47 protein-coding genes (2 of these 47 only partly in view) are annotated in these 57,523 nt (G+C 73.4%); 16 read left to right on the forward strand and 31 right to left on the reverse strand.

Translation table 11 applies throughout. The features are described from left to right. From ABT238_RS04705 to ABT238_RS04735, 7 genes are all read left to right on the forward strand, one after another. On the forward strand, positions 1-454 hold the 3' portion of the coding sequence (locus ABT238_RS04705) for a copper chaperone PCu(A)C (RefSeq protein ID WP_350560388.1). The gene continues 53 nt to the left of window position 1, outside the view; the window shows 454 of its 507 coding nt (coding positions 54-507); the start codon falls outside the window, past its left edge; it ends in the stop codon at positions 452-454. Between the two features lie 14 nt (positions 455-468). Then, positions 469-2,568 (forward strand): copper resistance CopC/CopD family protein, encoded by a 2,100-nt coding sequence (locus ABT238_RS04710; RefSeq protein WP_350755544.1) that lies wholly within the window; start codon positions 469-471, stop codon positions 2,566-2,568. A 14-nt stretch (positions 2,569-2,582) separates the two neighbouring features. Then, positions 2,583-3,899 carry an iron uptake transporter deferrochelatase/peroxidase subunit gene (efeB, locus tag ABT238_RS04715; protein ID WP_350755545.1) on the forward strand — a complete coding sequence of 439 codons (1,317 nt, stop codon included), beginning with the start codon at positions 2,583-2,585 and terminating at the stop codon, positions 3,897-3,899. A gap of 148 nt (positions 3,900-4,047) precedes the next feature. Beyond that, positions 4,048-4,983, forward strand: coding sequence for a prephenate dehydratase (gene pheA, locus ABT238_RS04720; protein WP_350560394.1), 936 nt, complete (start codon positions 4,048-4,050; stop codon positions 4,981-4,983). A 586-nt stretch (positions 4,984-5,569) separates the two neighbouring features. Then, positions 5,570-6,844 (forward strand): serine--tRNA ligase, encoded by a 1,275-nt coding sequence (gene serS / locus ABT238_RS04725; RefSeq protein WP_350560396.1) that lies wholly within the window; start codon positions 5,570-5,572, stop codon positions 6,842-6,844. Between the two features lie 69 nt (positions 6,845-6,913). Next, complete coding sequence (locus tag ABT238_RS04730) at positions 6,914-7,768, forward strand: HAD family hydrolase (protein WP_350560398.1); 855 nt, start codon at positions 6,914-6,916, stop codon at positions 7,766-7,768. Between the two features lie 203 nt (positions 7,769-7,971). Next, a complete protein-coding gene (locus ABT238_RS04735; protein WP_350560400.1) occupies positions 7,972-9,810 on the forward strand; it encodes an LCP family protein in 1,839 nt (612 codons plus the stop codon). A 79-nt stretch (positions 9,811-9,889) separates the two neighbouring features. On the opposite strand, the gene ABT238_RS04740 is transcribed toward ABT238_RS04735, so the two are convergent. Further along, the gene (locus ABT238_RS04740) at positions 9,890-10,654 is read right to left on the reverse strand and encodes a sporulation protein (protein WP_350560402.1); all 765 of its coding nucleotides are present in this window, start codon (positions 10,652-10,654) and stop codon (positions 9,890-9,892) included. A 254-nt stretch (positions 10,655-10,908) separates the two neighbouring features. Here ABT238_RS04740 and ABT238_RS04745 point away from each other — a divergent pair, with 254 nt between their 5' ends. Together ABT238_RS04745 and ABT238_RS04750 are read left to right on the forward strand one after the other, a co-directional pair. Then, positions 10,909-11,649 (forward strand): FadR/GntR family transcriptional regulator, encoded by a 741-nt coding sequence (locus tag ABT238_RS04745; RefSeq protein WP_350560404.1) that lies wholly within the window; start codon positions 10,909-10,911, stop codon positions 11,647-11,649. 73 nt (positions 11,650-11,722) lie between these two features. Beyond that, a complete protein-coding gene (locus tag ABT238_RS04750) occupies positions 11,723-12,976 on the forward strand; it encodes a CynX/NimT family MFS transporter (protein WP_350560406.1) in 1,254 nt (417 codons plus the stop codon). A 78-nt stretch (positions 12,977-13,054) separates the two neighbouring features. On the opposite strand, the gene ABT238_RS04755 is transcribed toward ABT238_RS04750, so the two are convergent. The 6 genes from ABT238_RS04755 to ABT238_RS04780 form a co-directional block, all read right to left on the reverse strand. Continuing rightward, the gene (locus ABT238_RS04755; RefSeq protein WP_350560408.1) at positions 13,055-13,771 is read right to left on the reverse strand and encodes an ABC transporter permease; all 717 of its coding nucleotides are present in this window, start codon (positions 13,769-13,771) and stop codon (positions 13,055-13,057) included. Positions 13,772-13,835: 64 nt separating this feature from the next. After that, positions 13,836-14,753: an ABC transporter ATP-binding protein gene (locus ABT238_RS04760; protein WP_350560410.1), complete on the reverse strand. Its 918-nt coding sequence runs from the start codon at positions 14,751-14,753 to the stop codon at positions 13,836-13,838. 9 nt (positions 14,754-14,762) lie between these two features. Beyond that, positions 14,763-15,671, reverse strand: coding sequence for an ABC transporter permease (locus ABT238_RS04765; protein ID WP_350560412.1), 909 nt, complete (start codon positions 15,669-15,671; stop codon positions 14,763-14,765). Beyond that, a complete protein-coding gene (locus ABT238_RS04770; RefSeq protein ID WP_350560414.1) occupies positions 15,655-16,647 on the reverse strand; it encodes an ABC transporter ATP-binding protein in 993 nt (330 codons plus the stop codon). The genes ABT238_RS04765 and ABT238_RS04770 overlap by 17 nt, the downstream gene beginning before the upstream one ends. Positions 16,648-16,802: 155 nt before the next feature. Further along, complete coding sequence (locus ABT238_RS04775; protein ID WP_350755546.1) at positions 16,803-17,690, reverse strand: LLM class flavin-dependent oxidoreductase; 888 nt, start codon at positions 17,688-17,690, stop codon at positions 16,803-16,805. Positions 17,691-17,749: 59 nt separating this feature from the next. Next, a complete protein-coding gene (locus tag ABT238_RS04780) occupies positions 17,750-17,944 on the reverse strand; it encodes a hypothetical protein (RefSeq protein ID WP_350560418.1) in 195 nt (64 codons plus the stop codon). A 179-nt stretch (positions 17,945-18,123) separates the two neighbouring features. Here ABT238_RS04780 and ABT238_RS04785 point away from each other — a divergent pair, with 179 nt between their 5' ends. Further along, positions 18,124-18,963: an HAD family hydrolase gene (locus ABT238_RS04785; RefSeq protein WP_350560420.1), complete on the forward strand. Its 840-nt coding sequence runs from the start codon at positions 18,124-18,126 to the stop codon at positions 18,961-18,963. 18 nt (positions 18,964-18,981) lie between these two features. On the opposite strand, the gene ABT238_RS04790 is transcribed toward ABT238_RS04785, so the two are convergent. From ABT238_RS04790 to ABT238_RS04865, 16 genes are all read right to left on the reverse strand, one after another. Further along, positions 18,982-19,941 carry a phosphate ABC transporter ATP-binding protein gene (locus ABT238_RS04790; RefSeq protein WP_350560422.1) on the reverse strand — a complete coding sequence of 320 codons (960 nt, stop codon included), beginning with the start codon at positions 19,939-19,941 and terminating at the stop codon, positions 18,982-18,984. 23 nt (positions 19,942-19,964) lie between these two features. Further along, complete coding sequence (locus ABT238_RS04795; protein WP_350560427.1) at positions 19,965-20,900, reverse strand: sortase; 936 nt, start codon at positions 20,898-20,900, stop codon at positions 19,965-19,967. Next, positions 20,897-22,849: a phosphate ABC transporter substrate-binding protein PstS gene (locus ABT238_RS04800; RefSeq protein WP_350755547.1), complete on the reverse strand. Its 1,953-nt coding sequence runs from the start codon at positions 22,847-22,849 to the stop codon at positions 20,897-20,899. Before ABT238_RS04800 ends, ABT238_RS04795 begins: the two co-directional genes overlap by 4 nt. A 38-nt stretch (positions 22,850-22,887) precedes the next feature. Beyond that, positions 22,888-24,144 carry a phosphate ABC transporter permease PstA gene (gene pstA / locus ABT238_RS04805; protein WP_350560431.1) on the reverse strand — a complete coding sequence of 419 codons (1,257 nt, stop codon included), beginning with the start codon at positions 24,142-24,144 and terminating at the stop codon, positions 22,888-22,890. Between the two features lie 95 nt (positions 24,145-24,239). Beyond that, complete coding sequence (gene pstC / locus ABT238_RS04810) at positions 24,240-25,259, reverse strand: phosphate ABC transporter permease subunit PstC (protein ID WP_350560433.1); 1,020 nt, start codon at positions 25,257-25,259, stop codon at positions 24,240-24,242. 165 nt (positions 25,260-25,424) lie between these two features. Beyond that, on the reverse strand, positions 25,425-28,181 hold the full coding sequence (locus tag ABT238_RS04815; protein WP_350755548.1) for a hypothetical protein: 2,757 nt from the start codon (positions 28,179-28,181) through the stop codon (positions 25,425-25,427). Between the two features lie 236 nt (positions 28,182-28,417). Continuing rightward, positions 28,418-29,017, reverse strand: a complete 600-nt coding sequence (locus tag ABT238_RS04820; RefSeq protein ID WP_350560437.1) for a hypothetical protein — start codon at positions 29,015-29,017, stop codon at positions 28,418-28,420. Positions 29,018-29,139: 122 nt separating this feature from the next. Further along, complete coding sequence (locus ABT238_RS04825) at positions 29,140-29,340, reverse strand: hypothetical protein (protein WP_350560439.1); 201 nt, start codon at positions 29,338-29,340, stop codon at positions 29,140-29,142. Positions 29,341-29,383: 43 nt separating this feature from the next. Further along, positions 29,384-30,424: a PstS family phosphate ABC transporter substrate-binding protein gene (locus tag ABT238_RS04830; protein ID WP_350560441.1), complete on the reverse strand. Its 1,041-nt coding sequence runs from the start codon at positions 30,422-30,424 to the stop codon at positions 29,384-29,386. Between the two features lie 133 nt (positions 30,425-30,557). Continuing rightward, complete coding sequence (locus ABT238_RS04835; RefSeq protein WP_350560443.1) at positions 30,558-31,625, reverse strand: PstS family phosphate ABC transporter substrate-binding protein; 1,068 nt, start codon at positions 31,623-31,625, stop codon at positions 30,558-30,560. Positions 31,626-32,005: 380 nt separating this feature from the next. Continuing rightward, positions 32,006-32,413, reverse strand: coding sequence for a hypothetical protein (locus ABT238_RS04840; RefSeq protein WP_350755549.1), 408 nt, complete (start codon positions 32,411-32,413; stop codon positions 32,006-32,008). Further along, positions 32,403-32,732 carry a hypothetical protein gene (locus tag ABT238_RS04845; RefSeq protein ID WP_502884123.1) on the reverse strand — a complete coding sequence of 110 codons (330 nt, stop codon included), beginning with the start codon at positions 32,730-32,732 and terminating at the stop codon, positions 32,403-32,405. Before ABT238_RS04845 ends, ABT238_RS04840 begins: the two co-directional genes overlap by 11 nt. Positions 32,733-33,057: 325 nt before the next feature. Then, positions 33,058-34,884 (reverse strand): sensor histidine kinase, encoded by a 1,827-nt coding sequence (locus tag ABT238_RS04850; protein ID WP_350560449.1) that lies wholly within the window; start codon positions 34,882-34,884, stop codon positions 33,058-33,060. Between the two features lie 75 nt (positions 34,885-34,959). Continuing rightward, positions 34,960-38,454, reverse strand: coding sequence for a thiol reductant ABC exporter subunit CydD (gene cydD / locus ABT238_RS04855; protein ID WP_350755550.1), 3,495 nt, complete (start codon positions 38,452-38,454; stop codon positions 34,960-34,962). 4 nt (positions 38,455-38,458) lie between these two features. Next, complete coding sequence (gene cydB, locus ABT238_RS04860; RefSeq protein ID WP_350755551.1) at positions 38,459-39,484, reverse strand: cytochrome d ubiquinol oxidase subunit II; 1,026 nt, start codon at positions 39,482-39,484, stop codon at positions 38,459-38,461. 31 nt (positions 39,485-39,515) lie between these two features. Next, a complete protein-coding gene (locus ABT238_RS04865) occupies positions 39,516-41,060 on the reverse strand; it encodes a cytochrome ubiquinol oxidase subunit I (RefSeq protein ID WP_350755552.1) in 1,545 nt (514 codons plus the stop codon). A gap of 381 nt (positions 41,061-41,441) precedes the next feature. Here ABT238_RS04865 and ABT238_RS04870 point away from each other — a divergent pair, with 381 nt between their 5' ends. After that, positions 41,442-42,230, forward strand: coding sequence for a DUF4037 domain-containing protein (locus ABT238_RS04870; RefSeq protein ID WP_350560618.1), 789 nt, complete (start codon positions 41,442-41,444; stop codon positions 42,228-42,230). Between the two features lie 73 nt (positions 42,231-42,303). On the opposite strand, the gene ABT238_RS04875 is transcribed toward ABT238_RS04870, so the two are convergent. The 6 genes from ABT238_RS04875 to hisC form a co-directional block, all read right to left on the reverse strand. Beyond that, a complete protein-coding gene (locus ABT238_RS04875; RefSeq protein ID WP_350560457.1) occupies positions 42,304-43,653 on the reverse strand; it encodes an oxygenase MpaB family protein in 1,350 nt (449 codons plus the stop codon). Between the two features lie 124 nt (positions 43,654-43,777). Beyond that, positions 43,778-44,680, reverse strand: coding sequence for an oxidoreductase (locus ABT238_RS04880; protein WP_350755553.1), 903 nt, complete (start codon positions 44,678-44,680; stop codon positions 43,778-43,780). 38 nt (positions 44,681-44,718) lie between these two features. Continuing rightward, positions 44,719-45,330 (reverse strand): Uma2 family endonuclease, encoded by a 612-nt coding sequence (locus ABT238_RS04885; protein WP_350755554.1) that lies wholly within the window; start codon positions 45,328-45,330, stop codon positions 44,719-44,721. 127 nt (positions 45,331-45,457) lie between these two features. Next, complete coding sequence (locus ABT238_RS04890) at positions 45,458-47,038, reverse strand: sensor histidine kinase (protein ID WP_350755555.1); 1,581 nt, start codon at positions 47,036-47,038, stop codon at positions 45,458-45,460. 11 nt (positions 47,039-47,049) lie between these two features. Then, positions 47,050-47,805: a response regulator transcription factor gene (locus ABT238_RS04895; RefSeq protein ID WP_350560465.1), complete on the reverse strand. Its 756-nt coding sequence runs from the start codon at positions 47,803-47,805 to the stop codon at positions 47,050-47,052. A 294-nt stretch (positions 47,806-48,099) separates the two neighbouring features. After that, positions 48,100-49,170, reverse strand: a complete 1,071-nt coding sequence (hisC, locus tag ABT238_RS04900; protein WP_350755556.1) for a histidinol-phosphate transaminase — start codon at positions 49,168-49,170, stop codon at positions 48,100-48,102. Between the two features lie 331 nt (positions 49,171-49,501). Between hisC and ABT238_RS04905 the strand changes: the two genes are divergently transcribed. Together ABT238_RS04905 and ABT238_RS04910 are read left to right on the forward strand one after the other, a co-directional pair. Then, positions 49,502-50,659, forward strand: coding sequence for a LacI family DNA-binding transcriptional regulator (locus ABT238_RS04905; protein WP_350560469.1), 1,158 nt, complete (start codon positions 49,502-49,504; stop codon positions 50,657-50,659). 146 nt (positions 50,660-50,805) lie between these two features. Next, positions 50,806-52,017: a metallophosphoesterase gene (locus ABT238_RS04910; protein ID WP_350560471.1), complete on the forward strand. Its 1,212-nt coding sequence runs from the start codon at positions 50,806-50,808 to the stop codon at positions 52,015-52,017. 72 nt (positions 52,018-52,089) lie between these two features. On the opposite strand, the gene ABT238_RS04915 is transcribed toward ABT238_RS04910, so the two are convergent. Further along, positions 52,090-53,388 carry a hypothetical protein gene (locus ABT238_RS04915; protein ID WP_350755557.1) on the reverse strand — a complete coding sequence of 433 codons (1,299 nt, stop codon included), beginning with the start codon at positions 53,386-53,388 and terminating at the stop codon, positions 52,090-52,092. 223 nt (positions 53,389-53,611) lie between these two features. Between ABT238_RS04915 and ABT238_RS04920 the strand changes: the two genes are divergently transcribed. Continuing rightward, positions 53,612-54,004, forward strand: coding sequence for a VOC family protein (locus ABT238_RS04920; protein ID WP_350560475.1), 393 nt, complete (start codon positions 53,612-53,614; stop codon positions 54,002-54,004). A 68-nt stretch (positions 54,005-54,072) separates the two neighbouring features. On the opposite strand, the gene thiC is transcribed toward ABT238_RS04920, so the two are convergent. Beyond that, positions 54,073-55,920 (reverse strand): phosphomethylpyrimidine synthase ThiC, encoded by a 1,848-nt coding sequence (gene thiC, locus ABT238_RS04925; protein ID WP_350755558.1) that lies wholly within the window; start codon positions 55,918-55,920, stop codon positions 54,073-54,075. Between the two features lie 292 nt (positions 55,921-56,212). Here thiC and ABT238_RS04930 point away from each other — a divergent pair, with 292 nt between their 5' ends. Then, positions 56,213-56,419 (forward strand): NfeD C-terminal domain-containing protein, encoded by a 207-nt coding sequence (locus tag ABT238_RS04930; protein WP_350755559.1) that lies wholly within the window; start codon positions 56,213-56,215, stop codon positions 56,417-56,419. A 125-nt stretch (positions 56,420-56,544) separates the two neighbouring features. Then, positions 56,545-57,523, forward strand: partial view of an SPFH domain-containing protein gene (locus tag ABT238_RS04935; RefSeq protein ID WP_350755560.1) — the 5' portion only. The gene runs 536 nt beyond the window's last position; the window shows 979 of its 1,515 coding nt (coding positions 1-979); it begins with the start codon at positions 56,545-56,547; its stop codon lies beyond the right edge, outside the window.

Below are 57,523 nucleotides of genomic sequence, written 5' to 3' on the forward strand. Positions count from 1 at the left end.
GACGGCACTGGGCGCCGGCGCGTTCCTGGTCGCCTGCGGGGCAGGCGGCCAGGACGGCGCCGGCGGCCCCTCCGGCGGCGCCGCGGCGAAGCTGAGCATCGCCGACTCCTACATCCCGATGCCGCCGGCCGGCGGGATGGCGGCCGGTTACCTGACGGTGCGCAACGACGGCGGCCAGGGCGACGAGCTGCTCAAGGTCTCCAGCCCCGGCGCCTCCTCGGTGACCATGCACCGCTCCACCGCCGGCTCCATGGAGCAGGTCGAGAAGCTGGACGTCCCCGCGAACGGCACGCTGCAGCTCGCCCGCGGCGGCACCCATCTGATGATCATGGGATGGCAGAAGGCCCCCGCCCTCGGCGACGAGCTCGAACTCGATCTGACCTTCGCGCGGACCGGCACCGTCTCGGTCAAGGTACCGGTCAAGGAGCTCACCTACCGCCCCGGCCAGAGTTGAGGGACCCTCGCACCATGCTGATCGCACCGGGACTCATGGGACGGCGGATCGCCGGGCTGCTCGGCGTGCTCGGCGCCGTCCTCGCGCTGCTGCTCGCCGGCGCCGGGCCGGCCGCCGCGCACGCCGCCCTGCAGTCCACCGACCCCGCGCAGAACGCCGTCCTGCCCACCGCGCCGCCGTCCGTCACGCTGACCTTCAGCGAGGCCGTCTCGCTCTCCGCGGACTCGGTGCGGGTGCTCGACCCGGCCGGAAAGGCGGTGGACGCGGGCAGCCCCGCGCACGCCGACGGCAAGGACAACACCGCCCGCGTCGGGCTCGGCAGCGGGCTCGCCGACGGCACCTACACCGTCGCCTGGCGGGCCGTGTCGGACGACTCGCACCCGATCGGCGGGGCGTTCACCTTCTCCATCGGCGCCCCCTCGGCGACCACCGTCTCCACCACCGAGCTCCAGAGCGCCGAGGCGGACGGCCTGGTCGCCGCGCTCTACGGCACCGGCCGGGCCGTCGCCTACGGGGCCTTCGCGCTGCTCGCCGGCGCGGCCGCCTTCGTGCTGCTCTGCTGGCCGGCCGGGGCGGCCCGGCGCCCGGTGCAGCGGCTGCTGATGAGCGGCTGGGTGGCGCTGCTGGTGTCCACCGTCGCGGTGCTGATGCTGCGCGGCCCGTACGAGCGGGGCTCGGGGATCGGCAAGGCGTTCGACCTGTCGCTGGTCCGCGCCACGCTGGACGAGCGGATCGGCACCGCGCTGGCCGCCAGGCTGCTGCTGCTCGCGGCGAGCGGGGTGTTCCTGTCGCTGCTGGTCGGCCAGCTCGGACAGCAGCCGGCCGCCCGTGCCGCCGGGACCGGTACGGCCGGTACGCCCGGTGCGGCCGGGCCGGCGGAGGGCGACGCCGAGGAGGCCGAGCTGCGGGAGCTGGAGCGGCGCGCCGCCGAACGCCCGCAGCGCGATGCCCGGCTGGGCCTCGGGGTGGCCGGGCTGGTGCTGGCCGTCGCCCTCTCGGCGACCTGGGCCGGCGCCGACCACGCCTCGGTGGGCATCCAGGTCTGGCTCGCGCTGCCGCTCGGCATGCTCCACCTGGTCGCGATGGCCCTGTGGCTGGGCGGCCTGGCCGCCATGCTGGTCGGGCTGCGCGAGGGGATCGGCGCGGACGTCGCCGACCGCTTCTCGAAGATCGCCTTCGGCGCCGTCGTGGTGCTGGCCGGCACCGGCCTCTACCAGTCCTGGCGCGGCCTCGGCACCTGGGGCGCGCTGACCGGCACCGACTACGGCCGGATGCTGCTGGTGAAGACCGGCTGCGTGATCGCCATGCTCGCCGCCGCCTGGATGTCCCGCGGCCGACTGGCCCGGCTGCGGGCCACCCCGGAGGAGGCGGCCGAGGTCGTCCCGGCGGCGGTCGCCGTCGCGGCCGGTACCGGTCCGGACCGCGGAACCGTCACCGACGGGGACGCCACGGGCGGGGACGTCACCGACGGGGACGTCACGGGCACGGACTCCGACGACCCGGTCCGGCGGGCCCAGCTGGCCCGGCAGCGGGCCGCCCGGGAGAACGCCGACCGGGACCGCGGGCTCACCCCGGCCCGCGCCGCGCTGCGCCGTTCGGTGCTGATCGAGGCGGCCGTGGCGGTGGCCGTCCTGGTCGCCACCACCCTGCTCACCAACTCCCCGCCCGGGCGGGTGGCGGGCGAGGTCGGGGCCGCGGCGGCGAACGGCACCGCCCCGGCGGCGGCCGGCGGCACCGGCGGCGCGCCCGCGCCGCAGACGGTGCCGGGCCGGACCGTGGAGCTCACGCTCCCGTACGACACCAAGGGCCGCACCCCGAACGCCAAGGGCACCGCGACGGTCACCCTCAACCCGGCGGGCACCGGGTCGAATGAGGTGCACCTGAAGCTGGACGGCACGGACGGACAGCCGGTCGAGGTGCCGGAGGTGGAGCTCGCCTTCACCCTGCCGGACCGCGACCTCGGCCCGCTCACCGTCCCGCTCACCGCCGAGGGCACCGGGCGCTGGGCCGGGACGGCGCAGCTGCCGCTCACCGGGAACTGGGTGGTGTCGGTGGTCATCAGATCCTCCGACATCGACCAGACCACGGAGATCAAGCAGCTGAAGATCGGATAGGGCGGACCACCCCCATGGAGACCAGCACCGACAGCACCGGCGCCACCGACGCCACCGCCGCGCCCGGGGGCACCACCGGGGGCACCGCCCCCGCCTTCACCCGGCGGGCCCTGCTGGGCACCGCCGGGGCCGGCCTGGTGGTCGGCGCGGGCGCCGGCGCCGCCGCCGCCCTGACCGCGGAGCGGCGCGACCCGCCGGCCCCGGCCGGCGGCGCCGCGCCCGGCCCGGCCCTCGGGCTCGCCCGGGTGGACTTCCACGGCGAGCGCCAGGGCGGGATCCTCGAACCCCAGCAGGCGCGGGTCCAGCTGGCCGCCTTCGACCTGGCCGGCGGGGCCGGCCGGGACGGCCTGCGCACCCTGCTCCGGCGCTGGTCGCGCACGGCCGCCCGGATGGCCGCGGGCGAGCCGGCCGACGAGTTCGACGACCAGGTCGCCCTGGACGCCGGCCCCTGCTCGCTCACCGTCACCTTCGGCTTCGGCGCGGGCCTGTTCGACAAGACCGGCCTGGCCGACCGCCGGCCGGCCGGACTCGAACCGCTGCCCGCCTTCCCGGCCGACGCGCTGGACCCGGCGCGCGGGGACGGCGACCTGTTCGTGCAGATCGGCGCGGACGACGCGCTGGTGGCGGTGCACGCCCTGCGGGTGCTGCAGCGCCAGGCGGCCGGCACGGCGGCGCTGCGCTGGCAGATGTCCGGCTTCGCCCGGACGCCCGGCGCCACCGCCACCCCGATGACCGGGCGCAACCTGATGGGCCAGATCGACGGCACCAACAACCCGCGGCCCGGCGAGGACGGCTTCGCGGCCAAGGTGTTCGTCGCCGCCGGGGGAGAGCAGCCGGCCTGGCTGGCGGGCGGCTCGTTCCTGGTGTTCCGGCGGATCCGGATGCTGCTGGACAACTGGGAGGCGCTGCCGGTGGAGCGCCAGGAGCGGGTGATCGGACGGCGCAAGGCGGACGGCGCCCCGCTCGGCGCCCCCGCCGGCGCGGGCGAGCGGGCACCGGTGGACCTCGCGGCCCAGGGGCCGGACGGCTCGCTGGCCATCCCGGCGGACGCGCACGTCCGGGTCGCCGCACCGGCCGCCAACGGCGGGGCGGCCATGCTGCGGCGCGGGTTCTCGTACCACGACGGGCTGCTGGCCGACGGCTCGCCGGACGCCGGGCTGCTCTTCCTCGCCTTCCAGGCCGACCCGCGCACCGGGTTCACCCCCGTGCAGCGCAAGCTGGCCCGGGGCGACGGGCTCTCCCGCTTCCTGCGGCACGAGGCGAGCGGCGTGTACGCCGTCCCGCCGGGCGCGCCGCAGGGCGGGTACGTCGGGCAGACCCTGCTCGACTGACCCGCCCGGCCCGTCCGGTTGTCCACCGGTCGTCCGTCCTCCTCCCACGGATCGGAACGCGGTCACGGGAGGGGGACGAAGTGGCTAAGGTGACTTCTTTCGGCGATCCGCCGTTGTTCCCACCGGTCCCGTTCCCCTTGGAGGCGTCATGTCGGCCACCCGCTACACGTACCTCGGGCCGGCGGGCACCTTTACCGAGGCGGCCCTGCGCACCCTGCCGGAGGCGGCGACCCGGGAGCTGGTGCCGATGTCCTCGGTGCAGCTGGTGCTGGACGCGGTGCGCGCCGGCGAGGCGTCCGGCGCGTTCGTGCCGATCGAGAACTCGGTCGAGGGCGCCGTCACGGCGACCAACGACGAGCTGGCCTCCGGCGCGCCGCTGATGATCTACCGCGAGGTGCTGCTGCCGATCACCTTCGCGCTGCTGGTGCGGCCGGGCACCGCGCTGGCCGACGTGAAGACCGTCACCAGCCACCCGGTGGCCCAGGCGCAGGTCCGCCGCTGGCTGGCCGCCAACCTGCCGGACGCGCACTGGGAGTCCGCCGCCTCCAACGCGGACGGCGCCCGGCTGGTCGCCGAGGGCCGCTACGACGGGGCGTTCGCGGGCGAGTTCGCGGCGCCGATCTACGGCCTGGACCCGCTGGTCAAGGACATCGTGGACGCGCAGAGCGCGACCACCCGGTTCGTGCTGACCGGCCGGCCCGGGCGGGTCTCCTCGCCGACCGGGACGGACAAGACCTCGATGGTGGTCTGGCTGCCGGACGACCACCCGGGCGCGCTGCTGGAGCTGCTCCAGGAGTTCGCGGTGCGCGGGGTCAACCTGATGCGGATCGAGTCCCGGCCGACCGGGGAGGGGCTGGGCAACTACTGCTTCCTCATCGACTGCGAGGGGCACCTCAGCGACCGCCGGGTCGGTGAGGCCGTGATGGGGCTGAAGCGGATCTGCCCGCAGGTGCGATTCCTCGGTTCCTATCCGCGCGCCGACCGGCGGGCCTCGGAGCACCAGCGGCCCGGCACCTCGGACGCCGATTTCGGCGCGGCCGCGGACTGGCTCTCCCGCTGCCTCGACGGGCGCGGGGACATCTGAGTCCACCCGGGCAGCCGGAGGCCCGGACAGCCGGGCGCCCGGCCGGACATCCGGACTCCGGGCACCCGGGCACCCGGGCACCCGGGCACCCGGACATCCGGGCGTCATTCGGAAGTCGGCTGTCCTTTTCGAACCGTTTTCCACCCCGCCGGGCGGCCGTCCACAGGGCGGCCGACCCGGTGCGGGGCTTGTCCACAGGGGTGGGCACTGTCCACAGGCCCGAGTTATCCACAGGTCTGGGGATGAGTCGACAAACCGCTATAGCCACTGCGCGTTTCGGTCGGATCATCGGTTTGCGTCGCAGAGATGACCAATCGGACCAGAGTCACCCGGGTGCCAGCAAATCACCCGTCCGAGTGCTTCAATTCCCTCACCCGGGAAGGTCAAATCAGGTTTGAAACCTGAATTCCATGGTTCTTCTCCTCGCCCACCGGCGCGGCCCCACGATCCACAGCCCGGGCGGAGCGCCTGTGGATAACCGGCCTCCGGACGGTTTCCCACCTGGGTTATCCACAGGCTGGGGCGAGTTATCCCCAGGCGAAAACCGGTACCGGTGGACAGGCCCCCGCCCGGTAGGCTTGGGCCCGTGATTGACCTTCGCCTGCTCCGTGAGGACCCTGACCGAGTGCGCGCCTCGCAGCGCGTCCGTGGCGAGGACGTCGACCTGGTCGACGCCCTCCTCTCCGCCGACGAACGCCGCCGGTCCTCGGGCACGCGCTTCGACGAACTGCGCAACGAGCAGAAGTCGCTCGGCAAGCTCGTCGCCAAGGCCCAGGGCGAGGAGAAGGCCGCCCTGCTCCAGCGCACCAAGGAGCTGGCCGCCGAGGTCAAGGCCGCCGACGCCGAGCAGACCGGGGCCAAGGAGGAGGCCGAGCGCCTGCTGCGCTCGCTGGCGAACCTCATCGACCCGGCCGCCCCGGTCGGCGGCGAGGAGGACTTCGTCACCCTGGAGGAGATCGGCACCCCGCGCGACTTCGCCGCCGAGGGCTTCGAGCCCCGCGACCACGTCGAGCTGGGCCAGCTGCTGGGCGCGATCGACACCGAGCGCGGTGCCAAGGTCGCCGGTGCCCGGTCGTACTACCTGACCGGTGTCGGCGCGCTGCTGGAGCTCGCCCTGGTCAACATGGCGATCGCCCAGGCCACCGCCGCCGGCTTCATCCCGATGATCACCCCGGCCCTGGTCCGCCCGGCCGCCATGGACGGCACCGGCTTCCTCGGCCAGGCCGCCGAGAACGTGTACTTCCTGGAGGGCGACGACCGCTACCTCGTCGGCACCAGCGAGGTCCCGCTCGCGGCGTACCACATGGACGAGATCCTCGACGCCGAGAAGCTGCCGCTGCGCTACGCCGGCTACTCGTCCTGCTTCCGCCGCGAGGCCGGCACCTACGGCAAGGACACCCGCGGCATCATCCGCGTCCACCAGTTCGAGAAGGTGGAGATGTTCGTCTTCACCACGCCCGAGGACGCCGAGAACGAGCACCGCCGCCTGCTCCAGTGGGAGAAGGACTTCCTCAACGCGCTCGAACTGCCCTACCGGGTGATCGACGTCGCGTCCGGCGACCTCGGCGCCTCGGCCGCGCGCAAGTTCGACATCGAGGCCTGGGTCCCCACCCAGGGCAAGTACCGCGAGGTCACCTCGACCTCGAACACCACCGAGTACCAGTCCCGCCGCCTCGCCATCCGGATGCGCGAGGAGGGCAAGGTCCGCCCGCTGGCCACGCTGAACGGCACCCTGGTCGCGATCCCGCGCACCATCGTGGCGCTCCTGGAGAACCACCAGCAGGCCGACGGCTCGGTCGTCGTCCCGGAGGCCCTGCGCCCCTACCTCGGCGGACGCACCGTCCTGGACCCGGTCAAGTAGCACCGGCACCGGCCACCACCGCGGCGACGCGGCCGCAGCAACGAAGCAACTCCCGGGAGACCACGGCCCATGAGCACCACCAGCCCCAGCCCCGTCTCCCCCGCGGACGGTGGCGGCCTGCCCTTCAGGCTGGTCGCCACCGACCTCGACGGCACTCTGCTGAACACCGCGGAGAACGTTTCCTCGCGCACCCGCGCCGCGCTGGCCGACGCCACCGCGGCCGGGGCGCTGCACATCATCGTCACCGGCCGCTCGGCCGCCTGGGCCCGCCCGGTCTTCGACGAGATCGGCTACCGGGGCATAGCCGTCTGCGGCCAGGGCGCCCAGGTCTACGACGCGGGCGCGCACAAGCTGCTCACCTCGCTCACCCTGGACCGCCGGCTGGCCGCGCTCGCGATCGAGAAGATCGAGGCCGAGACCGGCCCGCTGGCCGTCGCCGCCAACCAGGACGGCCTGGAGGGCCAGGTGCTGGCCGGCCCCGGCTACGAGCTGCTGATCGGCTCCGACCTGCCGGTCGTGCGCACCGCCAAGGACGAACTGCTCACCGCCCCGATCAGCAAGCTGTACATCCAGCACCGCGGCCTGACCGACGACGCGCTCGCCGAGGCCGCCCGCCGCGCGGCCGGCGACCTGGTCGGCGTGGTGATGGCCGGCGCCGGCATCGTCGAGCTGCTGCCGCTCGGCCTCTCCAAGGCCACCGGGCTGGCCGTCGCCGCCCGCCGGCTCGGGGTGAAGGCCGCCGACACCATCGCCTTCGGCGACATGCCCAACGACGTGCCGATGTTCGGCTGGGCACGGCACGGCGTCGCGATGGCCAACGCGCACCAGGAGCTGCTCGCGGTCGCCGACGAGGTCACCCTGAGCAACGACGAGGACGGCGTGGCGGCCGTGCTGGAGCGGCTGTTCCCCGCCGGGCTGGTCTGACGGCGCCCCGATCCGCCTGCGCCGCGGCCGGGTGAACCGGCTTTCCGGTTCACCCGGTTCAGCCGTTGGAGTGACAGTGCGCCGAGCCCCGGCGGCGAAGCCGCGGGTCGGCGGGGGTGCGGCCGTCTTCGGCGGCCGGGCGGCCCCGGAGGAGTTTGTATGCTCCCAGGGTTGCCCGCTTCCGCCGCTGAGAGGTGCGCGCCATGTCAGTCCAGTGGGGCGAGAGCCCGCCGGATCCGGCCGGATGGCGGCATGCCGAGGGCGGCGTGCGGACCGGACCGCCCGAGGACGCCCCCGGCCGGTTCCCGGTGCCGCGCACCGGCGGCCGGGCCGAGGCCCGGCACGCCGCGCAGGGCCGGGCCGGACAGAGCCGCGGCGCACAGAACCGGACGGCGCAGGGCCGCACACCCCAGAACCGCACCGTGCAGGGCTGGCTCGTGCAGGACCGCCCCGCCCCGCCCCGGCCGGGCCGCGGCCGGGCCGACGGCCGGCGCCGACCGCGCGCGGGCCTGCGCGGCGCCCGGCGGCTGCTCGCCTGGTCGGTGGCCGGGGTGCTGGTGATGCTGGCCGGCGCCGGGGGCGCGGTGTACTACCGGCTGAACGGCAACCTCCGGTCCTTCGACGGCGATGCCATCGCCCCCGACCGCCCGCCCGAACCGACCGCCGACGCGCACGGCCACCGCCCCGTCAACGTGCTGCTGATCGGCTCCGACTCCCGCTCCGGGCACAACAGCGACCTCGGCGGCGGCGACGAGGGCGGTGCCCGCTCCGACACCACGATCCTGCTGCACGTCTACGCCGACCACCGGCACGCGGTCGGCGTCTCGATCCCGCGCGACGCCCTGGTGACCGTCCCCCGGTGCAAGCTCCCGAACGGCACCTGGACCCGGGAGCAGCCCGGACAGATGTTCAACTCCGCCTTCTCGGTGGGCAATTCCGAGTCCGGTAACCCGGCCTGCACGCAGAACACGGTGGAGCGGCTCACCGGCATCCGGATCGACCACACCATCGAGGTCAACTTCGCCGGCTTCGCCGCGATGACCGGCGCCGTCGGCGGCGTCGACGTCTGCCTGCCGAACGCCGTCCACGAGGGGAACATCAACCCCAACCTGGGCCGGAAGGGCAAGGTGGTGCTGCCCAAGGGCCGCCAGCGGGTCTCCGGCCAGCAGGCGCTGGACTACGTCCGGCTGCGGCACGGCATCGGCGACGACTCGGACGTCGGGCGGATGAAGCGTCAGCAGGCCTTCCTGGCCTCGCTGCTGTCCCGGATCAAGAGCAAGGGGCTGAACCCCGGCACGCTGCTGCCGCTGGCCGACGCCGCCACCCGGTCGATGACCGTCGACCCGGGCCTCGACTCGGCCGCCAAGCTGATGGACTTCGCGCTGACGCTCAAGGAGATCGACCTGCACGAGGTCAAGTTCCTGACCACGCCCTGGCGTTACAACGGCGCGCGGATCGACCTGGTGCACCCCGCGGTCGACACCCTGTGGCGGACCCTGCAGGCCGACCGGACCATCGACGGCCAGGACGCCACCGGCCACCAGCCGGACGCGGCCGCCGCGCCGTCCCCGCCGCCGGCCTCCCCGCCGGCACCGCCGTCCCCGCCGGTCTCCCCGCCGGCCACGCTCGGCGCCGACGGCGCGCCGATCCGGGTCACCGTCCAGAACGGCACCGGCACCCCCGGTCTGGCCGCCCGGGCCGCCGAGACGCTCCGGGCGGCCCGGGTCACCGTCGCCGGGACGGCCACCGCGCGCGGCGGCGCCCGGGCCGCGACCACCGTCGAGTACGGGGCCGGACGGCGGACCGACGCGCAGAAGGTCGCCGCCCTGTTCCCCGGCGCCTCGGTGGCCCCGGGGCGGGGGGCCGGGATCAGCGTGCGGCTCGGCCTGGACTACGCCGCGGGGGCCGCCGGGGCCGCCCGCGGCGCCGCCGCACCGGCCGCCGCGGTGCCGTCCGGCGCCCCGGCCCCGCTGCCCGCCGAGGTGGTCAACGAGGCCCGGTCCGCCGACGACGACATCTGCAGCAACGTCTCCTACGGCTGAACGGCGACGGCCGACCGGCGGAGGCCGAACGACGACGGCCGACGAACCGGCGGCGGACGGCGGGCGGACGCCCGTCGGCTCAGAGCGCGGCGCGGATCCAGCCGTCGACGAGCTCCGTGAGGTCCTCGCCGGCCTGGCCGTGGTCGACCACATGGGTGCGGATGACGTCCCCGCCGCCGCCGAACAGGCCGCCGCGCCGGTCCGCCTCCAGCACCACCTCGACCTTGCCCGGGGTGGTCACGAAGCTGACCTCCAGCGAGTTGCAGGCGTGCGCGTACTGCGGCGCCGAGGAGAACTCGATCTCCTGGTAGAACGGCAGCGTCTGCCCGGTGCCGCGGATGTGCCCGGCCTCCAGGTCCGCCGAGCGGAACCGGAAGCCCAGCTGGAGCAGGGTCTCCAGGATCCGGTGCTGCACCGGCAGCGGCTCGACCCCCAGCGGGTCCGAGTCGCCCTTGTCCAGCGCGCCCGCGATGTCGACCTCGGTGCGCACGCCGAGCTGCATGCCGTGCAGGTGCTGCCCGGCGATGGAGGTGACCGGCGCCTCCCAGGGCACCTGGACGGCGAACGGGATCGAGCGGTTCTCGCCCGGGGCCAGCTTCAGCGGCGCGGTCACCGAGAAGCGCGCGAACGGGTAGAGGCCGGTGCTCTCGCCGTCCTCGTGCTCGATCTCGACCCGGGCGACCAGGGTCAGCGTGATCCCCCGGATGTCCGCCTCGACCGTCCCGCCGGTCAGCTCGACCGTGCCGGCCATCGTCCCGCCGGGCTGCACGACGGGCGTGCTCAGGACGGTGTCGACAGCGGGACCGCCGACGCCCAGGGCACCGAGCAGCTTCTTGAACACCATGCGGACGCTCTCCTCGCATCAGGGGGTGTGGACCGGGGCCCCGTCCTTTGGGGACGACCGGTCGACCGGAGGAACGCCAGGCCGCCCCGGACGGTTCCCGGGCTGTTCACCGCCAGTTGTAGGATGACCGGACAAGCAGTTGTAGGATGACCGACGACCGAGGCCGCAGAGCGGCCGCAAGAGGCCGCAGAGCGCCCGAACAGGGCCCGGCCGGGGCCCGCGCACGGCTGCGGCACCCGGGGGAGGAGACCGCCATGAGCAGCGCGCACAGCGGCCAGGACACGCTGCAGACCGCCGGGCGGCGCTCCCTCGTCGACACCGCGATCGAGCAGCTGCGCGAGCAGCTGAGCGCCGGCGTCTGGCCGGTCGGCTCGCGCATCCCGACCGAGCACGAACTCGCCGAGCGCCTCGGCATCGGACGCAACACCGTCCGCGAGGCGATCCGGGTGCTGGCGCACGCGGGCATGCTGGTCTCCCGGCAGGGCGAGGGCACCTTCGTGCGCTCCACCAGCGACCCGGCCGCCGTCCTGCGCGGCGTGCAGCGCTCCGGGGTGCGGGACGTCCTGGAGGTCCGGGCCGCGCTGGAGACCGAGGCCGCCCGGCTGGCGGCGCTGCGGCACACCCCCGAGGACATCGAGCGGATGCGGGCCGCGCTGGCCCGCGAGGCCGAGGTGATCGCGGCGCACCCCGAGCGGGCCGGCCGCGAGGCGACCGTCGAGCACGACCTGGAGTTCCACACCGCGGTCGTCGAGGCCGCGCACAACCCGGCGCTGACCGAGGTGTACCGCTACTTCGGCGCCTCGGTCCGCGAGTCGATGCGCACGGCGTTCGGCGACCACGACATGCCCGAGGTGGTCGTGGCGACCCACGAGGCCCTCGTCGACGCGATCGAGAGCGGCGACCCCGAGCGGGCCGAGCGGGCGTGTCGCGCGCTGCTCGCCGAGCCGACCGCCGCCGTCGAGCAGCTCCTCGCCGCCATCGCCGCCCGGAAGTGAGCGGGCCCCAGGCCCCCTTCCGTCGTCCGTGCGCCCGAACCCGCACCTGAACTCCACGAAAGCAGCACCACCCATGGCCGTCACCCGTGCCCAGCAGCCGGTTGTCACCACCTCCTCCGCCCCGCTGCCCGTCCGCGGCCGGCTGGCCCACCCCGCACTGCTGCTGACCGGCATCGTGCTGGTCGCCCTGAACATGCGCGCCTGCCTGGCGGCGGTGTCGCCGATGGTCGGCGAGATCCAGCACACCTTCGGGCTCTCCGCCACCGCGAGCGGCCTGATCACCACCGTGCCGGTGCTCTTCCAGGGCGTCGGCGCCCCGCTCACCCCGCGGCTGACCCGGCGGTTCGGCACCGAGCGGGTGGTGCTGGGCGCGGTGCTGGTGCTCGGCGCGGGCGTGCTGCTGCGGGTGCTGCCCTCGGTGGCGGCGCTGTACGCCGGGTGCGTGGTGATCGGCGTCGCGATCGCGGTGCTGAACGTCTCGATGCCGGGCCTGGTCAAGCGCGAGTTCCCGGGCCGGGCGGCGGCGATGACCGGCGTCTACTCGACCACCATGCTGGTCGGCGCGACGATGGCGGCCGGTCTCTCGGTGCCGCTGGAGCACGCGCTCGGCGGCGGCTGGCAGGCCTCGCTCGGCTCCTGGTCGGTGCTGGCGCTGGTCGCGACGGTGGCCTGGCTGCCCCAGGTGCTGCGGACCCGGGCCGGTCTCGGCGGCGCGGGCGCCCCGGCCGCCGCCCCGGCGGCCTCCACCCGGCCGATCGAGGGCCTCTGGCGCTCGCCGCTGGCCTGGCAGATCAGCCTGTTCATGGGCATCTCGTCGCTGCTGGTCTACACCCTGGTCGCCTGGATGCCGACCATCCTGGCCGACCACGGCATGGACCGCGGCGAGGCCGGCCTGGTCTTCGCCTTCTCCAACCTGGTGCAGGTGGCCGGCGCCTTCCTGGTGCCGCTGTTCGCCGGCCGGATGACCCGGCAGCGGGCGCTCGCCGTCTCGATGGCCGTGCTCAACGGTCTCGGCATCGCCGTCCTGCTGATCGCCCCGGTGCCCGGTGCCTGGGTCTCGGCGACCATCCTCGGCGTCGCCCAGGGCGGTTCGCTCGGCCTCGGCCTCGCCTTCATCGTGCTGCGCACCGACAGCGCCGCCGGCGCCGCCCAGCTGGGCGGCATGTCGCAGGCGATCGGCTATCTGGTCGCGGCGGCCGGCCCGGTCGGCGCCGGCGCCCTGCACCAGCTGACCGGCGACTGGACCACGCCGCTGGCGCTGATGCTGGCGCTGGCCGCCGTGGTCGCCGTCGCGGGCTGGGGCGCCGGGCGCGACCGGACGCTCTGACCCCCCGCCGACGCACGCCGGGCGCGCCCCCGACCCGCGGGGCGCGCCCGGCTCGTCCGCGACGCCGGCGGCCGACCCCTACTCGTCCGAGGCCAGGGTGAGCCCGCCCAGCCGCACCGAGGCCAGCGCGGTCGCCGCCACGGCGACCACCAGCAGCAGCGGCACCGCCACGCCGAGCGAGACCGCCGAGGTGATCGAGCCCTCGGCCGCGACCGTCTCGGCCACCGCGAGCCCCCACTGCTGGACGCTGAGCGTCTTGGCGCCCGAGGCGAAGTTGCCGATCAGCGACTCCCACACCAGCGCGTACGCCAGCCCGGCCACCACCGCGTGCCGGGTCACCACGCCGAGCAGCAGGAACAGCGCGCTGTACGCCGCCCCGGAGACCAGCGCGGCCACCGTGTAGGCGAGCGCCAGGCCCTCCTTCGTCCCGTACAGCAGCAGCCCGGAGAGCAGCACCGGGAGCGCCGAGAACGCCCAGGTGATGCCGATCGCGACGGTGAGCTTGGTGGTGATGATCTTCCAGCGCGGCAGCGGCTTGGCGAGCAGGTAGACGATCGAGCCGTCGTCGATCTCGGTGGCGATCGCGCCGGTGCCGACGACCAGGCCGAAGATCGGCAGCAGGGTGCCCAGCGCGAGCTTGCCGAGGATGTTCACGACGAGGTCGTGCTTGTCGCCGCTGGACCCGGCGGCGATCGCCGAGACGACCAGCAGCAGGGCGGGGACCACCAGCAGCAGCAAGCCGCGGCGGCGGCCGAGCAGGCCGCGCAGCGTCAGCCTGGCGACGGTCGGGTTCATGGTGGGTCGGCCTTCCTGAGGTCCTGGTGGTGGGTGCCGGTGGGCGGGCGGGGCGGTGCCGTCGCTAGGCGGAGACGAGGTAGGAGAACACGCTCTCCAGCGACTCGTCCGCCGGGGCCACGGTGTACAGCCGGATGCCGGCCCGCTGGGCGACCTTCGGCAGCAGGGTGGTGAACCCCTGGAAGTTCACCGCCTGGACGCGCAGCGCCTGCTCCTGCCGGTCCAGCTCGATGCCGGACGTCGACCCGTCGGCGATCAGCGCCGCCGCGAGCCGCCGGTCGTCGCTGGAGCGGACCAGGTAGCGGTGCGGGCGGTCGGTCATCAGCCGGCGGATCTTCCGGAAGTCGCCGGAGGCGGCGTGCCGGCCGGCCACCACGACCTCGATGTGCCGGGCCAGCTGCTCGACCTCCTCCAGGATGTGCGAGGAGAACAGCACCGTCCGGCCGTCCGAGCCGAAGCGCCGCAGCAGGTCCATCAGCTGGATCCGCTGGCGCGGGTCCATGCCGTTGAACGGCTCGTCGAGCAGCAGCACGGCCGGGTCGTGGACCAGCGCCGAGGCCATCTTGACGCGCTGCTTCATGCCCTTGGAGTAGGTGCCGGTCCGCCGCTCCTGGGCGTACTCCATCTCCACCAGGGCGAGCGCCTTGCGGGCGGCGGCGCCCGGGTGCGGCAGGCCGTGCAGCTCGGCGTTGGCCAGGACGAACTCCCAGCCGGTCAGGTAGTCGTACATCGACTCCCGCTCGGGGACCAGGCCGATCTGCCGGTACACCTCCTGGTTGCGCCAGATCGGCGCGCCGTCCAGGGTCACCGTCCCGGTGGACGGCGCCAGGAAGCCGCTCATCATGTGGATCAGGGTCGACTTGCCGGCCCCGTTCGGCCCCAGCAGGCCGGTGATGCCGGGGCCGATCGCCATGCTGACGTCGTTGACGGCGACCACGTTCCCGAACCAGCGGGAGACCTTGTCGATGGTGATGGTGGCCATGACGCCCTCTCAAACGTTGCGGTAGCGGCGCAGCAGCAGCCGGTACGAGCCGGCCACCATCGCGACGGCGACGGCGGTGAACACCAGCAGGCCGAGCCCGCCGGGCGGGTGCAGGCTCCCGGCGTCGCCGAGGTCGAACAGCCCGTTGCTCAGGCTCTCCACCATCCCCACGGGCGACAGCAGCGCCGTCCACTGCGTGGCGTCCGGGAGCTCCTCGCCGGGGCCCATGCCGTCCAGGCTCGTCCCGACGATGCCCCCGAGCAGCGCGGTGGTGACCGCGAGGTAGCCCATGATCGCGGCCACCCCGAAGCCGCGCCGCGGCGTGGCGGCGGCGATCAGCACCGCGACCGAGGTCGGCACCAGCGCGTACATCACCGCGGCCACCAGGCCGTAGAAGAAGTGCTCGGTCTGGTCGCCGAAGTCCAGCTTGATGAGCAGCGAGCCGACGTAGAGCACCACCAGCGGCGCGACCATCAGCAGCAGTTGGGCGCAGGCCATCGCCCCGAACTTGGCCCGCACGTAGTCGGCGCGGGTGATCGGGCGGGAGAAGTACAGCGGCACGGTGTGGTGGCGCAGGTCCCGGGAGAGCAGCACCGGTGCCTGCGAGGCGAGGAAGATCGAGACGACCAGCCCGATCGAGCTCAGGTACTGCGCGTAGTCGACCGGCAGGTCGTCGGACGCGGACATCACCGCGATGGCCACGATGATCACGGCCGGCACGACGGCCGCGCCCAGCACGATCATCGGCAGCACCTTGGACTTGCCGGACCGCCCGAGGCCGTACGCGGCGCGCAGGCTCTGGGTGAACAGCGAACGCGCGGCGTACGCCCGGCCGAGCCGGGGGCCGCTGTAGCCGCGGTAGCCGATGTCGTGGATGACGCCGGTGTCGGCCGGGCGGAACTCAGGAGGCAGCGACATCTGCGGTACTCCCCTCGTTCTCCGTGTTCTGCGACCGCTGCGACTGCTCCGTGCCCTGTGTGAACAGCTCCGCGACCCGGTGCCGCCGCTGCTCCAGCCGGACCAGCCCGAGCCCGAGGTCGGCGACCGCGTCCCGGATGGCGTCGTACGTGCCGTCGCCCGCCAGCTCCACCAGCAGGATCCGCGCGCCCTCGGTCTCCACCGAGACCCCCGCCGCCGCCAGCCGCTCGCGCACCGCGGCGCTCGCGTCCAGCGCGTGGTCCTGCGGATGGTCCGTCACCTCGACCGCCAGGGTGGCCGTCGTGCCGGTGAAGGAGGCGGTGGAGGAGGAGCGCAGCAGCTTGCCGCCGTCGATGACCACCAGGTGGTCGCAGGTGCGCTCCAGCTCGCCCAGCAGGTGGGTGGTGACCAGTACCGAGATGCCGAAGTCGGTGTACACCCGGCGGATCAGCGCCAGCATGTCGTCCCGGCCCACCGGGTCCAGCCCGTTGGTGGGCTCGTCCAGCAGCACCAGCTTGGGGTCGTGCACCAGTGCCTGGGCCAGCTTCACCCGCTGCTTCATGCCGGTCGAGTAGCCGCCCATCGGGCGGTAGCGCTCCTCGTACAGCCCGACGTGCCGCAGCGTGTCCGCCGTCCGTTCACGCGCCGCGGCGGCCGGCAGCCCGGCCATCCGCGCCATGTGCACCACGAACTCGGTGGCCGAGACGTCCGGTGGCAGGCAGTCGTGCTCCGGCATGTAGCCGACCTGCTCGCGGATCTCCGACCCCTGGGTGGCGATGTCCAGCCCGAGCACCCGCCCGGTTCCGGAGGTCGCCGGGGCCAGCCCGAGCAGGATCTTGATGAGTGTGGACTTGCCCGCTCCGTTGGCCCCCACCAGACCGACCACCCCGGGCTCGACCTCAACGGTCAGCTGATCGAGGGCGGTCACCCGGGGGAACCTCTTGGTGAGGCCGTCCGTCTTGATGACAGTGGACACGAACCACAACGTAGCGTCCGTGCCCGCAAACGGCCATGGGCTGCGATGAGGACCCCGCCTGCTGCTCCGGTATGACTCCGTCCCTCCCGTCCCCTAGGGGATCACCGCGCCCCGCCCGGGGACGGCGGCCGTGCCGCGCCGCCCCCGGCCCGGTCTCAACCCAGCTGGGAGAGACCGTCGGTGACGATGCGTTCGAAAACGGCGAGGTCACCGGCGAAGACCGAGTCCGGGACCGGCCAGTGGATCACCAGCTCGGTGATGCCCAGCTCCCGGTACGTCCCGGCCCAGTCCACGAAGGCGTCCACCGACTCCAGCGGACGCTCCGCCGTCGAGCCCTGGAGCAGCACCTTCTCCAGCTCGCCGGCGTCCCGGCCGCGCTCCTCGCAGGCCGCCGTCAGCTTCGCGATCTGCCGGGCGATCACCGCGGGCGCCTGCTCGGCCGGCACGTCCGCCGGGCCCTTCGGGTCGCCGTAGGTCACCCAGCCCTGCCCGTACTCGGCGGCCAGCCGCAGCCCGCGCGGACCGGTGGCGGCGACGTAGAACGGCACCCTCGGGGTCTGCACGCAGCCGGGGATGTTCCGGGCCTCGACCGCCGAGTAGTGGGCGCCCTCGCGGGTGGTGGCGTCCTGGCGCAGCAGTTCGTCCAGCAGCGGCACGAACTCCGCGAACCGGTCCGCCCGTTCCTTCGGCGACCAGGCCTCCTGCCCCAGCGCGGTGGCGTCGTAGCCGGTGCCGCCGGCGCCGACGCCGAGCGTCAGCCGCCCGCCGGACACGTCGTCCAGCGTGATCAGCTCCTTCGCCAGCGTCACCGGGTGCCGGAAGTTCGGCGAGGACACCAGGGTGCCGAGCCGCAGCCGCTCGGTGGCGGTGGCGGCCGCCGTCAGGGTCGGGACGGCGCCGAACCACGGCTCGTCGCGGAAGGACCGCCACGAGAGGTGGTCGTACGTGTAGGCGGCGTGGAAGCCGAGGTCCTCGGCCCGCCGCCAGATCTTCTGTCCCTCGCCCCACCGGTGGATGGGGAGGATCACCGTGCTCAGTCGCATGGCCCGACCCTACGCGCGCAGGTGCCGCCCGGCCTTCCGCGGCCGGCCGGCGGGGGAGGTCAGGGGTGGGGGCGCTGGGCGGGGAGGCGCGGGAGGTGGGCGGGGGCGCCGCGGCGGGCGAGGTCGGCGAGGGTGTCGAAGAGGATGTCGCCGAGCAGGACGGGTTCGCGGGACGGCGGTGGGGCGTCCTCGGGGAGGGAGGCGTCCTCCGGGATGGTCGCGGGGCTCTCGTCTCGGACCTGGCGAGTTCGCATGGCTCTTCCTGCCGACGGGGTGGCCGAAGGAGTCCTGCCCGGTCAGGGGCGCGGGACACCCCGCAGGCGGGCGGATCGGCCGGAACTGGCGCCGCGGGGGCCGAAACGCGCCGCAGTGATCGCCACGGCCGGGGACCCGCGCCGCTGACCTCCGGACCGGGGTGGGCGAAGATGGAGCGGTGACCATACCGCGCCCCGCCTCCCCGACCCGGCTGATCGCCACCGACCTGGACGGCACGCTGCTCTGCGCCGGCGGCACCGTCAGCGAGCGCACCGCCGCCGCCCTGGCCGCCGCCGAGGCCGCCGGGATCCAGGTGGTGTTCGTGACCGGCCGGCCGCCGCGCTGGATGCAGCAGGTGAGCGCGCACATCGGCGGCCACGGGGTGGCGATCTGCTCCAACGGCGGCGCCGTGGTGGACGTGCGGCGCGGCGCGCTGCTGGAGTCCTTCCCGCTGGCGGCCGAGGACGCGCTCGCGGTGGTGGAGCGGCTGCGGGCCAAGCTCCCGGGCACCGCGTTCGCCTTCGAGTACCCGGCCGGTTTCGCCCGCGAGCCCGGCTACGAGGTGCGGATGTGGGGGCAGGACGAGAACCACCCGGTCGGCCCGGCCGAGGAGCTGCTCGGCCCGGGCGGCCCGGTGCGCGGGCTGTTCAAGCTGCTCGCCAAGCACCCGGACCTGGACCCGGACAAGCTGCTCACCGAGGCCCGGGAGGCCGCCGGGGAGCTGGCCGAGATCACCCGCTCGGCGCCGATACCGCTGCTGGAGATCAGTGCGCCCGGCGTCACCAAGGCCAGCACGCTGGCCCGCTGGTGCGCCGGGCGCGGGATCGACCGGAGCGAGGTGGTGGCCTTCGGCGACATGCCGAACGACCTGGAGATGCTGGCCTGGGCCGGCACCGCCTACGCCGTCGCGAACGCCCATCCGCAGGTGCTGGCGGCGGTGGCGCTGCACACGGTGAGCAACGAGCAGGACGGCGTCGCCGCGGTGCTGGAGGAGATCCTCCGGCACCGCGGCGAGTGAGGGGCCCGTGCGGGCCGGTCAGCCGAAGCGGCCGTTGACGTAGTCGGAGGTCCGCTGGTCGCGCGGGTCGTGGAACACCTGCTCGGTCGGCCCGGCCTCGACGATCCGGCCGGGGGTGTCGTGGGTGGCCAGGAAGAACGCGCAGGTCTGCGAGACGCGCTGGGCCTGCTGCATGTTGTGGGTCACGATCACGATGGTGAGCCGGCCGCGCAGCTCGGCGATGGTCTCCTCGACCCGGCGGGTCGAGGTCGGGTCGAGCGCCGAGCAGGGCTCGTCCATCAGCAGGATGTCCGGCGAGACGGCCAGCGAGCGCGCGATGCACAGCCGCTGCTGCTGGCCGCCGGAGAGCGAGCCGCCGGGGGCGTCGAGGCGGCTGGCCACCTCGTCCCAGAGGCCGGCCTGGCGCAGGCTGGTCTCCACCAGGTGCTCGCGCTCGTCCCTGGCGACCTTGATGCCGGCGAGCTTGAGCCCGCTGGAGACGTTGTCCTTGATGGACATCGCCGGGAAGGGGTTCGGCCGCTGGAACACCATGCCGATCCGGCGGCGCACCTCGGCGGGGCGCCGGCCGGGCCGGTAGACGTCGTCGCCCTCCAGCAGCACCTCGCCGGAGAGCGCGGCGCCGCGGACCATCTCGTGCATCCGGTTGAGGATCCGCAGGTAGGTGGACTTGCCGCAGCCGGACGGGCCGATCAGGGCGGTCACCTCGCCGGCGGGCATGGCGAGCGAGACCCGCTCCAGCACCTTGCGGGAGCCGAACCAGGCGGAGACGTCCCGGGTCTCCAGTCCGGCCAGGACGGGCTCCTGGTCGTCACCCTCGTAGTGCGCGTCCTGCGGGTACAGCAGGTGCCGCCCGTCGGGTTCGGCGTAGCCGTCGTGGACGGGGTGGCCGGCCCGGTCGACGGCGGGCAGCGTCATGGTGGTCTCGTCGGCCCCCGGGGCCTGGTCGGGCGGCAGGTCGGTCATCGGTGCATCCGTCATCGGTACGGTCCTCCGGGCGCGCTTCAGTAGAGGTTGGGCAGCAGGGCGGCGGCGTTCTCGTAGACCGCCCAGAGCAGCGCGCCGATCACCGGCGCGAGGCTGAGGTAGGCGGCCGAGCGGTGCCAGTACCGGGCCAGCACGACGGCGGCGACCACCGCGCCGAGCAGGCCCAGCGCCCACATCTGCAGCGTGGCCAGCGCGCCCTTGTCGGCGGCCAGCGCCTTGTCGTACGGCACGGTGGCGGGGCGCCCGCCGGGGTTCACCACCGGGTCGCCGTCCAGACGGGCGCCGATCAGCACCGTCGAGCTCGCGATCCAGTTGGAGTCGCTGGTCACCAGCACCAGCCGGTTGCGCACCGGGTCCACGATCGGGTGGTCCTCGTCGCCGTACACGTTGACGGTGTAGGTGAACTTGCCCTGCCCGGTGGTGGCCTCGATCTTGTCGCCCACCCGCAGCTTGGTCAGCTCGGCGAACGGCGCCCCGAAGGTCGCCCCGCGGCCGAACAGCACCGCCACCCCGGTCTGGCCTGGCAGCGCGGTGTCCCGGCGGTGGCCGGGTCCGCGCATGAGGTCCCGGCCGGTGGTGCCCTCCACCACGACCGCCTGGTGCAGCCCGATCGCCGGGATGTCCAGCAGCGCGACGGGCGCGCCGTCCGCCGCCTTTCCGGTCGGCGCGGTCGCCTTGCCGAGCTGGTCCCGGAAGGACTTGTAGGCGGTGGACTGGAAGTGCTTCTGCTGCACGTGCGAGAGGGTGAACAGGTAGCCGACGAAGCCCGTGGTGAGCGCCGCCAGCAGGCTCACCGCCCAGGCCGCCTGCAGGAAGCGGACCCGCTTGGCCGTCCGGCCGGTGCCGCCGGCGCCCGGCCCGGCCGGAGCGGACTCCGGCGCGGGCGCGGGGGCCGCCGGGGCCGGCGCGGGCCGCGCCGTCCCGACCGGCTTCTCCAGGGCGGGGGCCGTCATGACCGGCCACCCGTCTGCGAGCGGCGGCGCAGCAGACGGCGGCCGAGCAGCGGCGGGACGATGACGACGGCGAGCAGTTCGAGCGCGGTGAGGGTGGTCAGGGTCCAGTCCTCGGGCCGGCCGCCGACGTTGACCACGTCGGCGGCGACCTCGGTGGTGCCGCCGGAGCCGCGGCCCCGGGCGACCACCTGGCCGGTCTGCGGGTCGACGACCTCCTCGGCCGTGCCGTCCGTGCCCGTGCCGTCGCCGGCGGGCGCGTTCGGGTCGGCGACGGGCGCGTTCGGGTCGCCCGCCGCGGCACCGCCGGTGCCGGCCGTGCCGCCCGTTCCACCCGTGCCGGTGCCGCCGGTACCGCCGCCGGAGGCCGCGCCACCGGTGCCGCCCGTGCCGCCGGCACCCGGCGTCTGGCTGTTCTTGCCGCTACCGGTCTTGGCACCGGTGCCGCCCGAGCCGGAGGCCGCGCCTGCGGTGCCGCTCGCGCCGCCGCCGGAGGCCGCGCCGCCGGTGCCGCCGGTGTTGCCGCCGCCGGAGGCCGCGCCGCCGGCGCCGCCCGTGCCGCCCGTGCCGCCGGTGCTGCCGGCGCTCACCGGCTTGCCGTTCCCGTCGAGCTTGCAGTCCAGTGGCTGGCCCTTGGCGTCGCAGGGGCTGGGCTGCGGGGCGTTCTTGAGGAGGGTCAGCTCACCGGCCGAGTTGAAGGTCGGGTTGCCGCAGTTGGAGAGGGTGTTGGGGTCGACCGGGCTGGCGTTGCCGGGGATGTGCTGGGTCTGCAGCAGACCGCCGCGGACGAGGTTGCGCGGGATCGGCGAGTAGCCCAGCTCGTCCGCCTCGCCCTGCCCCTGGCAGAGCACGTAGGAGAGGAACTTGCTCAGCGCGGCGCCCTTGTCGTTGTTGAACCGGGGGAGCGCCTTGAGCGAGTTGGCGCGCGGCACGATCAGGTAGCTGTAGCTGGAGAGCGGGTACGAGCGCGGGTCCGCGTTGGTGTAGACGCCGTCCAGCTTCTGCTGGAGGTAGTTCGGGTCGTCCGGCGGGGTGTTGTCGTCGACGCCGCGGATCTGGGCGGCGGTGAGCGCCACGGCCACGTTGGACGCGGTCGGCAGGGTGTAGTACCCGGCCGGGTTGAGGACCTTCACGACCGGGATGTCACTGCGCTTGGCGAAGGCGTACTCGTCGTAGCCGATGGTGCCCTCGCCGGAGCTGGCCTTGATGTAGCCGGCGACGACGTCGGAGCCGCTCTGCGCGGTCATCTGGCCGGACTTCGGGTAGAACTCGGTGTACTCGCCGCAGGGGATGCCGTTGACGGACTTGCAGTAGTCGTCCCACTGGGCGGGGAAGGAGCGGCCCATCCAACGGGTGAACTGGGCGGTCGCACCGGAGCCGTCGGAGCGGACCACCGGGGTGATCGGCAGGTTCGGCAGCGCCTTGCCGTAGTCGGCGGTGATCTTCGGGTCGTTCCAGTTGGTGATCTTCTTGGTGAAGATGTCCATGATGGTCTGGGCGGACAGCCGCAGGTCGCGGACCTGCTTGCCGCCGACCGTCAGGTGGTACATCAGCGCGGTGCCGCCGGCGGTGATCGGCACGTAGGAGTAGCCGTAGATCACGTTCTCGATGCCGCCGTCGCCCTTCTGGCGGACATCGGCGCTGGCACCGTTGTCCACCTGGCTGCGGAACGGCACGTCGGAGGCGCTGAAGTCGTTGCGCCCGATGTTCCACTCGGTGCGGCCGCGGGCCGAGCCCACCGCGTTGAAGTCGATCTGGATGCCCTGCGGACCGACGTCCTGGCGCCACTGGTCGATCGCCGGGAAGGCCCAGCTGGAGCCGCTCGCGGTGAGCGCGACAGCGGCGTGCGCCGGGACGGCCTGGCCCAGCAGCAGGGAACCGGCCGCGAGCAGGGTGGACATCAGCACGCCCAACGGACGTGCCAGGGGGCGGCGTTCGGCCTCCCGCGACATGGGAACTCCTCTGGTGCGGAGGGTGGTGGGTCGGAACATCAGTGCCCCCCGACGGAGACGGCCGGGTGGCCGGTCGGTGCCGGTGCCGCGGCCGTCCGGGCGGCGGCGCGCGCGGCGCGGTCGAGCTTGCGCTTCTGACGGCGGCTCATCTCCCCGGCGGCGCGGCCGCCGAGGACGCGGGCGGTGACGAACAGGATGAGCACCACCGCCATCAGGGTCAGGGCGGCGGCGAAGCCGCGGGCGATCATCTCGTCGTACGGGAGCTTGACGTAGCTCCAGATGTACAGCGGCAGCGAGATCTGCGGGCCCTCGAAAGGGTTGCCGTTGAGCCGGGAGGTGAAGCCGGCGGTCAGCAGGACGGGCGAGGTCTCGCCGACGGCGCGCGCCATACCGAGCACCACCGCCGTCATCAGACCGCGGCGTGCGGTCGGCAGGACGACGTTCCACACCGTCCGCCACTGACTGCCGCCGAGCGCGTACGAGGCCTCCCGCAGGGTGCCGGGGACGAGGCGGATGACCACCTCGGCGGCCCGGGTGACGATCGGCATCATCATCACGGTCAGCGCCAGCGAGGCGGCGAAACCGCTCTTGTCGAAGCCGAAGGTGAGGATGACGACGCCGAAGACGAACAGGCCGGCGACGATCGACGGCAGCGCCGTCATCGCCTCGACCAGGGTGCGCACCGGGCGGGCCATCCGGCCGCCGATCTCGGACATGAAGACGGCGGCGGCGATGCCCAGCGGAACGGCGAACAGCGTGGCCAGGCCCAGCTGTTCGAGCGAGCCGACGATGGCGTGGAACGCGCCGCCGGAGGTGATCGGCGACAGCGAGGCGGTCTTCTCCATCGACTCGGTGAAGAAGTTGAGGTGCTGGGCCGCGTCGTAGCCGCGCGAGGCGACGTAACCGATCTGGTCGGCGATCAGGGCGACCACCAGCAGACCGGAGGTCCAGGCGACCACCGACACCAGACGCTCGCGGACCATCGGCCCGCCCCACTGGACCTGGCCGAGCAGGTAGTAGCCGGCCAGGAAGAGCACGTACCAGCAGATCAGGAAGCCCAGCACGCCACTGAACGGCAGCACGCGCTCGAACAGGACCCAGACCAGGCCGAGCGAGCCGGCACCGGCGCCGAGGATGGTGAAGACGTCCTCGCGCGTCACCCCGCCGAGCTTCAACTTCCGTTCCGGGAGCTGGGGTTCCGGTGGCGGTGCGGTCGTGGACGCCGGGGTCGGCCCGGGCGCCGGGGCCGACCCCGGCGCGAGCGCCTCGGCCGGCGGCTTGTCGAGGGTGGTCATCGGGGCGTCCCTTCACAGCGGAGCGAAAGCGGTCGGCGGGCCGGGCGGGCGGTGGCCCGGCCGTCCTGGCGGCGGATTCTCAGAGCGGCCACGGCTCAGTCCGCCGTCGCCGCGCCGGAACGGGAACGGCTGATCACGAAGCTCGCGGCCACGTTGACCAGCAGCGTGATCCCGAAGAGCACCAGGCCGGCCGCCATCAGCGCGGACAGCGACAGCGCGTCCGACTCGCCGAACCGCAGCGCGATCAGCGCGGAGATCGAGTTGGCGCCGTTCTCCAGCACGTGGCCCATCACGTCGAAGCTCGGCGAGATGATCAGCGCGACGGCGATGGTCTCGCCCATCGCGCGGCCGAAGCCGAGCATGATCGCGCCGATCACGCCGCCCTTGCCGAAGGGCAGGACGACCGTGCGCACCATGCCCCACCGGGTCGAGCCCAGCGCGTACGCGCCCTCGCGCTCGCCCTGCGGTGCCTGGGAGAAGACCTCGCGGCTCAGCGAGATGATGATCGGGATGATCATCAGCGAGACGACCACGCCGGCGATGAAGGTCGACGAGGTGTACGAGGTGCCGATGTCTCCGGTGCGCACCTTCAGGAAGGGGATCACCTCGCCCAGGTGGTTCGACATCCAGCGGACGGTGCCGATGATCTGCGGCTGGAGGAAGAACAGGCCCCAGAGGCCGTAGACGATGCTGGGGATCGCGGCCATCAGGTCGACGAGGGAGATCAGCGTCGCGCGCAGCCTCACCGGCGCGTACTCGGAGATGAAGACCGCCGCCGCGATCGCCACCGGAACGGCGATGACCAGCGCGATCACCGCGATCAGGATGCCGTTCGGCAGCACGGAGGCGATGCCGAAGTTGTGTGCCTGGGTCTGCCACTTCTTCTCGGTGAAGAAGTCGAAGCCGACCGCGCGCAGCGCCTGGGCGCCGCGCAGGATCAGGAAGAACGCGATCAGCCCCATGATCGCGAAGACCGAGAGGCCGGCCGCACGCAGCAGACCGCGGAACACCCGGTCGCCGTTGGTGGCGGGGGCGGTGATGGTGCGGGGTACATCGGGATCGGGCTGGCGTGGAGCCTCGGCGTACGGTGCCGCGGGCTCGGCGGCGGCTGTCATGGTCTGCTCTCCGGCGCGCTCGGTGGAAAGTGCTCGGTACAGGGATCGGTGGACGAACACCGCCGCCCCGGCGTGAGACGCCGGAACAGGGGGACCCGCCCCCGGGAAGCGGACTCGGCGGGGCCGGAACGGCGGCCCCGCCGAGTCACCGGCGGTCGGGCGGGGTCAGGGGCGGCGGCGGATCCGCGCCCACAGGGACTGGGCGGTCGCGGTCATCCGCGCACCGGCCGGGGTCCCGCCCAGGACGAGCGCCGCCGGGCCGCCGACCAGCAGCACCAGGCCGGCGATCAACGCGACCGGCAGCAGCAGCCGCGCACCGCCGGAGCGGTCCGGCAGCGGCGAACCCGCCGCCACCGGGGCCGCCGCGAGCGGGCCCGCGCTCTGGCCGGAGGCCGCGGCCGGCTTGGCACCGGGCTGCGTCGCCCCGCCGGCCACCGGAGCGGTGCCGCCGGCGGTGCCGGTGCCGCCCGCGGCGGCGCTGTCCGAACCGAGGCCGCCGGACGAGCCGACCCCGCCGGAGGAGGAGGAATCGCTCCCGCCGGACGAGCCGGAGCCGCCGCTGCTCCCGGAGCCGGAGTCGCCCCCGGTGGAGCCGGTGCCGCCGGAACCCGACGTGCCGCCGGTCGTCCCGGTGCCGCCCCCGGTCGTCCCCGGGTCGACGCCGGAGCCGCCGGTGGTGCCGGAGCCGTTCCCGCCCCCGGTCGTGCCGGGCTCGGTGGGCTCGGAGGGCTCGGAGGGCTCGGAGGGCTCGGTGGCCGGCTTCTGGTTGCCGGGCAGCTTGCCGTCCTGCGCCTCCAGATGGGTCACGGCCTCCTGGGCCTGCGCCTTCTGCTCCTTGGTGAGCGCGAGGAAGCCCTCGGGCAGCCGACCCGCCTCGATGCCGTACAGCTGGCCGGTGCCGGTGACCGTGTTCAGGAAACGGCTCACATCGGCGGTCTTCTCCGCCGACAGCTTGGCGGTCGGCACCATCGCGTACTGCACGACGGTGAGCGGGTACGGCCGCTGGTCGAGGGAGTAGGGGGTGTTGGGCTGTCCGTAGGGCAGCAGTTGGGTACCGGTCACCGGGTCGACCGGCATGTCCCCCACCGCGGCCTGGAAGGCGGTGAGCGTGGGCGGGACGAAGGCTCCGGCCGCGTTCTGCAGCGAGGCCTCGGGCAGCCGGTAGGCCTTGGCCTGGCCGCTGTCGAGGATCGCGAAGCTGAAGCGGGTACCGGGCGCCCGCGAGGCCATCCTCGGGTAGGTCCCGTTCACGTCGGTCCGGCTCCGCGCGGTCGACTGGCCCTCCTGGATGTACCGGAGCACCTCGTTGAGGCCGGTCTGCAGCGGGTTCCACTCGAACCGCTTCCAGTACTTGACGTCCTCGGGCTGCGGGTTCGTGTCGTCCGGGGCCCGGATCAGGCCGCTCTCGTCCTCGCGGACGAGCTGGTCGGTCGGGTAGAGCCCCGGCCGCAGGTAGCTGAGGCTGATCCGGGTGCCCCACGGGTCGCGCTCGCCCTCCAGGAAGCGCGCCGCGTCGGGATCGCCGGCGATCCACGAGGTCAGCTGATAGGTGAGGTCGGTCGAGGTGCCCAGCACCACCGGGCTGGGACCGTCCGGCCCGGTGTCACAGCTCGGCCAGCTCAGCCCGCTGCTCTCCGGCAGCGTGTTGAGCCGCAGGAACTCCTTGTCCTCGAAGATGCAGGCGGGGTTGCCCTCCACCGTCGGCGTCCTCGCGCCCCAGGCCTGGTAGGTCTGGGTCAGCATCTTGGCGACGAGCCGCGGGTTCAGCCGCATGTCCCGGATCTGCCGACCGGTCACCGGGTCGTCCACCCAGAAGGCGATCGAGATCCCGGTCGTGGCGAGCGGCGCGTACACGTACGGCCGGGTGGGGGTCCCCCGGTCCGGCAGAGCCGTGAGGCCGACATCGATCCGGGAGCCCCCGAGGAACGACTTGCGGGCCGCCGGCTCGCCGCCGGCCGAGGTGTACTGCACCGTCAGCGGCTTCGTGTCCCCGCAGAGTCCGACGATCCACTGCTGCATGGCCCGGTTGAGCATCTCCAGGCCCGTGGCGATCACGTCCGGGTTCGCACTCCCGCACTCCTTGGGCGTGGCGGCGAAGGTGATCGGGACGACGGTCCGGTTCTCCCAGGCGCACATCTCACCGGAGCGGGTCCCCTTCCGCCGGTTGACGTGACCGTTCGGCCAGGAGTCCGTCGCCGAGAGCTGGATGCCGAAGTCGTCGTAGTCGTACAGGTGCCTCGAACAGTCGGGCTGCCCGCCGTACTTGTTGAACGGGTCGTCCGTGTCGCCGCCCCAGTTCGGCTCGACCACGATGGAGCAGGGGTTCTCCGCGTCGCAGCCCAGGTGCGGGCTCAGACGGCTCGACCAGACCTCCAGGCTGACGCTGCCCGAGCCGTCCGCCCCGGTCACGCCGAGCCGCATGTTCGACGGGAAGTCCGGCACGGTCGTACCCGGCTCGGGCGGGGGGTTCTCGAAGCCCTTGGCCGGATCCGCCTCGAACAGGCTGCTTCCGTAGCAGTCCGTGACCTTCGGGTCCTTGCCGCGGCACTGGTAGACCCGCACGGGGAAGAGCACGTCGTCGCCACCCAGCGTCGCAGAGGTCGCGGGGGTGCTGAGGTCGTACCTGCTCACGCTCGGAGTGAACCCCGTCCAGGAGACGTCGATCACCTGGTCCTGCAGGTTCTCGGTCTGCGAGACGGTGACGGTTCCCTCGGACCCGTAGGTCCCGCCGCCCTGGAAGTCCGGAATCCAGACCGGCTTCGCCGTCACCGTCTTCGACGAGGCCGCGTGCGCCTCGGTCACGGCGCCGAGCCCGACCGGCACCGTCACCACCGCGCCCACCACGGCCAGGACGAGGGTCAGCGGAGGTAGTCGCCGACGCCACCGCCCTCGTTCTCTCGGATCGGGTACGCGGAATCTCATGGCGGGCACCTCCGGGATGTGCGAGCCGCCGGGGGCGGCACGAGGGAATGGTCGCGCTCAGGCTGACGGCTCCGGTTGCCTACTATTCGGCCAGCCCGACATGGCCGAGTCCGGTCGCCAGGGTGTACGAGAACACAACGCGACGACTCCGTAGCGGAGTTGGGAACTCCGCATGCGAGCGGACCCGCGCCGTGGCGCGGGTCCGTCGTGATGTCCGAGGGCCATCTGACCAGAAGTCAGCTGCCCTGGTTGAACTTCAGGGAGAACGAGCCGACCGACTGACCGGCCTTGAAGAAGTCGGTCTTCAGCTTGGTGTCCAGGTAGGTCGCGGCGGCCGCGTCCAGCTGGAGGTCCGAGGAGGTCAGGCTCGCGTTGGCGCTGGTGCCGCTGAGCTGGAGACGGCCCTTCGGGTCCAGCAGCTGCACCGCGTCGGTGGAGCCGACGGGAACGCCCGTCAGCGACCCGGCGCCGACGTTGTAGTGGAGCTGGTTGAAGGTGACGCTCCTGCCCGTGAAGATGTTGACGAAGAGCAGGCCACCGCCGAGCTCGATGTCACCGTAGAAGTTGAACAGGTCGGCTTCGCCACCGGTCACCTGGAAGGTGGTGTTGATGCCGGTGGTGCTGTCGTACGAGGGGGTGGCGGACGGCAGCGGGATGACGATGATGCCGTTGAGCGCCTGGTCCCTCAGGAAGGTGGTGCTGGAGTTGACCACCGCGCTGCCGGTGGACGGCGTGCTCGCCGGGGCCGTGTCGGCGACGGCCGCACCGCTCATACCGGTGACGGCGAGGACGACGGCGGTGCCGGTCGCGGCGAGGCGGGCGCGGGTACGGGACATGCTGTGCTCCTTGGGAGAGGTGTGTGCTGGGTGGTGCAGGCGACCCGAGAAGGTCGCCCCCGCGGCCGGCCGCCCCGCACTGCCCGGCGGGTGACGGCGGCCGAAGATTCCGGCGCCTGGAATCAGGCGCTCCAGAAGGTGACTCCGCACGCCTGGGCCGGCAGCTGCGCGAAGCCGTGGCTCCTGACCGTCGCCCTCGCCACCGGATTCGTGCAGAGCCATCCGGCCTGCACGGCCGGGTCGGCGGCGGCCGGCCCTCCCACCATGACGGGGGAGGCCGTGAGGGCGGTGCTCGCCGTGAGCCAGGCAAAAGCCTCGCGCATGCTGGGGGTCCTTCGGTGTCGGTGAGGGTTGGTGACCGTCGGCTCAGCTGGTGCTGCCGCAGGCACCGCCCGGAAGGGGCAGGAAGCCGTGGCTCTTGAGGTCGGCGATGGCCGTCGCGCTGCGGCAGATGAAGCCGTTGGGGGCGAAGATGTTCCGCAGCGCCGCCCCGTGCGCGTCCGTCGCCGTCCACTCGGCGCCCCGGACCACGTTGTGGAGCACCCTGCCGTAGGTGCTCGCGGCGAACGGGGAGTTGATGCTCTGGTTCGCCGTGTTCACCGCCGCGATGCCGTTGACGCCGCGGACGGTCAGCGTTCCGGGCGCGTCGGAGCCGGTGCTGCGGCCGAAGAAGGCCTGGCCGACGTAGTGGCCCACCGAGTACGGGACCAGCGCGTCGGCGTCGTGCAGGACCGGATCGGTGCCCTGGTTGTCCTGGACGCCGCTGGTCACACAGGCACCCGGGATGATCGGCGTACCGCCTCCGAGGGCCTTCAGGAAGAAGTCACGCAGGCCGGAGCCGGACTGGGGGAGGAAGGGCTTGATCGTCGCGTTCGGCAGCGACGGGTCGAGCTGCTGCCAGGTCGTCCGGACACAGGTGTAGACGTCCTTCAGCTGCGCCGTGGTCAGGTTCGCCGGGGCGTGGCCCCCGAGCTGCGCGGCCCAGGAGACCGCGTCCTTGGCGAGCGCCACGAAGGTGTCGGACGCCAGGTCGGTGGGCAGCCGGCCCCGGTCCATGCGGACGAAGTCCACCTGGCTCGGGACGGCGTGCAGGGCGCCCAGGCCGGCACCGCTGCCCGTAGGCCGGGCGACGGGGCCGCTCCCGGCCTTCAGCACGATCGGCGAGGGGCCGATCGCGTCGAAGCTGTACAGCCGCGGCGACGTCGTGTCACCCGCCGCGGTCAGGGCGGCGTTGTAGTCCGTGGACAACTGGTTGAACAGCGGCGCGGTGGTCTGTGAGCCGACGCCGACGATGTCGCCGGGGTTCGGCACGACGGGCGGGTCGGCGAGTGCGGCACCACCGGTCAGACCGACCAGCGAGGCGGCAAGCGCGGCGACGGTGAGCGGCTTGCCCATGGTCTTTCGCATCGTTTCTCCTTGCGCCTGTGCGGCGGTGACGGTGCCTCGGCGAGCGCTCCCGGTGGATCACCGGGCCGGCGGCCACGGGCACGAGGCCCGTGGCCGCCGGTTGTTACGGGTGGGTCAGATGGGGCGGGGTGGCTCAGACCGGCGAGATCTCGGTGCCGCAGTTGCTGCCCAGGCTGCCGAAGCCGTAGTTCGTCAGGATGGCGGTACCGGCGGTGCCGCAGATGTAGCCGCCGTTGCTGGCGGTGCCGAAGATCTTCCGCAGGGCGACACCGTGGGCGTCGGTGGCGGTCCACTCCGAGCTGCGGACCACGTTGTAGACGTTGCGGCCGTACGCGGTGCCCGAGAAGGAGGGGTTGATGACCGCAGCCGGGCTGGTGGTGACCGGAGCGATGCCGTTGATGTTGCGGATGGTGACCGGGCCCGCGGCGTCGTTGGCGCTGGTGTGGCCGTAGTAGACCTGGCCGATGTAGTGGGCGACGGAGTAGGGAACGAGCGCGTTGTTGTCGGTCAGGGCCGCCTCGGTGCCCGTGTTCTCCTGGAGACCGGAGACGACGCAGGCACCCGGGGTGACGGGGGTGGCACCGCCGATGGCCTTCAGGAAGAACGCACGGGTGCCGGAGGCGGTCTGCGGCAGGTACGGCTTGATGGTGGCGTTCGGCAGGGCCGGGTTGATCTGCTGCCAGTTGGTCTTGGCGCAGGTGTAGATGTCCTTCAGGTTCGCGGTGGTCAGGTTGGCCGGGGCGTTGCCGCCCGTCTTGGCCGCCCAGGAGACCGCGTCCCGCGCGAAGGCGACGAAGACGTCGCTGGTGAGGTCGGTGCCGTTGGCCGGGCCGCGCGAGGAGCGGGCGAAGTCGACCTGGGTGCTGGTGCGGGTCTCCAGGGCCTTGATGCCGGCGCCGGAGCCGTTCGGACGGTCGAACGGGGAGGTGCCGGCCTTGGAGGTGATCTGGGCCGAGCCGGTGGCGTCGAAGCTGTACAGACGCGGGGAGGTGGTGTCGCCCGCGGCGGTCAGTGCGGCGTTGTAGCCACCCGACAGGCCGTTCAGGACCTCCTGGGTGGTGTCGGAGCCGACACCCACGATGTCCTGGGTGGCGGGGACGACGCCGGCGGCCGGGTCGGCGACGGCAACGCCGCTGGCGACGGTGGCGACCGAGGTGGCGATCGCGGCGGCGGCGAGCAGCTTGGCAGCGGTCTTGCGCATGTTCCTGTTCCTCCGGTGGGAGAGACGTACATCGCTTGCCCGGGTACTGGTCGTCAGTCCCGGGGCCGTGAGCCGCGTCCGCGGCGGCCCGTTCCGGCAGTGCCGATCCTGTCGGTCGGCCCGGTTCCGTCGAAAGGGCGGACGGTCGCCCCGGGCGATTGTCGATTTCTCGGTTCGGAGAGGTTTAGCAACAGGTCAGCACGGCCGCGGAGGGGTGGAAATCCGCAGGTCAGAGGCCGGTGACGTTCTTCTCCAGGTGGCGGCTCGGGGGTTTGCCGGATACCTGCGCTTCACCGGAAGAGGGGGAAGGGCCGGTCCGCGCCGCGGGGACAACGCGAGAAGCCGCCCGAAGGCGGCTGGGGGCGGCGGCGGACGGATCGTCAGAAGGGCCAGGCGTCGTCGCGCCCCGGACGGCGCAACTCCTGCCCCAGGCGCTGGAGTCCGGCGAGGAAGCCGGTGACGCCGGCCTGGCACTGGTCGCGCCGCAGGTACCCGCGGGCGCTGCGGGCCACCGGTCCGGCCGCGTCGGCGGCGCCCGGGCGGGTGCTGCGCACCGGCAGGTACGCCGTCCACACCCACAGGCGGGCCTCGGACTGGCCGACGGTACATCGCAGCACGGCCCGCTCGATGATCAACTCTCGGACGGCTTCGGCGAGTTCCGCCTCGCCCCGGTAGGTGCGCACGCCGACGCCGAGCTGCCGCCCGTTGGCCGCGCGCAGCGTCCAGGACAGCGAACGGTCACCGACCGGGACGGTCAGCAGGCGCGGCCCGCGCCGGTCAGCGGACATCGGACGTTCTCAACGACGGCCCCCGTTCGGAGAGTTCGGGGCGCTCCAGGGCCGGCTGCTTGGCCAGCAGCACGACGAAGCGCCGGAAGGCGTTCTGGCAGGTGGCGTACCGCTCGTAGGCGCGACTGGACCGCACCTCCGGCAGGCTGCGCGACCCGGGGACCACCCAGATCCAGCCGATGCCGTCCCGCACGTGCGTGATCCGGGCGGTGAGCCCCTCCGCGCCGACCCGTAAGCCGTCGAAGCCGCGCTCCGCCTCTCCGGCCGTTTCGTACGCGGCCGGAGTGACGGCCACGACGCGGCCGTTCGGCGCCTTCAACTGCCAGCGATACCGCCCGTCCGGTGCCCGTTCGGCCCGGAATCCCCCTCGACTTGCCCCTGCTGCGGTGTGACCGCGGCCCGACGCGTCCACTGCTCCCCCACAGTCCGGTACCTCTCCGAGACGGGAGTAAAGCTATGTGTGCACACGAGAGCGCCGGAAGGCCACGAAATGCACAACTTGCTCCGTTGGCCGGGAAGTTCTCCCTCGTTAAACTTTCACCGAGTGCACACCAACCGCGCGCCAACCAATCCCGGCGTGGATCCTCCCCGTTCACGAACCGTTCGAAGACGGGTGGGTTTGACCCGATCATCCCACCGGACGTTCAGAGCCGCGCCGTCCACCGCACCCGGGTGCCCCGGCCGTGCGGCCCGGGCTCGTGCCAGGCGTCGCCGCCGAGCGCCTCGGCGCGCCGGGCCAGGTTCCGCAGACCGCTGCGCCGCCCGCCCTCGGGGATGCCGATGCCGTCGTCGGTGACGGTCAGCAGGACGCCGGGGCGCCCGCCCCGGTCCAGCGACTCCGGGTCGCCGCCGACCGGACGGCCGCCGTCGTCCAGGTGCACGGTCGCGTCCAGCTCGACACCGACCCGGGAGGCCCGGGCGTGCCGTGCCGTGTTGGAGAGCATCTCCCGCAGCGCGGCCAGTAGTTGACGGCTCGTCTTCTCGCCGACCAGGCTCTCCACCGGGCCGACGAAGGAGACCGAGGGCTTGAATCCGAGCGCCGCCGCGGTCTGGCTGCACTCGCGCAGCACCCTGGTCCGCAGGGTGTCGGGCGCGTCGCCGTGGTTGTCGTGCTGCAGCGCGTAGATGGTGGTGCGGACCTCCTGGATGGTGGCGTCCAGCTCGTCCACCGCCTCGCCGATGCGGACCTTCACCTCCGGGACGATGGCGCGCCGGGCCGCGCCCTCCAGCATCATGCCGGTGGCGAAGAGCCGCTGGATGACCAGGTCGTGGAGGTCCCGGGCGATCCGGTCGCGGTCCTGGAAGACGGCGAGCCGCTGCTGGTCGCGCTGGCCCTCCGCGAGCCGCAGCGCGAGCGCGGCCTGCGAGGCGAAGGTCTCGGCGAGCTGCTTCTCGGCCCCGGAGAACGGCACGGCGCCGCGCGGGCGCCAGACGCAGAGCCCGCCGAGCACCCGGCCGGCGGCGACCATCGGCACGGCCAGCGAGGGGCCGAAGCTGCGGGCGAGCCGCATCACCACGGTCGGGTCGGTGGACATGTCGTCGAGGTGGACGCTCTCCCCCTGGAGCAGCCGGGAGGCGAAGCTGGCCGGCGGCAGCAGCTCGCCGCGCACGAACTCGGCGGCCTCCCCGGAGGCGTGGGCGACCCGCATCCGGACGGTGCCGGCGTCGCCGTCCGCGACCGGCAGCAGGATCATGCCCAGCGCGGCGTCCGCCAGCTCCCGGACCTGCTCGGCGGCGACGGTGAGCGCCACCTGCGCCTCGTCGGTGGAGAGCAGCGCGGTGGTGACGGCGGACGCGCCGGCGATCCACCGCTCCCGGCGCCGGCCCTCCTCGTAGAGGCGGGAGTTCTCGATCGCGACCCCGGCCGCGGCGGCGAGCGCGTGCACCACCTGCTCGTCCTCCGGGGTGAAGGCGCCGCCGCCGCGCTTCTCGGTGAGGTAGAGGTTGCCGAACACCTCGTCGCGGATCCGGATCGGCTCGCCCAGGAAGGTCCTCATGCACGGGTGGTGCGGGGGGAAGCCGTAGGAGCGCGGGTCGGCGGTGAGGTCGGTGAGCCGCAGCGGCTCGGGCCGGTCGATCAGCGCGCCGAGGATGCCCCGGCCGACCGGCAGTTCGCCGATCTCGGCGGCCAGCGCGTCGTCCACCCCGACGTGGATGAAGTCGGAGAGGCCCTGCCCGCCCGGCGCGATCACCCCGAGCGCCGCGTAGCGGGCGTCCACCAGCTCGGCGGCGCCGGTGGCGATCCGGTGCAGGGTGGCGTGCAGGTCCAGCCCGGCGCCGACCGAGACGACCGCCTCCAGCAGCCGCTGCATCCGGTCGGTGACGGCGGCGGCGGACTGCAGCCGCTCGGACACCTCGGTGACCAGCGTGTCCAGCCCGAGCGAGGAGATCTCGGGCACCCGGTGCGGCGCCGGGTCGGGCTCCGGCTCACCGGGGGTGGCGGGGTCGGGCAGGTCTGGCGTGGGGTCCATGAGGAAGAGCGTAGTTTGTACGGTTTTCGACAGAAGTAACGACGCGACCGGCCGGCGGGGCTCCGGGCGGCCCGGCTAACCGACCGCGAGCGGCAGCCCGTCGGTCTCGCGCTCGCGGTCGTGCATCGCGCGCAGCCGGCCGGCCGGGCGGGCCAGCAGCTCGGACCAGCGGCCGCGCTCCACCACCCGGCCGGCGTCCAGGACGAGCACCTCGTCGACGGTGGTGTCGTCGAGACCGGCCAGGCGGTGGGTGATGAGCACGGTGGTGCGGCCCGCGGTGGCGGTCAGCAGGTCGGCGGTGAGGGCGTCGGCGGTCGGCAGGTCGAGGTGTTCGGCGGGCTCGTCCAGGACGAGCACCGGGAAGTCGGCGAGCAGCGCCCGGGCGAGCGCGAGCCGCTGGCGCTGGCCGCCGGAGAGGCGGGCGCCGTGCTCGCCGACCATGGTGTCCAGGCCGCCCGGCAGGGTCTCGGTGAAGTCCAGCAGCCGGGCGGCGGCGAGCGCGGCGCGCAGCTCGTCCTCCCCCGCGTCCGGCCGGGCGAGGCGGAGGTTCTCGCGCAGCGAGCTGTCGAAGACGTGCGCGTCCTGGGCGCAGAGCCCGACCACCCGGCGGACGTCCTCCCCGGCGAGCTCCCGGCTGTCCACCGCCTGTGGGCGGCCGGCGGCGAGCACGACGCTCCCGGCGTCCTGGTCGAGGAAGCGCAGCAGCGTCTGCGCGAGGGTGGTCTTGCCGGAGCCGGACGGGCCGACCACGGCGATCCTGTGGCCCGCGACGAGGTCGAGGTCGACCCCGGCCAGTGCGGCGGCGTCCTGTCCGGGGTGGCGGGCGGTCAGCCCGCGGACCGCGATCGGCAGCGGCTGCTCGGGCAGGGCCTTCGGTGCGGTGGGTTCGGCGACGGCGGCGGGCGCGTCCAGCACCTCGGCGAGCCGCGCCGAGGCGGCCTGGCTGCGCCGCCGGGCCTGGACCGCGAGCGGCATGCCGGTGACGGCCTCGAAGGCGGCCAGCGGGGTGAGCACGACCACGGCCAGGCAGACCGGGGCGAGGGCGCCGGACTCGACGCCGCGCAGGCCGACGGCCGCGGCGGCGGCCACGGTGAGGCCGGTGAGCAGGGTGATCAGCCCGGTGCCGAGCGCGGCGGTGGCGGCCGAGCGGGCGGCCAGGGCGGTCAGCGCGGTGTCGGCGGCGCGGACCGCGGCGAGCCGGCCGGGCAGCGCGCCGGCCACGGTGAGCTCGGCCGTCCCGCTGAACGCGTCCAGCACGGTGGTGGCGAGCCGTCCGCGCGCCGGGGCCTGGCGGCGTTCGTCGGCGGCCGACCAGCGGGCGGCCAGCGCGGGCACCACCAGGCCGGCGAGCAGCAGGCCGGCGCCGAGCACCAGCCCGGCGGCGGGCAGGAAGGCGCCCATGGCGACGGCGGCGGCCAGCGAGACCACCGCGGCCACGGCGGCCGGCAGGCGCCAGCGCAGGTAGTGGTCCTGGACGGCGTCGACGTCGGCGACCAGCCGGGAGAGCAGGTCCCCGCGCCGGAACGCGGGCAGCGCGGCCGGGGCGAGCACGGCGAGCCGGCGGTACACGGCGGCGCGCAGGGTGCCGAGGGTGCGCAGCACGGCGTCGTGCGAGACCAGCCGCTCGGCGTAGCGGAAGACGCTGCGCCCGATGCCGAAGGCGCGCACCGAGGTGACGGCCATCATCAGGTAGAGGACCGGCGGCATCTCGGAGGCGTAGGAGATGAGGTAGCCGGAGGTGGCCATCAGCGCGACGGCGCAGCCGAGGGCGAGCGCGCCGAGCAGGACGGAGAGGGCGAGGCGGGGCCTGACCGCGTCCGGGCCGGGCGCCGGACCGTCCTCGGGCGCCGGCGGCGTGGGCCGGCCGCTGTGCGCCGGGAGCGGGGCGGGGACGGCCGCCGGGGCGGCCGGGGGAGCGGCGGGGCCGTCCAGCCGGACCCGCCGGTCGGCGGCGGCCAGCAGCGCGGGCCGGTGGGCGACCAGCAGGACGGTGCGCGCGGGATCGGCGGCCAGCGCCCGGACGGTGTCCACCACGGCCGCCTCGGAGGCGCCGTCCAGGTGGGCGGTGGGCTCGTCGAGCAGGACGAGCGGTCGGTCGTCGGCGAGCAGCACCCGGGCGAGCGCGAGCCGCTGGCGCTGGCCGGCGGAGAGCCCGGCGCCGTCCTCGCCGAGGACGGTGTCCAGCCGGGTGACGAAGTCGAGGGCGTGCGCGGAGCGCAGCGCCGCCCACAGCCGCTCGTCGGTGGCGTCGGGCCGGTAGAGCCGCAGGTTGTCGGCGACGGTGCCGGCGAACAGGTGCGGGTGCTGCGGCACCCAGGCGATCTGCCGCCGCCAGCTCTCCCGGTCCAGGTCGGCCAGGTCGTGGGTGCGCCCGTCGGCGGCGGTGATCCGGACGGTGCCGGCGTCGGGGGCGGTGAGGCCGAGCAGGACGCCGAGCAGGGTGGACTTGCCGGCGCCGGACGGTCCGGTGAGCGCGACGCTCCCGCCCGGCTCCAGCACCAGCGCGGCGCCGTCGAGGGCGGGCCCGGTGCGGCCGGGGAAGCGCACGGTGAGGCCGTCGGCCGTCACGGTGGCCCCGGCGAGGTCCGGCGCGGGCACCGTGCCGGCGGCCGGCAGCGGGGTCTCCAGCACCTCGAAGATCCGGTCGGCGGCGGTCAGGCCCTCGACGCTGGAGTGGTAGAGCGCGCCGACCTGACGGATCGGGAAGTAGACCTCGGGGGCGAGGATCAGGATCAGCAGCCCGGTCTCCAGGTCGAGGCTGCCGTTCACCAGCCGGAAGCCGATCGAGACGGCGACCAGGGCGACCGAGAGGGTGGAGAGCAGTTCCAGGGCGAAGGAGGAGATGAAGGCGATCCGCAGGGTCCGCAGGGTGGCCCGGCGGTAGTCGGCGGTGATCCGGGCGATGGTCGCGGCCTGGGCGCGGGCCCGGTTGAAGACCTTGAGCGTGGGCAGCCCGGCGACCACGTCCAGGAAGTGGTGGGAGAGCCGGGCGAGGGTGGTCCACTGGCGGTCCATCCGGGCCTGGGTGGCCATCCCGATCAGCACCATGAACAGCGGGATCAGCGGCAGGGTGCCGGCGATGATCGCGGCCGAGGTGGCGTCGGCGCCGACGATCCGCAGCAGCACCGCGACCGGGACGACCACGGCGAGCGCCAGTTGCGGCAGGTAGCGGGCGAAGTAGTCGTCGAGCGCGTCCACGCCGCGGGTGGCGAGGGCGGTGAGTTCGCCGGTGCGCCGGCCCGCCGGGTGGGCCGGGCCGAGCGCGGTGGCGTGGTCGAGCAGCCGGCGCCGCAGGGTGGACTTCACCCGGGCGACGGACCGGTGCGCGGTGAGTTCGGTGAGCCAGCCGACCAGCCCGCGCCCGATCGCGGTGAGCGCCAGCAGCGCCAGCGGCGCGGTGAGCTCGTCGAGCCCGGCCCGCTGCTGGAAGCCGCGGACCACGATCTCGGCGATCAGGCCCGCCTGGGCGACCACCAGGGCCGCGTTCGCGGTGCCCAGGAGGACGGTCCCGGCCAGGAAGGTCCGGGTGGTGCGGGCGTACCCGAGGAGTCGGGGGTCGACCGGCTTCACGGCGTCAGGCCTTGTCGAGGGCGGCGGCCGGGTCGTGCCCGGGGATGTGCTGGACGCCGATCCGCTTGCGGAACACCCAGTACGTCCAGCCCTGGTAGAGCAGCACGATCGGGGTGAAGACCGCGGCCACGATGGTCATCAGCTTGAGCGTGTACGGCGAGGAGGCCGCGTTGCGCACGGTCAGGCTCCAGTCCGGGTTCAGCGTGGACGGCATGACGTCGGGGAAGAGGGCGAGGAAGAGCATGGCGACGGCGGCCACGATCGTCGCGCCCGAGAGGGCGAACGCCCAGCCCTCACGGGCCCGCTGGTTGGCGGCGAGCGCGCCGACCAGGGCGAGCACCGCGGTCACCAGGGCGGCGAGGCTCCAGCCGTTGCCGTGGTCGGCCTGGGTCCAGATCAGGAAGACCGCGGCGAGCACCGCCGTCACCAGTCCGGTCCGCAGCGCGGTGGCCCGGGCCCGCTCGCGGATGTCGCCGACCGTCTTGAGCGCGGCGAACACCGCGCCGTGGAAGGTGAACAGGACGAGCGTCACCAGGCCGCCGAGCAGCGCGTACGGGTTGAGCAGGTCCCAGAGGGTCCCGACGAAGTTCTTCTGCGCGTCGATGTCCACGCCGCGCACGATGTTCGCGAAGGCGACGCCCCAGAGGAAGGACGGGATCAGCGAGGTCCAGAAGATCGCCTCCTCCCAGTTGCGCTGCCAGCGCGGCCCGGGCCGCTTGGCCCGGTACTCGAAGGCGACGCCGCGGACGATCAGGCAGACCAGGATGACCAGCAGCGGGATGTAGAAGCCGCTGAACAGGGTGGCGTACCAGTCCGGGAAGGCCGCGAAGGTGGCGCCGCCGGCGGTCAGCAGCCAGACCTCGTTGCCGTCCCAGACCGGGCCGATGGTGTTGATCAGCACCCGCCGCTCGGAGGTGCCCCGGGCCAGCGTCTTCGTGAGGATGCCGATGCCGAAGTCGAAGCCCTCCAGGAAGAAGTAGCCGATCCAGAGGACGGCGATCAGGACGAACCAGACGTCGTGAAGTTCCATGGTGTGTCGGTCCTATCGATCCTCAGGGGCCTCAGTAGGCGAAGGCGAGCGGCTTGTCGGCGTCGTCCTCCGAGGACGGGCCGCGCAGGGACGGGTCCTTGGCGGGCGGCTGCTCGTCGGTGGCCGGACCGGCCTTGGCGTACTTGACCAGCAGCTTGACCTCGATGACGGCGAGGATCGCGTACAGCGCGGTGAAGGTGGCCAGCGCGCCGATCTGGGTGCCGACGCTGACGTTGGACGAGACGGCGCTGGCCGTGGTCATCAGGCCGAAGACCGCCCAGGGCTGGCGGCCCATCTCGGTGAAGATCCAGCCGAAGCTGTTGGCGATCAGCGGGAAGCCCATGGTGAGGATGCCGATCCGCCAGCTCCACTTGGTGAGGAACGGGCCCAGCTCGCGCTTCGGGGTGAGCATCAGCCTCGGCACCTCGTCGTCGCCGGTGCGGAACTCCGGTGCCAGGAAGCGCCTCTTGCGGGTGGTCCAGAGGCCGATCAGACCGGCCACGAAGGACGTCATCCCGAAGCCGATCATGAGGCGGAAGCCCCAGTAGGTGACGAAGATGCTCGGGATGTAGTCCTTGGGGTCGCCGCCGTACTTGGCGGCCTCGGCGGCGGCGGTGTCGTTGATGCCGGGGACGGAGGAGCTGAAGTCGCTGTTGGCGAGGAAGGACAGCGCCGCGGGGATCTCCAGCTCGACCGAGTTGTGGCCCTTGCCGACGTCGCCGACCGCGAAGATCGAGAACGGCGCGGGGGCCTTGGTGTCCCAGAGCGCCTCGGCGGCGGCCATCTTCATCGGCTGCTGGCGGAACATGACCTTGGCGAGCTGGTCGCCGCTGAGCGCCGTGCCGAGGCCGGCGATGACGGCGAGGACCAGGCCCAGCCGCAGCGAGGTGCGCATCGCGGCGACCCGCTTGGGGTTGGCGCTCGCGGGCTTGCGCTTGGCCTTCCACAGGTGGAAGGAGGCGATGCCGACCACGAACGCGGCGCCGGTGAGGAAGGCGGCGGTCAGGGTGTGCAGGACGACGGTGACGGTGGTGTCCTGGAACAGCACCCGCGCGATGTCGTTGAGCTGCGCCTTCCCGGTGACCGGGTCGATCGCGTAGCCGACCGGGTGCTGCATCCAGGAGTTCGCCGCCAGGATGAAGTAGGCGGAGAGCACGGTGCCGAGCGCGACCATCCAGATGCAGGCGCAGTGCAGCTTCCTGGGCAGCTTGTCCCAGCCGAAGATCCACAGGCCGATGAAGGTCGACTCGAAGAAGAAGGCGATCAGCGCCTCCATCGCGAGCGGGGCGCCGAAGACGTCACCGACGAAGCGGGAGTAGTCGGACCAGTTCATGCCGAACTGGAACTCCTGCACGATGCCGGTGACCACGCCCATCGCGATGTTGATCAGGAAGAGCTTGCCCCAGAACTTGGTGGCGTGGAAGTACTTCTCCTTGTTCGTCCGCACCCACGCGGTCTCCAGCCCGGCGACGATCGCCGCGAGGCTGATGGTCAGCGGGACGAAGAGGAAGTGGTAGACGGTGGTGATGCCGAATTGCCATCGCGCGATGGTCTCGTGAGCGATTGCCAGTTCCACGGCGCCCTCTCTCCCAACCGACCCTGTTGAGTCACATTTCGGACAAACTACTCGATAAGCCGGGGACCGTCGCCCAAGCGCACAGGCTTGTCCGCTTGTGAACGTGAACACGTTCACAAGCATCAGTATCCACCACTCTTACAGGCGATTCACCGGCGGGGTGGGGTTTGACCGGCAGCGATGCCGTGCGCACAGTCTGCGAAGGGGGGCCGGGAACAGCAACGAGCAGCGGGGCGGGTGGGCCGGAGAATGTGGACGATCCGTAGCATTGACAGCCATCGATCCTCCAGGTCGGCCTGTTCTGGCCGATGGAAAGCTCCCGCCCCGGGGAGGTGCTCCGGGTGTGCCAGACTCCGCCCCGTGCGAACAATCGTCGAAGCGATGGCCGGCCGGCTGGCCGGTGTGCCGGGAGTGGTCGGCGTGGTGCTCGGCGGCAGCCGGGCCCGGGGCGAGCACCGGCCGGACTCGGACTGGGACCTCGGCCTCTACTACCGCGGCGCCCCCGACCTCGACGCCCTGCGCGAGGTGGCCGGACCGGGCGTCGAGGTGGCCGGACCCGGCGGCTGGGGGCCGTGGGTCGACGGCGGGGCCTGGCTCACCGTCGAGGGCCTCGGCCGGGTGGACTGGATCCTGCGCGACCTCGACCGGGTCGACCGGGTCCGGGCCGACTGCCTGGCCGGCCGCTACGAGGTGGGGATCCAGGCCGGGCACCCGCTCGGCTTCTGGTCACCCTGCTACGTCGGGGAACTGGCGCTCGGCCGCGTCCTCGCCGACCCGTCCGGCGAGCTGGCCGAGCGCCGGGCCGCGTACGCCGGCTACCCGGAGCCGCTGCGGGCCGCGCTGATGGCGAGCACCTGGGAGGCCGGCTTCCTGCTCGACGGCGCCGCCAAGGGCGCGGCCCGCGGCGACACCCTGTACGTCGTGCTCTGCCTCTCCCGCGCCGTCGGCATCCTGGTGCAGGCGCTGTACGCGGCCGACCGGCGCTGGTGCCTCAACGAGAAGGGCGCCCTCGCCGTCGCCGGGGAACTGCCCGCCGCTCCGGCCGGCTTCGGCCCGCGCGCCCGCGCCCTGCTCGCCGCCCCCGGCGACGGGCCCGCGGCGCTCACCGCCACCGTGGCCGCGGCCCGCTCCCTGGTCGCCGACACCGAGGCGGCGCTGCGGGCCGCCTGACGGTCCGTCCGGCGGATGGTTCGGCGGGCGGTTCGGCCGGCGGTCCGGCAGGTCGTCCGAGGGCCGGGCACGGCTACGCCCGCCCGAGGAGCTGGGTGCCGGGAGCGGAGGGGGCGCGGGCGGTGAAGTAGTCGACGAAGCCGCGCAGGAACTCCGCCACGGTGATCACGCCGTCCCCGTCGGTGTCCAGCTGGCGGAAGCCGTGCGAGAGTTCGGCCGGATGCACCCGCCGGCCGTCGAACAGCACCCGGTACTCGGCGAAGTCCATCAGACCGTCCCCGTCGGCGTCGGCCGCCTCGAACACCGCCCGCAGCGCGGGCAGCAGGCCGCCCTCCAGGTACGCCGGGTCGCGGTCGCAGCCGGCCAGCGTCGCGGCGACGTACTCGGCCCGGCCGATCCGGCCGTCGCCGTCGGTGTCCATGGTCGCCCGCAGCTGCTCCCACCACGCCTCGAACGCGGCGTGCACCCGGGCCTCGCCGGCCTCGGAGAGCTCCAGCTGCCAGCAGACGTTGTGCGCCATGCACGCGAAGTCGCGGACCGTGAGGTGACCGTCCCCGGTCTGGTCCAGGACCTCCCGGAAGAACCGTTCCAGCCGGGGCGGCCGGGTGTCCTGGCGCGGCATCCGCCGGGGCCGGGACGGCGGGCGCACACCGGGGGCGCGGTAGCGGTAGCGGTCCGGCAGCCCGGTCAGCACCGCCCGGCCGCCGCGGTGCAGCACCCGGGACAGCACCGCCCCGCGGCGGGTGGGGACCAGCCCGAACCGCTCGCGGTACACCGCCGGGAGGTCCGCGACGGTCAGCTCGGTGACCACCCGGGCCACCACCGACCGCAGCACCCGCCAGCCGGCCGGCCCGAGGAAGCGCAGCCGGCGCGGACAGGGCGCCTCGTGCAGGAAGTCGTACAGCAGGTGCCGCGCCGCCCCGGTGAACTCCAGCCGCTCGGCAGTGGTCCGCCGCAGGTAGCCGGGCAGCTCGGCGGCGGTCGCGGGCAACTCCCCCGCCGGCAGCCCGAACACCGCCGCGATCTCGGCGAACTCCCGGTACAGCGCCTCCAGTTCCTCCGCCGAGTACGGCCGGCCGCTCAGCTCCCGCATGGCGGCGACCGCTTCGAAGAGGGTGAGGAGCACCCAGGCCCGGGTGGCGGGGTCGCGGGCGTCGTACTCCCGGCCGTCCTCGGCGGTGCCGTGGATCCGCCGGTGCGCCCGGTCGAGCCGCTGGACCTCGCGCCAGAGCTGCTCCTGGTCGGCCTGGAAGAGCCGCTGCCCGCTGCCGAGGGTGTGCTCGATCCGGCGCCAGGGGTGGCCGCGGTAGGCGGAGTGCTCCGCCATCCCGGCCGCGACCACCGGATGCGAGGCCTGGAGCACCAGCAGCCGCCAGGCGACGAGCACGATCCGCCACTCCGAGAGGTCCCGTCGGAAGGACACCTCGGGACGTGGTGCTGACGCTGTCATCCGGACCTCGCCTGGGAGTTGTGGAACCTTCGCGTACGGGCGTGGCTGTTCCCGGCCGGCCGGCGGGGAAACCAGACGCGGGATTGATCAGACGGTCCTACCGGGCGGGCGCCTTCAGCTCGGCGAGGTCCGCGAGGTCCCCCGCGTCCAGGCGCAGCGAGGCGGCGGCCACGTTCTCCTCCAGGTGCGCCGGCGAGGAGGTGCCCGGGATGGCGAGGACCGCCGGCGAGAGGGCGAGCAGCCAGGCCACCATCACCTGGGCCCGGGTGGCGCCGTGCCGCTCGGCGACCCGGCGCAGGGCGGGGTGGTCGGGCACGCCGCTGCCGCCCAGCGGGTAGAACGGCACGAAGGCGGTGCCGCGCCCGGTGCAGTCGGCCAGCAGCCGGTCGTCGGCCTCGTCGTGCTCCAGCACGCTGAACCTGTTCTGCACCGCGACCACCGGGGCGATCGCCCGTGCCTCGGCGAGCTGGGCCGCGTTCACGTTGCTGACGCCGAGCCGGCGGATCAGCCCCTCCTCGCGCAACTCGGCCAGCGCGGCGAAGGGTTCGGCGATCGAGGACTGGCTGGGCAGCCGGCGCAGGTAGACCAGGTCGAGGTGGTCCACACCGAGCTCGCGCAGATTGCGGTGGACGGCCGCGCGCAGGGCGTCCCGGTCGGCCGGGTCCATCCAGCCGCCGTCCGGCTCGCGGCCGGGGCCGACCTTGGTCGCGATCACCAGGCCGTCCCGGTACGGGTGCAGGGCCCGCCGGATCAGGTCGTTGGCGGAGACGTCGCGGAAGAAGTAGAACCAGGCGGTGTCGATGTGGTCGACGCCCAGCTCCACCGCCCGGCGCAGCACCCGCAGGCTCTGCTCCGGGTCGCAGGCGGGGCCCTCCCAGTCCCGGGAGGGCAGCTTCATCGCGCCGAACCCCATCCGGGACACCGGCCGTTCACCACCGAGCAGGAAGGTACCGGCCGCACCGGCGGAGGGGACGGGAGCAGGGGCATGAGGAGTCGTCATGATCCCTATCCTCGCCCAGGGACTCCCGGACGAGAAGGTCAGTCCTGTCGGCCCCCGGTGATCGCCGGACCGATCGCGAACCCCTTCGCGGGTCCCTCCGGGATCACCGCCTCCGCGCCGTAGGGCGTCCGCTCCGATCGGGCGTAGGCGCCGCGCTCCGGGTCGGGACCGGTGAGGACGGTGACGGCGCCGCCGTCGTCGTAGTCGTCGATGATCACGTGGACGGGGATGCCGGCGGTCGCGTAGGCGCGGTGCTTGAGAACGCGGTCGCGCTGGCGGTTCTTGTGTCCGGGCGAGACGGTCTCGACCATCATGGCGACGCCGGAGGCAAGGATCCCCAGGCCCTCGGGATGCACGATCTCCTCGAGGTCGTCCGGCGCCACGTAGACGTGGGGAATCGTGACCTTGAGGCCGCTGATGACATTCCCGTCGTTCCCCGGAGCCCACCCGGTGCCCCGCAGATGGTCATGGAGGGCGAGGAACATCCGCCGGTTGATCATCATGTGCCGGGCCCCGCCTGCAGGTGACATCTCGATGGCTCCTTCGATGATCTCCGCGTGGAAGCCCTCGGGGACCTCCATCGCCTTCCACACCTGCCACAGCGCCTGGTCCAGGTCCACGACGGTCTCCTCGGCTACGAGCGCGAACATTGAGACACCCCTCATTCCCGTCCAGTGTGATCAGCCTGCGCAGTACCGCACAAGCCACGGCCGTACCCTCACACGCCGACGGCGGATGGCGGGGGTGATGCATCGAGGTTCACTCGATCAGGGGGTTTCAGCGCTGGTGGGGGAGTTCGAGGCGGAAGGTGGCTCCGGTGCCGGGGGTGGTGTGGAGGGTGAGGGCGCCGCCGTGGGCGTGGGTGAGGGCGGTGGCGATGGCGAGGCCGAGGCCGGCGCCGCCGCGGCGGTCGTGGCGGCTGCGGGAGGCGTCCACGCGGTAGAAGCGGTGGAAGACCAGGGCGGCCTGGTCGGCGGTGAGACCGGGGCCGGAGTCGGCGACCTCCAGCAGGCAGAGGCCGTCGCCGGTGCCCACGCCGATCCGCACCGGGGTGCCGGACGGGGTGTGCTTGACGGCGTTGCCGACCAGGTTGGTGACCACCTGGCGCAGCCGCGCCTCGTCGCCGAGCACCGGCGCGGGCCCGGGCGGGCCGCTGCCGTCCGGGCCGGTGAGGGCGACCGGGCGGCTCGGGTCGAGCGCGACGAGGTCGTGCAGGGCGTCCGCGGCGAGCGTGCGCAGGTCCATCGGGGCGAGGTCGAGCGGGCGCTCCTCGTCGAGCCGGGCGAGCACCAGCAGGTCCTCGACCAGCGCGCCCATCCGCACCGCCTCGTTCTCGATCCGGCCCATGGTGCGCCGCACGTCGGCCTCGGTCGGCAGGGCGCCCATCCGGTACAGCTCGGCGAAGCCGCGGATGCCGGCCAGCGGGGTGCGCAGTTCGTGCGAGGCGTCCGCGACGAACCGCCGCATCCGGGCCTCGGACTCCGCGCGGGCGGCGAACGCGGACTCGATCTGCGCCAGCATGCCGTTCAGCGCGGTGGAGAGCCGGCCGACCTCGGTGTGCGGCGGGAGGGCCGGCATCCGGTGGGAGAGCTCCCCGGCGGCGATCCGCTGGGCGCCCTCCTCGATCCGGCGCAGCGGCCGCAGGCCGGCCCGCACGGCGAAGAAGCCGAGCGCGGCGATCAGCACCAGGACGGCGCCGCCGATGCCGAGGAAGGCGGTGCGCAGCCGCTCGACGGTGCCGTCGACGTCCTCCCGGGAGACGGCGACCATCACGTACGCGGAGGCGGGCGCGGGCGCGGCGAAGGGGCCGGCCACCGGGGTGCTCTGCCGCTGCAGCGGCACGACCAGGACCCGCCAGCGGTCCCGGCCGCCGCGCTGGTCGGGCAGGTCGAAGGGGGTGCCGGCCTCGACCCGGGCCGGGTCGAAGCCGGCCAGCTGCGGCGCCGGGTCGTTGTCGGAGACCGGCTGGCGCACCGCGAACTGCACCTTGCCGTCGGCGGACAGGTACTGGACCAGGTACTGGCTGGGCAGCGCGGCCAGGTACTGCGTGCGCTTGCCGCCCATCGACGGCTGCTGCTGTTGCTTGGCGTCCGGCCAGTTGAGCCGGGACGGGGCGCGGTGGGCGAGCGACTCGCCGTAGCGCTCCAGCTGTTCGTCGAGCCGCTGCACCAGCTGGTGGCGGACGGTGCCGAGCACCACGGTGTCGCTGACCACCAGTCCGGTGGCGACCAGGGCGAGCGCGAGCACCAGGAGCCGGGCGCGCAGCGACAGCCGGCCGCGGCGGCGCGCCGGGTCGGGCTCCGCCGTGGCCGGTCCTGCGCTGGCCGGTCCTGCGGTGGCCGGTTCTGCGGCGGTCAACTCGGTGCTGCTCAGCTCTGCGGCGGGCGGCGCAGGGCGTAGCCGATGCCGCGCACGGTGTGGATCAGCTTGGGCCCGTGCGCCGGGCCGGAGTCGAGCTTGCGGCGCAGGTAGGAGATGTAGGACTCGACGATCGAGAGGTCGCCGCCGAAGTCGTAGGCCCAGACGTGGTCGAGGATCTGCGCCTTGGAGACCACCCGGCCGACGTTGGCCATCAGGTAGTGCAACAGCTTGAACTCGGTCGGGGAGAGCGCGACGACGCTGCCGCCCCGGGTGACCTCGTGGGCTATCGGGTCGAGGACGAGGTCGGCGACGATCAGCCGGCCGTCCTCGGCCGGCCCGCCGGAGCGGCGCAGGATGGCGCGGATCCGGGCGATCAGCTCCTCCAGGCTGAACGGCTTGGTCACGTAGTCGTCGGCTCCCGCGGCGAGGCCCTGGACCTTGTCGCCGACGCCGTCCTTGGCGGTGAGGAAGAGCACCGGCAGGTGGTCGCCGGGGTGGCCGTGGGAGGGGCCGGCGATGAGGCCGCGGCTGGTCTGCTCGCGCAGCCGCTCGACGATGGTGAAGCCGTCGAGGTCCGGCAGCATCACGTCGAGGACGACCAGGTCCGGGCGGTCGGCGGCGATCAGGCGCAGCGCCTCGGCCCCGGTCGCGGCGGAGGCCACCCGGAAGCCGGAGAAGCGGAGCGAGGCGGACAGCAGCTCGCGGATGTTCGGTTCGTCGTCGACGACGAGGAGGAAGGCCTCCCCCGGGCCGCCGTTGCTCACCGCCGGGGTTCCTGGTGTCGACACAGTGCCTTGCACGGGGGTTCCGCCTCCCGGTCGGACGATGGCGTTTCAGCTCGAGGCTAGCCCGGGGAGGGTATGGGCCATCGATGAATGTTGGATTAACACCTTATCGGGCGGTTTTGTACGGACGGACCCACGGGGCGGGCGTGGGTGGTGTGCGCACGGCTCCGGCGGCGGGCCGGGGCGGCGGCACCGGGCCCTCCCCCGCAAACGCCGCGGCGGAGCGGGCGGCCCCACCGGGCCGGCCACGCTCCGCCGCGGACGCGGGTCGGGCTACAGCTCCTTGCGGAACGCCTCCGCCACCGCGAGGAAGATCGAGTTGCCCTCGACCTCGCCGATCGAGATCCGCACGCCCTCGGGGAACGGGCGGACGATCACGCCGGCCGCGGCGCACGCCGCCGCGAAGTCCTGCGAGCGCTCGCCCAGCTCCAGCCAGACGAAGTTGGCCTGCGAGTCCGGGATCTCCCAGCCCTGGGCGCGCAGAGCGGCGACCACCCGGCCCCGCTCCTCGACCAGCGCGTCCACCCGGACCATCAGGGCGTCCTCGGCGCGCAGCGAGGCGACGGCCGCGTCCTGGGCGAGCTGGGTGACGCCGAACGGCACCGCGGTCTTGCGCAGGGCGTTGGCCACCGGCTCGTGCGCGATCGCGAAGCCGACCCGCATCCCGGCCAGGCCGTAGGCCTTGGAGAAGGTCCGCAGCACGCAGACGTTCGGGCGGTCGCGGTAGAGGTCGATGCCGTTGGGCACCTCGGGGTCGCGGATGAACTCGATGTACGCCTCGTCGATGACGATCAGCACGTCCGCCGGGGCGGCGTCCAGGAAGCGCTCCAGCTCGGCGCGGTGGATCACGTTGCCGGTGGGGTTGTTGGGGTTGCAGACGAAGATCAGCCGGGTCCGCTCGGTGACCGCGGCGAGCATCGCGTCCAGGTCGTGGTCGCCACCGGCGGTGAGCGGCACCGGGACGGGGGTCGCGCCGGCGACCTGGGTGATGATCGGGTAGGCCTCGAAGGAGCGCCAGGCGAAGATCACCTCGTCGCCGGGGCCGGCGGTGGCGAGGATCAGCGACTGGGCGACGCCGACCGAGCCGGTGCCGGTGGCGATGTGCTCGGCCGGCACGCCGAAGCGCTCGGCCAGCACGGCGGTCAGGTCGGTGACGGCCATGTCCGGGTAGCGGTTGAGCTTGCCGGCCGCCGCGACCGCCGCCTCGAGCACGCCGGGGAGCGGCTCGTAGGGGTTCTCGTTGGACGACAGCTTGTACGCGTCGGCGCCGGCGGGCTTGCCCGGCTTGTAGGTGGGGATGCCGTCCAGGGTCGGCCTGAGGCGGGGGCCCTGTGCTGCGGTCACGGTCGCTCTCCTTCTGTCATTCCGCTGCGTTCGCCCGCCACGGTCGGGATCGCCGCCGTGCCCGGGAATCGGAACGCACCCGGTCCACCCCGGTCGGGTGCCCTGAACGATACCGACCCCACTCACCCGTAGGAGTGAGATGCCCGGTCGGGTTACACGTGCAGATCAGCCATTCTGCCGGGTTCCTTTGGCACATGTCAGAGGTAAACCGGCTGGTTTCGTGCGGGGATCGAAGGGGCGCACACGGGCTCACTCGTGGAGAAACGTATCTCCACAGGCTCCCAATGCGCCGGTCACAGACCCTTGTCAGGAGCCATACGATCGGTCCGCCATGACAGCAGCAGCCAACCAGAGCGGTCGGCGACCCACCACCTCACGGCGTCTGGAGCGGGCCGGCATCCGGGATGTGGCAGCAGCCGCCGGAGTGTCGATCACCACCGTCTCCGACGCGCTGAACGGGAAGGGCCGCCTGCCCGACGAGACCAGAAGCCGGGTGCGCGAAGTCGCCGAGCGCCTCGGTTACCGCCCCTCGGCGGCCGCACGGACCCTGCGCACCGGACGGTCCGGACTGATCGGTCTGACCGTCACCACCTACGGCGAAGAGCCGTTCACCTTCACCGAGTTCGCCTACTTCGCCGAGATGGCCCGGGCCGCCACCAGCGCCGCCCTGGGCCGCGGCTACGCGCTGGTGGTGCTGCCCGCCTCCTCCCGGCACGACGTCTGGGGCAACATCGCCCTGGACGGCACCGTGGTGATCGACCCGCCCGACCAGGACCCGCTGGTCAGCGAGCTGTACCGGTCCGGCGTCCCGGTGGTCAGCGACGGCAAGCCCGGCAACTGCCCGGTCACCGCCTGGGTCGACAACGACCACGAGGCCGCCGTGCTCGGCATCCTCGACCACCTCTCCGAGGCCGGCGCCCGCCGGATCGGCCTGCTCACCGGCACCAGCACCGACACCTACACCCGGCTCTCCACCGAGGCCTACCTCGGCTGGTGCGCCAAGGTCGGCCAGGAGCCGGTCTACGAGACCTACCCCGCGCACGACCCGGCCTCCGGCGCCGTCGCCGCCGACCGGCTGCTCGCCCGCCCCGACCGCCCGGACGCCGTCTACGGCCTCTTCGACCCCAACGGCACCGACCTGCTCGCCGCCGCCCGCCGCTACGGCCTGCGGGTGCCCGACGACCTCCTGCTGGTCTGCTGCAGCGAGAGCGACGTGTACGCGAGCACCGAGCCGCCCATCACCACCCTGTCGCTCAAACCGCGCCGGATCGGCACCACCGTGGTGAACCTGTTGATCGACGCCATCGAGGGGGTGGACTCCGGCACCGGCGTCGACATCGCCCGGCTCTTCCCGCCCCGCTTCCGCACCGCCGGCACCGGCCCGCCGCCCGGCACCCTGATGCCCACCGAACTCATCGTCCGCGCCTCCTCCCAACGGCGGAGCCCGCGCACCACGGTCAGCCCGCCCCGCCCGCCGGGCGAGGTGTGACCCCGGGCCGCACCCGCCGGGTGTGTGGCCCACCCCCTGCCGAGTCGGGACAAATCGGACCTGACGGACCGACCGGCTGACGCTCCGGAGGATTGGATACCCACCAGGTGACGACGCCGGGAGAGTGGTCTTCCTATGATGGGCGAATGACACCCGAGGACCGCTTCCCCGGGCCTGAACACCCGGACTCAGGCCCACGCCACCAGCCGGACCTCGACGTGCTGCCGTACGGCACCTATTACGAACCGGAACCCGTCGCCGAGTACTCCGGGGGCGGCTACGAGGCCGAGACCTACAGCGGCTACGGCGGCGCCCGCTACCTCGAACAGCACTGGCCGGCCGCCGGCCCCGAGCACGGCCACACCGTGCACGCCCACAACGGCCCCGACGGCCACGCCGGTTACGAGCCGACCCTGCCCGACCACCCGTCCCCCGCGCACGGCGGCCACCCCGGCGCGCAGAGCGACGACCCGCCGACCATCGAGCTCGGCCCCCCGCTGGCCGAACCCGGCCTGCCCTACCACCCGTACCCGGCCCCCGGCCCCGGCGAGCCGCCCGGCCCGCTCTACGTGGTCGGCGACGTGCACGGCTACCTCGACGAGCTCCGCGCCGAGCTGCGCCACCAGGGCCTCATCGACGCCGACGGCCACTGGTCGGCCGGCCGCTCCCGGATCTGGTTCCTCGGGGACTTCACCGACCGGGGCCCGGACGGCATCGGCGTCATCGACCTGGTCATGCAGCTCGCCGCCGAGGCCGCCGCGGCCGGCGGCTACTGCCGTGCCCTGATGGGCAATCACGAACTGCTCTTCCTGGGCGCCGCCAGGTACGGCGACGAACCGGTCCAGTCCACCGCCGGCACCGCCTCCTTCCTCGCCGCCTGGCGGCTCAACGGCGGCCAGCAGAACGACCTGGAACGCCTGGAGGCGCACCACATCAGCTGGCTCTCCCGGCTCCCGGCGATCGCCCTGGAGGACGGCCACCTGCTGCTGCACTCCGACACCACCGCCTACCTGGAGTACGGCGAGTCCATCGCCGAGGTCAACGACGCCGTCCACGACCTGCTCGCGGACGAGGGCGTGGACGAGTGGTGGGACTGCTTCCGCCGGTTCACCAAGCGCTTCGCCTTCCGCGGCGACGCCGGCCCGATGGCCGTCCGCGAGCTGCTGGACACCTACGGCGGCGCGCGCGTGGTGCACGGGCACAGCCCGATCCCGTACCTCACCGGCGCGGTGCACGCCGACGACGGCATGCCGCCGCACGTCCCGGGCCCGTACGTCTACGCCGAGGACCTGGCCGTCGCCATGGACGGCGGCGTGACGATGGAGGGCCGGCTGCTGGTCTCCCGCCTGCCGATCTGACCACTGCGGCCCGCCCCGGAAGGCGCGGGCCTTCCGGGGCGGTACGGGTCGGGCGGCCGGGCCCGGCGGGGGTCAGCCCCGGCGGGCGCGGCGGACCAGCGCGAGGGCGGCGGCGCCGACCGCGAGCAGGGCGGCGGCGATGCCCGCCGGGACCGCGGGGGAGGAGCCGGTGTCGGCCAGCTCGGTCCGGCGGTCCGCCGTCGTGGTCGGGGAGGGCTTGGCCGCGGCCTTGACCACCGTCGGGGTCGCGGTCGGCGAGGCGGCCTTGCTCGGCGCGGCGCTCGGCGCGGCGGCCGTGCTCGGCGCGGCGCTCGGGGTGATGCTCGGGGTGGTGCTGGGCCGGGCGCTCGGCACGGGCGCGTTCGGGTTCACGCAGTCGGGCGCGCCGTCGACGGGGGTGGTGGCGAGCCGCTCGGTGGTCCAGAAGAGCACCGGACCGGCCCCCGGGAAGTAGCCGAAGCCGAGCTTCGGGTCCGAGGGGTCGAGCTTGAAGTTCTTGCCCAGGGTGATCCGGGCGTTGAGCACCTTGTTGTCGACCGGTCCGGTCGCCCACTTCGCCACGTCGACGGTGCCGCCGGTCATGCCGACCGCGCCCAGGTCCACCCGGTGCCAGCTGCCGTCCTTCGGGTCCTGGACGTCCACCTCGGCGTCACAGGCCGCCGGGCCCTCCATCGAACCGACGCCCTGGCCGGCCCAGAGGAAGAAGGAGGCGGTGGTGATGTGCCAGTCGAAGTTGTTCGCGGTCTTGATCGAGACCTTGAACGGGTGCGGCCTGCCGTCCGCCGGGATCGACTTCGGCAGCCCCTCGATGGTCGTGGTGAGGCCGTTGACCTTGACGATCCGGGCGGCCTCCGCCACCCGCTCCGCGACCTGGCCGCCCTGGCTGAACCGGGAGGCGAGGAAGGTCTCGAACCCGATGTCCACCGCCGGGCCCCGGTGCTTCGTCTGAACCACCTTGAAGCGCAGCTTGAAGGTGCGCTCCGCGTGCGGCTGCAGCTCCACGGCGGCACCGGTGACGTCGGCCGCGACGCCCTCGTAGCCGCCGGTCCCGCCGCCCAGGTCCTGGGCCGTCAGCTTCACCGGCTGCCACGCACCGGAGGCACCGTCGGCATACTCCACCACGACCTGGTCCGGGCCGAGCCACTGGGACCCGATCACGATCAGCAGGTGCTCGTCGACGGAGAGCTTGTCGGTGTCGTTCCTGACCGTCACTGACCCTTCGGACCAGCCTCCGCCGGGCTCGACGGAGGCGAGTCCGTCCATCCGGAGGCTGAATGCCCGGTCGCCGCCGGCCGCCTGGGCGGCGGGGGCGGTCAGTGCGATCGGCGACGCGACCAGCGCCGCCGCCATGAGCACATGGCGAATTCTCACATTTACCTCGATGATCCGAAAAGGCCGCGATTCGGGCGGCTACGCGGGGATTCCCCCCACCGCGCGGGCGCAGACTATCCGATGATCATATTGAGATGTCAATGAACTATTTCCCGGCGGGAATTCCATACAAGTCGACAAAAAAGGGGGCTTGATCACGGCGGCCGACCGGCGGATCGTGGAGGACGCCATCCGACCGCGTCCCTCCCCGACTGGAGCCACCATGGCCACCCTCCGCGTGAAGGCCTTCGACCACCTCGTGCTCAACGTCCGCGACGTCGAACGTTCACTGGAGTTCTACAGCGGCCTGCTCGGCCTCGAACCGGTCCGCGTCGACGCATGGCGGGCCGGCGAGGCCCCCTTCCCGTCCATCCGGATCACCCCCGAGACGATCATCGACCTGACCAACCGTCCGCGCGGCGAGTCCAACGTCGACCACATCTGTCTCACCGTCGACCCGCTCGACTGGCAGGAGGTCATCGACTCCGGCGCCTTCACCGTCCTGGAGGGCCCCGTCCCGCGCTACGGCGCCCGCGGCAACGCCAACTCCGTCTACGTCCAGGACCCGGACGGCAACACCGTCGAACTCCGCTGGTACCCCGAGGACGCCGCCTGACGAACGGCTGCCGCTTGCGGGGACCGGCCGGTCCCCGCAAGCGGCAGCCGTCGGGCCGCACCGGACCGTCAGTCGGCCAGCGGGAGGTAGACCTTGTTGCCCTGGGCGGCGAACTCGGCGGACTTCTCGGCCATGCCGGCCAGCGCCTCGGCCCCGTAGGAGGAACCGACCGCCGTCGAACCGTCGCCGTGCTCGTCGCGGATCTTCTGACTGATCTTCATCGAGCAGAACTTCGGACCGCACATCGAGCAGAAGTGGGCCGTCTTGGCGGGCTCGGCGGGGAGGGTCTCGTCGTGGAAGTCGCGGGCCGTCTCCGGGTCGAGGGCCAGGTTGAACTGGTCCTCCCAGCGGAACTCGAAGCGGGCGTCGGAGAGGGCGTCGTCCCAGGCCTGGGCGCCGGGGTGGCCCTTGGCGAGGTCGGCGGCGTGGGCGGCGATCTTGTAGGTGATGACGCCGGTCTTCACGTCGTCGCGGTTGGGCAGGCCCAGGTGCTCCTTGGGGGTGACGTAGCAGAGCATCGCGGTGCCCCACCAGGCGATCATCGCCGCGCCGATGCCCGAGGTGATGTGGTCGTAGCCGGGCGCGACGTCGGTGGTGAGCGGGCCCAGGGTGTAGAACGGGGCCTCGTCGCAGATCTCCTTCTGGAGATCCATGTTCTCCTTGATCTTGTGCATCGGGACGTGGCCCGGGCCCTCGATCATCACCTGGACGTCCTTGGCGCGGGCGATCCGGCCCAGCTCGCCCAGCGTCTGCAGCTCGGCGAACTGCGCCTCGTCGTTGGCGTCGGCGATCGATCCGGGGCGCAGGCCGTCACCGAGGGAGAAGGTGACGTCGTAGCGCGCGAGGATGTCGCAGAGCTCCTCGAAGTTGGTGTAGAGGAAGTTCTCCTCGTGGTGCGCCAGGCACCAGGCGGCCATGATCGAGCCGCCGCGCGAGACGATGCCGGTCTTGCGGCGGGCGGTCAGCGGCACGTAGCGCAGCAGCACGCCGGCGTGCACGGTCATGTAGTCGACGCCCTGCTCGCACTGCTCGACGACCGTGTCGCGGTAGACGTCCCAGCTCAGCTCCTCGGCCTTGCCGTCGACCTTCTCCAGCGCCTGGTAGAGCGGCACGGTGCCGATCGGCACGGGGGAGTTGCGCAGGATCCACTCGCGGGTGGTGTGGATGTTGCGGCCGGTGGAGAGGTCCATGACGGTGTCCGCGCCCCAGCGGGTGGCCCAGGTCATCTTCTCCACCTCCTCCTCGATCGAGGAGGTGACGGCGGAGTTGCCGATGTTGGCGTTGATCTTCACCAGGAAGTTGGTGCCGATGACCGCCGGCTCGACCTCCGGGTGGTTCACGTTCACCGGGATGACGGCGCGGCCGCGGGCGACCTCCTCGCGGACGAACTCGGGCGCCAGGCCCTCGCGCAGGGCGACGAACTCCATCTCCGGGGTCACGATGCCGCGCTTGGCGTACCCGAGCTGGGTGACGGCGGCGCCGTCGCGGCCGCGCAGCGGGCGGCGCGGACGGCCGGGGAAGACGGCGTCGAGGTTGCGCAGGTCGCCGCCGCGCGGCGAGGTGTGCCGGATGCCGTCGTCCTCGGGGCGCGCCTCGCGGCCGTCGTACTCCTCGACGTCGCCGCGCTGGCGGATCCAGGCGTCGCGCAGGGCGGGCAGGCCGCGCCGCACGTCGGGTTCGTAGTCCGGGTCGGTGTACGGCCCGGAGGTGTCGTACAGCGGGACGGTCCTCCCGTTGGTGAGCACGACCTCGCGGTACGGCACGCGCAGGTCGGGGCGGGAGCCCTCGCGGTGGGCCTTGCGCCAGGCCGGGGTCGGGTAGCCGGTGCCGGCGCTGGTGACGGCGGCCCCGGGGCCGGACCGGTCCTCGGCGGAGCGGGGCTGGGCAGACTGCGGCTGTGCCTCAAAGGTGGTCATCGGACCTACTACTCCCTACGCCGGCATTACCCGGTCAGGTTCCTGCGGTCGACGCAGCCGCCGGTCCGTCCGTCGACGTCCCGTTCAGCGCCCTCTCAGCCCGGTGCTCCGAGCTCCCGCGTCCGCAGGCGGTGTTGCCCGCGCATGACGTCCAACACCGTAGCGAGCCGATCGCCGGAGGTCCAGAGCGGGTCCGGGAGGGGGAACGGCGAGGTCCGGACGGTGAACGGGGGGCGCGCGGGCGCCGCTGCGGGCAGACTGGCCCCGTAGCGGACGAGGCGAGGAGGCCGGTGTGGTCGGGAGCACGGGGCGGGTCACCGGGGCGGTCGGTGCGGGGCTGGTCGGCGAGGTGATGGTGCACGTGCCGGAGCGTCAGGGCACCGAGGCGTTCCTCGCCTACCTGGCCGTGCCCGGCGAGCGGCTGACGGTCGGGACGCCGGTGGTGGTGATCGAGTACCAGCCGCCGAGGACGGTGTACGTGGCGCCGATCAGTCCGTGACACTCCGATGACCCTCCGGTGACGGTCTTGTGACTGACCGTCATGTCACGTCCCTTTCCCCCGATCCGGCCCGGGCGGACAATCCGATTCGGCGCATCTCCTGCGCCGGAAGGGGGAGTTGAACCATGGGACTCGTCATCGCCGGGGCGGTCGCCGCGGCATTGATCATCGGGATCGCGCTCTTCAAACTCATGTGGCGGGTGGCCGAGCCGAACGAGGCGCTGATCATCTCCGGTTCCCGGCACCGCACCGAGGGGGTCGGCGACGGTCTGGGCTTCCGGATCGTCACCGGCCGCGGCACCCTCGTCACCCCCGGCCTGCAGGGGGTCCGGCGGCTGTCGCTGGACCTCAACGAGGCCGAACTGAACGTCGAGTGCGTCACCACGCAGGGCATCCCGGTCCGGGTGAAGGGCGTGGTGATCTTCAAGGTCGGCGACGACGAGGTCTCGATCGCCAACGCCGCCCGCCGCTTCCTGGACCAGCAGAAACTGATCAGCCAGCGCGTCCACAACGTCTTCGCCGGCCACCTGCGCTCGATCGTCGGCGGGCTCACCGTCGAGGACATGATCCGCGACCGCGAGCGGCTCACCGGCGAGACCAGGGCCGCCTCCGGGCTGGAGATGGAGAAGCTCGGACTGATCATCGACACCCTGCAGATCCAGGAGATCATCGACCCGACCGGCTACATCAAGAACCTCGCCATCCCGCACGCCGCCGCCGTCCAGCGCGACGCCCGGATCGCCCAGGCCGAGGCGGACCGGCTGGCCACCGAGGCCGAGCAGGAGGCCGCCGCCCGCAAGGCCGAGGCGACCCGCAACAGCGAGATCCAGCAGTCCTCGTACCAGGCCGAGATGGACACCGCCACCGCCCGCGCCCGGCAGGCCGGGCCGCTGGCCGACGCCGCGGCCCGGCAGGAGGTGGTGGTCCAGGAGACCCGGGTCGCCGAGCTGGAGGCCCGGCGCAAGGAGCAGCAGCTCCAGATCGACGTGCGCAAGCCCGCCGACGCCCGCGCGTACGACACCCGCACCACCGCCGAGGCGGCCCGCGACGCCCGGATCTCGGCCGCGCAGGCGCAGGCCCGGGAGACCGAGCTGGCGGCGGCCG

It is taken from the genome of Kitasatospora sp. NPDC001527 (assembly GCF_040298605.1).
Lineage (GTDB): Bacteria > Actinomycetota > Actinomycetes > Streptomycetales > Streptomycetaceae > Kitasatospora.

Excerpts from the sequence above, each read along its gene's own strand:
- ABT238_RS04710 (WP_350755544.1), top strand. The coding sequence starts at position 469 with ATGCTGATCGCACCGGGACTCATGGGACGGCGGATCGCCGGGCTGCTC.
- efeB (WP_350755545.1), top strand. The coding sequence starts at position 2,583 with ATGGAGACCAGCACCGACAGCACCGGCGCCACCGACGCCACCGCCGCG.
- pheA (WP_350560394.1), top strand. The coding sequence starts at position 4,048 with ATGTCGGCCACCCGCTACACGTACCTCGGGCCGGCGGGCACCTTTACC.
- ABT238_RS04730 (WP_350560398.1), top strand. The coding sequence starts at position 6,914 with ATGAGCACCACCAGCCCCAGCCCCGTCTCCCCCGCGGACGGTGGCGGC.
- ABT238_RS04735 (WP_350560400.1), top strand. The coding sequence starts at position 7,972 with ATGTCAGTCCAGTGGGGCGAGAGCCCGCCGGATCCGGCCGGATGGCGG.
- ABT238_RS04740 (WP_350560402.1), bottom strand. The coding sequence starts at position 10,654 with ATGGTGTTCAAGAAGCTGCTCGGTGCCCTGGGCGTCGGCGGTCCCGCT.
- ABT238_RS04745 (WP_350560404.1), top strand. The coding sequence starts at position 10,909 with ATGAGCAGCGCGCACAGCGGCCAGGACACGCTGCAGACCGCCGGGCGG.
- ABT238_RS04750 (WP_350560406.1), top strand. The coding sequence starts at position 11,723 with ATGGCCGTCACCCGTGCCCAGCAGCCGGTTGTCACCACCTCCTCCGCC.
- ABT238_RS04755 (WP_350560408.1), bottom strand. The coding sequence starts at position 13,771 with ATGAACCCGACCGTCGCCAGGCTGACGCTGCGCGGCCTGCTCGGCCGC.
- ABT238_RS04760 (WP_350560410.1), bottom strand. The coding sequence starts at position 14,753 with ATGGCCACCATCACCATCGACAAGGTCTCCCGCTGGTTCGGGAACGTG.
- ABT238_RS04765 (WP_350560412.1), bottom strand. The coding sequence starts at position 15,671 with ATGTCGCTGCCTCCTGAGTTCCGCCCGGCCGACACCGGCGTCATCCAC.
- ABT238_RS04775 (WP_350755546.1), bottom strand. The coding sequence starts at position 17,690 with ATGCGACTGAGCACGGTGATCCTCCCCATCCACCGGTGGGGCGAGGGA.
- ABT238_RS04780 (WP_350560418.1), bottom strand. The coding sequence starts at position 17,944 with ATGCGAACTCGCCAGGTCCGAGACGAGAGCCCCGCGACCATCCCGGAG.
- ABT238_RS04790 (WP_350560422.1), bottom strand. The coding sequence starts at position 19,941 with ATGACGGATGCACCGATGACCGACCTGCCGCCCGACCAGGCCCCGGGG.
- ABT238_RS04795 (WP_350560427.1), bottom strand. The coding sequence starts at position 20,900 with ATGACGGCCCCCGCCCTGGAGAAGCCGGTCGGGACGGCGCGGCCCGCG.
- ABT238_RS04800 (WP_350755547.1), bottom strand. The coding sequence starts at position 22,849 with ATGTCGCGGGAGGCCGAACGCCGCCCCCTGGCACGTCCGTTGGGCGTG.
- pstA (WP_350560431.1), bottom strand. The coding sequence starts at position 24,144 with ATGACCACCCTCGACAAGCCGCCGGCCGAGGCGCTCGCGCCGGGGTCG.
- pstC (WP_350560433.1), bottom strand. The coding sequence starts at position 25,259 with ATGACAGCCGCCGCCGAGCCCGCGGCACCGTACGCCGAGGCTCCACGC.
- ABT238_RS04815 (WP_350755548.1), bottom strand. The coding sequence starts at position 28,181 with ATGAGATTCCGCGTACCCGATCCGAGAGAACGAGGGCGGTGGCGTCGG.
- ABT238_RS04820 (WP_350560437.1), bottom strand. The coding sequence starts at position 29,017 with ATGTCCCGTACCCGCGCCCGCCTCGCCGCGACCGGCACCGCCGTCGTC.
- ABT238_RS04825 (WP_350560439.1), bottom strand. The coding sequence starts at position 29,340 with ATGCGCGAGGCTTTTGCCTGGCTCACGGCGAGCACCGCCCTCACGGCC.
- ABT238_RS04830 (WP_350560441.1), bottom strand. The coding sequence starts at position 30,424 with ATGCGAAAGACCATGGGCAAGCCGCTCACCGTCGCCGCGCTTGCCGCC.
- ABT238_RS04835 (WP_350560443.1), bottom strand. The coding sequence starts at position 31,625 with ATGCGCAAGACCGCTGCCAAGCTGCTCGCCGCCGCCGCGATCGCCACC.
- ABT238_RS04840 (WP_350755549.1), bottom strand. The coding sequence starts at position 32,413 with ATGTCCGCTGACCGGCGCGGGCCGCGCCTGCTGACCGTCCCGGTCGGT.
- ABT238_RS04850 (WP_350560449.1), bottom strand. The coding sequence starts at position 34,884 with ATGGACCCCACGCCAGACCTGCCCGACCCCGCCACCCCCGGTGAGCCG.
- cydB (WP_350755551.1), bottom strand. The coding sequence starts at position 39,484 with ATGGAACTTCACGACGTCTGGTTCGTCCTGATCGCCGTCCTCTGGATC.
- ABT238_RS04870 (WP_350560618.1), top strand. The coding sequence starts at position 41,442 with ATGGCCGGCCGGCTGGCCGGTGTGCCGGGAGTGGTCGGCGTGGTGCTC.
- ABT238_RS04880 (WP_350755553.1), bottom strand. The coding sequence starts at position 44,680 with ATGACGACTCCTCATGCCCCTGCTCCCGTCCCCTCCGCCGGTGCGGCC.
- ABT238_RS04885 (WP_350755554.1), bottom strand. The coding sequence starts at position 45,330 with ATGTTCGCGCTCGTAGCCGAGGAGACCGTCGTGGACCTGGACCAGGCG.
- ABT238_RS04905 (WP_350560469.1), top strand. The coding sequence starts at position 49,502 with ATGACAGCAGCAGCCAACCAGAGCGGTCGGCGACCCACCACCTCACGG.
- ABT238_RS04910 (WP_350560471.1), top strand. The coding sequence starts at position 50,806 with ATGACACCCGAGGACCGCTTCCCCGGGCCTGAACACCCGGACTCAGGC.
- ABT238_RS04920 (WP_350560475.1), top strand. The coding sequence starts at position 53,612 with ATGGCCACCCTCCGCGTGAAGGCCTTCGACCACCTCGTGCTCAACGTC.
- thiC (WP_350755558.1), bottom strand. The coding sequence starts at position 55,920 with ATGACCACCTTTGAGGCACAGCCGCAGTCTGCCCAGCCCCGCTCCGCC.